Consider the following 52,857-nt stretch of genomic DNA (forward strand, 5'->3'; position numbering starts at 1 on the left):
GTGCGGGCGATCAGGGCGTCCTGCTGCGCAAACAGCACCTTGGTGAAGTCCTCGCGCAGGCGTTGCGCCTGCAAGACGGTCACCACCGCGATCATCACGATCGACGTGATGCTGGTGGCAAGAGCGACCTTCACATTGATCCCGAGAGGCTTCATCGACGTCCTTTGGGCGAGGGGGCTGCTGGCTAGTGTAATTTATTTTTGTAACCGCGAATCCAAATGCTGCATCGGCTTCTCTTAGCAGGTGAGGAATTTCCCTCCCATTGCGAAAAGGAGTGCAAAATGTTCTATGTTAAAAATGTACCAACTTGGGAGCGCGCCTTGCGCGTGATTGCCGGACTGGCCGTGGCGGTATGGAGCGTGCTGGCCCTGGGCGGCCCGTGGGGCACGGCTGTGGCACTGTCGGCGGCGGGCATCGTCCTGTCAGGGCTGTTTGGCTTCTGCCCTGCCTGCGCCATGGTGGGCCGCAAACTGGATAAGGCGAAACGATAAATGGCACTTCTTGAACAGCACCGGCCGGTGCTGCAGGCCGCTCACGGCGGTGATCCGCAGGCGCTGGCCAAGCTGCTTGCGGTATGCCAGCCCGATATCCGCCGCTATGCCCAGCGCAATTGCCTGATCAGCGATGTGGATGATGCGGTGCAGGAGGTGCTGCTGGTGATGTCGCGCCGCCTGTCGTCGCTGAAGGTGCTGGCGGCGTTCTCCGGCTGGCTGTTCAAGGTGGTGCAGCGCGAATGCCGCCGTCTGGGCCGGCGCGCCCTGAACTACGACCCCTACGACGAGGAGCGCGCGGAGCAGTGGCTCGCGTCGCAGGACGATGCGGGCTTGCGGACGGAGTTGGTGCAGGCGCTGGAATCGCTGCCGCACGATTACCTGCAGATCGTGCTGTTGCGTGACTTCGAGGAGCTGAGCATCGCGGAGATCGCGCAGCAACTTGGGCTGACGACGGCGGCCACCAAGAGCCGCCTGCATCGTGCGCGCACGCTGGCACGCGAATACCTGGTCGGCTAAGGTGCGCCGGCGTCGGCCCGGATCGCTATTTCGCGCGCGCTTGGCCATTGCCATGCACCTTCCAGGCGCCAGTCGCGCTGCTTGCCTTCGACCAGCACTTGCCAGCGCGAGCGCTCCAGCATCGGCAAGGCCACGCTGAAATTGCCTTGCGCATCTGGACGGGCCATCAGCACCATGTCGCGATTGGGCTGGGTGGCGTGTTGCAGGCGGACGGACAGCGTTTCGTCGGCAAGCGGCCTGGCGCTGCCGACATGGCCGTGCAGCAGGCCTTCGGCTGCGTCGTAGCGCAGTTCGATCGACAGGCCGAGCGCCGCAGCGGCATGGTCGCGGCGCAAGTCCTGGTTGATCGCCTTGCCTTGCTTGTAATAGTCGCCGACCACCAGCGCATCCTGGCTGGTGAAGGCGACATAGCTGGTGGCGATGCCGGCCACCGCCACAACGGCGGGGCCGAGCATCAACAGCCACGGCCAGCGGTGGGTATACCAGGGTGCTTCAGCAACTGCATTCATTTCTCACTCCTTAGCGCGGCACGATGAATACCGCTTTTTCCTTGACGGCCAGCGCAGGATCGTCCAGTGCCGTCAGTTCAATCGCAATCTTGTTGGAACCGGTCTCGCCCTTGCCGTGCTCGACACGCAGGCGGATCGGCACGGCGCGGGTTTCGGTCGGGCCCACTTCCACGGTGTCGGGCACGGCTACCTGCAGCGTATCGATGCCGCTGGCATGGATCCGGTAGGTATGGCCTTGCTCGGTGGTGTTCATGATCTGCAGGCGGTACACGTTCTCGATCATGCCGTTCTCCACTTCGCGGCCCATCGAGCCACGGTCGCGGATCACGTCCATCTTCAGCGGCGTGCGCAGCGCCAGGGTGGTGAACACGGCGACAATGAACAGCAGCAGCCCGCCGGTGTACAGCAGCACGCGCGGACGCATCACGCGCTTGCGGATTTCTTTCGCACTCAGGCCCAGTGCCATCGCGCGGTCGGTACTGTAGCGTATCAAGCCGCGCGGCTGTTCGATCTTGTCCATCACGATGTCGCAGGCGTCGATGCAGGCGGCGCAGCCGATGCACTCGTACTGCAGCCCTTTGCGGATGTCGATGCCGGTCGGGCAAACCTGCACGCACAGCGAGCAGTCGATGCACGAGCCTTCCGATTTCGGGCCGCGTGGTTCGCCGCGTTTTTCGTCGTAGGTGATGATCAGCGTATCGCGGTCGAACATCGCGCTCTGGAAGCGGGCATATGGGCACATGTACTTGCACACCTGCTCGCGCAGCCATCCCGCATTGCCGTAGGTGGCCAGGCTGTAGAAGCCGACCCAGAACCATTCCCATGGGCCGAAGTTGAAGGTCAGCGCTTCAAATGCCAGGGTGCCGATAGGCGAGAAGTAGCCAACGAAGGTGAAGCCGGTCCACAAGGCCAGCAGCAGCCAGGCGAGATGCTTGCCGCCCTTGCGCCATGCCTTGTTGAACGACATCGACTCTTTCGCAAGGCGCATTTGCGCGCTGCGCGAGCCTTCGAATTTACGCTCGATCCACAGGAACATCTCCGTGTAGACCGTTTGCGGGCAGGAGAAGCCGCACCAGACGCGCCCCGCCACCGCCGTGACCAGGAACAGCCCCCAGGCACAGGCGATCAGCATGGCTGCCAAGTAGATGAAGTCCTGCGGCCACAAGACCAGGCCGAAGATGTAGAACTTGCGCGTCATCAGGTCGAACAGGATGGCTTGGCGGCCATTCCATTGCAACCAGGGCGTGCCGTAGAAGACCAGCTGCGTCAGGATCAGGCAGATCCAGCGCAGGTTGGTGTAATGGCCTTTCACCTCGCGCGGGAAGATATCCTCGCGCTTGGCGTACATCTTGATGACCTGTGGTGCGGGGGCATTCATAAGACAACCTTACTGCTATTTCATCGCTGTGACTGGAGGGTTGGACAGGCCCCATACGTAGGCGGCCAGCACGTGCACTTTGCTTTCTCCGAGGAAGTCCTCGAATGCAGGCATGGTGTTGTTGCGGCCCTTGCGGATGGTTTCCATGATCGTTTCAGCGCTGCCGCCGTACAGCCAGGTCTTGTCGCTCAGGTTAGGCGCGCCCAGCATCGGGTTGCCCTTGCCGCCCGCGCCGTGACAGGCCATGCAGGCGCTGAATTTCGACTTGCCCATGACCGACTTGATCGGGTCGTGCGTGCTGTCCGACAGGCTCAGGACATACTGCGTCACGTTCTCGATGTCCTTTTCCGAGCCCACTGCCGCGCCCATCGGAGGCATCACGCCGTGGCGGCCTTTCATGATGGTCAGCTTGATGGTGTCGGGATCGCCACCGTGCAGCCAGTCCTTGTCGGCCAGGTTAGGGAAGCCTTTGTTGCCGCGCGCATCAGAGCCGTGGCACTGCGCGCAGTAGGTCAGGAACAGGCGTTCGCCAATGGCGTGCGCCTGCGGGTCTGCCGCTACGGCTTTCAAGTCCTGGCCCTTGTACTTGTCGAACAGCGGGCCGTAGTCCTTCTCGGCCTTGGCCAGTTCTTCCTTGTGCTCCTTGGCGGAAGTCCAGCCCAGCGAGCCCTGGTAGCTGCCCAGGCCCGGGTACAGCCACAGGTAGCCGATGGCGAAAGCGATGGTCAGGTAGAACAGCCACATCCACCAGCGCGGCATCGGCGTATTCAGCTCGGTCAGGTCTTCGTCCCAGATATGGCCGGTGGTGCCGACCTTGCCGTCTACCGATTTCAGGGCCGAACCTTTGACGGACGACTGGGACCACAGCAGCACGCCGCAGCCGACGATGCCGATGACAGTCAGGACTACAACGTACAGGTTCCAGAATTCGCTGGTGAAATCAGCCATGGTCCTTCTCCTCGTCTGCGAAAGGCAGCTTGGCTGCTTCTTCCCAGTTGCCGCGCTGGGCCCACCATACGATGCCGAGGAAGGTGAGGAACGATACCACCGTCATCACATTGCTCGCATTGCCAAAAAAGTTTTCCATTTCAGTTCCTCGTCTTGATCAGGGTGCCCAGGCCTTGCAGGTAAGCCACCAGTGCATCCTCTTCCGTCTTGTTGGCCAGTTCGGCCGGCGCGGCGGCGATTTCTTCTTCCGTGTACGGGTCGCCCATGCGCTTCAGCGCGCGCATCTTCGGCACCACGTCTTCCGGCTTCAGCTTGTTCTGCGCCAGCCACGGATAGTTAGGCATATTCGATTCCGGCACCACGTCGCGCGGGTTGTTCAGGTGGGTGCGGTGCCATTCGTCGCTGTAGCGGCCGCCAACGCGCGCCAGGTCGGGACCGGTGCGCTTGGAGCCCCACTGGAACGGGCGGTCATATACAAACTCGCCCGCCACCGAGTAGTGGCCGTAGCGCTCGGTCTCGGCGCGGAACGGACGCACCATCTGCGAGTGGCAGGTGTAGCAGCCTTCGCGCACATAGATGTCGCGGCCGGTCAGGCGCAATGCGGAGTAAGGCTTCAGTCCCGCCACCGGCTCCGTGGTCGACTTCTGGAAGAACAACGGAATGATCTCCACCGCGCCGCCTACCGACACCACCAAAGTGACCAGCGCGATCAGCAGCCAGGGGTTCTTTTCAATCCATTCATGGGAAAATTTCATCATTTGCTCCGATATGCTCCGTTACGCCGCGAGGCCCAGTTCAGGGATGCGTGCGCGGGTGGTTTCGCGGCCCTTCAGGGTCATCCAGGTGTTGTAGGCCATGACGCACATGCCGGCCAGGTACAGCAGGCCGCCCAGGAATCGCACCACGTAATACGGGTAGGTCGCTTTCACGCTTTCCACGAAGGTGTAGGTCAGGGTGCCGTCGGCATTCACTGCGCGCCACATCAGGCCTTGCATCACACCGGCAATCCACATCGCGGCGATATACAGGACGATGCCGATGGTGGCGACCCAGAAGTGCAGGTCGATCAGCCTGGTGCTGTACATCTTCGTCTGGCCGGCCATGCGTGGGATCAGGTAATAGATCGAGCCCATGGTGATGAAGCCCACCCAGCCCAGTGCGCCGCCGTGAACGTGGGCGATGCCCCAGTCGGTGTAGTGCGACAGCGCGTTGACGGTCTTGATCGACATCATCGGGCCTTCGAAGGTGGCCATGCCGTAGAAGGACAGGGACACGATCATCAGCTTCAGGATCGGGTCGGTGCGCAGCTTGTGCCATGCGCCCGAGAGGGTCATCATGCCGTTGATCATGCCGCCCCAGCTTGGCGCCAGCAGGATCAGGGAGAACACCATGCCCAGCGATTGCGCCCAGTCAGGCAGCGCGGTGTAGTGCAGGTGGTGCGGACCGGCCCACATGTAAGTGAAGATCAGCGCCCAGAAGTGCACGATCGACAGCTTGTAGGAGTACACGGGACGCTCGGCCTGTTTCGGGATGAAGTAGTAGACCATGCCCAGGTAGCCGGCGGTCAGGATGAAGCCCACCGCATTGTGGCCGTACCACCACTGGATCATCGCGTCCTGTACGCCGGTGTACATGGAGTAGGACTTGAACAGCGAAGCCGGCATGCTCATGCCGTTCACAACGTGCAGGATGGTCACCGCCAGGATGTAGCCGCCGAAGAACCAGTTGGCGACGTAGATGTGCTTGACCTTGCGCTTGATGAGGGTGCCGAAGAACACGATGGCGTAGGCGATCCACACCAGGGCGATCAGGATCGAGATCGGCCATTCCAGTTCCGCGTATTCCTTGCCACGGGTGTAGCCCATTGGCAGGGTGACCACGGCGGCCAGGATCACGGCTTGCCAGCCCCAGAAGGTGAAGGCAGCCAGCTTGTCGGAGAACAGGCGCACCTGGCAGGTGCGCTGGACCACGTAGTACGAGGTGGCGAACAGGCCGCTGATGCCGAAGGCGAAGATCACTGCATTGGTGTGCAGGGGACGCAGGCGGCCGTAGGTCAGCCAGGGGATGTCCAGGTTGAGGGCGGGCCAGGCCAGTTGGGCGGCGATGATGACGCCGACCAGCATGCCCACCACGCCCCACAATATGGTGGCGATCGCGAATTGCTTCACGACCTTGTAGTTGTAGTCCAGTGATTGATCCACTTTGAATTCTCCAGGCAGATACTTTGATGAGATATGTCAAAGGTTACCTAGGAGCACTTCAAAAAAACATGACGTGGATCAAATCCGGTCGTTGTCCTGCAAAACTCGGATGGCAGGACCTTCAAGATCGTCGAATTGGCCGTCATCCGAGGCCTTGAAAAACAGCCACAGCGCGCCGAAAACCAGACCGACGCTGAGGGGGATAAGAAGGTATAGCGATTCCATTTTATTAACTCCTGCGCAGCCGAAGCGCATTGAGGACGACGATGGCGGAGCTGGCGGCCATGCCGACGCCGGACAGCCATGGATTGAGCACGCCGAACGCCGCTGCCGGAATGGCAACAATGTTGTACAGCGTGGCCCAGGCCAGGTTCTGGCGGATCACGCTCATGGTTCTGGCTGCGCTGCGGGCGGTATCGGCCAGCAGCGGCAGGCGGGCGTCGAGCAGCACGCAGTCGGCGTGCACTTGCGCCAGGATTGCACCGCTGCCCATTGCAAAGGAAACATCGGCGGCGCTCAACACCGCGGCGTCGTTGATGCCGTCGCCGACCATTGCCACTACGCCGCCGTGCGCTTGCAGGGCTTGCACGTAGGCCAGCTTTTCGTCCGGCAGGCAGTCGCCGATGGCTTCCTTGATGCCCAGCTGCCCCGCCACGCTTTCGGCCAGCGCCTGCTGGTCGCCGCTAAGCAGCACGACTTTCTTGCCGAGCCGCTGGAAGTATCCGATCGTCTGCAGCGCATCCGGCCGCAGTGCGTCCGAGATCAGGAAGCGTCCCAGCCAGCGTCCATGCATGCCCAGCCACACGGTCGTCATCGGTGCGTCATGCGCGGCGGCCTGGCCGCAAGGTGGCACGGGGCTGCCCGCGATGCCGGCAACGTAAGCCGCGGTTCCGAGTCGGTAGCGAACGCCGTTCACCATGCCTTCCATGCCCTGCCCGGCCAGTTCCTGCAGTCCGGTGGCGCTGGCCGCGCCGGCCCCATGAGCGTCGGCGGAAGCGCTGATGGCCCGCGCAATCGGGTGCGCGCTGCCGGCTTCCAGTGCGGCCGCCACGCGCAGGACGCCAATGATCCGCGTGCCGTCGATCGCATCGACGCTCTGCACGGTTGGACGGCCTTCGGTTAGTGTGCCAGTCTTGTCGAACACGATATGCGTGGCGCGATGAAAAGTCTCGAGCACATGCGGCTGCACCACCAGCACCCCCTTGCCAAGCAGGCGGTCAGTCGCCGCAGCGAGCGCCGACGGCGTCGCCAGCGACAAGGCGCATGGGCAGGACACGACCAGCACGGCAATCGCCACCGGCCATGCGCGCGCTGCGTCGTGCCAGCTCCAGAACCCGAAGCTGGCGGCCGCGAACAGCAGCAGTGCAGCCACGAACCAGGAGGCAGTCCGGTCGGCCCATTGCGCGATCCGGGGCTTGGCGCTGCCGGCGCGTTCAATCAGCTTGAGCAAGCCGGCCAGCGTGCTTTCCCGGGCTGGCTTCTCGACGCGCAGCACCACGGGGCTGCCGGCGTTGACCGCTCCGCCGGGAACCGCATCGCCAACCACCTTCCGCTGCGGGGCGCTCTCGCCGGTCAGCAGCGACAGGTCGACAGCCGTGCTGCCTTCCACCACCACGCAATCGGCCGCCACGGCCTCGCCGCCTTTGACGATGATATGGTCGCCGGCGATCAGCGTGCTGGCCGGCACGGTGGCGGCATCGCGCAGGTCCGGCCAGGCGGCCAGCCGCTGCGCCATCTCCGGCACGCCATGGTGCAGGCGCGACAAGGCGCTGGACGCTTTGCGGCGCGCCACCATTTCCAGGTAGCGGCTGGCCAGCAGCAGGAAGATGAACATGGTGACCGAGTCGTAATACACCTCGCCGTAGCCGCGGAAGGTCGACACCGCGCTGCCGATGAAGGCGGCCATGATGCCCAGCGCCACCGGCACGTCCATGCCCGGCACGCGGGCCTTCAGGCTGGACCAGGCGCCCTTCAGGAAAGGCTGGGCGGAGTAGGCGATTGCGGGCAGCGTCAGCAGCAGGCTGGCCCAGCGCATCAGGCTCGCCATGCCGGCGTCCAGCGTGCCGTCGTCGCCAGCCATGTATTCGGGAGCCACGTACATCATCACCTGCATCATCGACAGGCCCGCCACGAAGAGCTGGCGGCCCAGCGTGCGGCTGGCCTTCTGCAGTTGCGCGTCGTGGCGGGTGGTGTCGTAAGGCCAGGCGTTGTAGCCGATGCTGCGCACCGCTTCCAGCAGCGCAGCGGCGGTGGTCTTGTCCTTATGCCAGCGGATGAACAGCTTTTCGGTTGCGACATTGAGGTTGGCCTGCTGCACGCCGTCTACCTGGCGCAGGCGATGTTCGATCAGCCACACACAGGCGGCGCAGCGGATGCCTTCCACCAGCAAGGTGGTTTCGCGCGCATCGCCATCGCTCATGATGTTCGGGTCGTCTTCCGGCAGTGCCAGCGCGGCCGGCACCAGCGCGGCCGCCGCGCCTGCGTCGCCAGGCGCGGCGAAGCCGGTGCGCTCGCGGTAATAGCTGGTCTGGCCGATATCGACAATGGTTTGCGCAACTGCCGCGCAGCCAGGACAGCACATGGCGCGCTCGACGCCTTCTATGCGTACATGCCAGTCGGCGCTTGCCGCCACCGGCTGGCCGCAATGGAAGCAGGCCGCAATTTCATTCATCATCATGGCTGCACCGTCAGGCAAAGGACATCGAACCATGCGTGCTGGCCGCCGCCGGCGGCGCGGGCCAGGCCCAGCACGCCGAAGCCCAGCACCAGCAGGCCACAGGCCACGCGCACCGAACGTTTCTGCAAGTACTGGCGCAGCCTGGAGCCCGCCATGCCCATCGCCAGCAGCATCGGCAACGTGCCCAGGCCGAAGGCGCCCATCACCAGCGCGCCATCGAGCGCCGAGCCGGCCAGCATGGCAGTCAGCAGCATGCTGTACACCATGCCGCAGGGCACCCAGCCCCACAGGCCGCCCAGTGCCAGCGCCTTCAGCGGCGTATCCATCGGAACCAGCGGCTTGAGCAGCGGCTGCACGCGGCGCCACAGGATGCCGCCGGCTGCTTCGACGCGTGCCAGGCCGCGCCAGGCGTCCATCAGGTACAGGCCCATCGCAACCAGCATCAGGTTGGCCATCCAGTAAGCGAGCAGTTGTGCCGAGGCCATCCGCGCCAGGCTGGCGACGCTGCCGGCAATGCCGCCGGCTAGCGCGCCGGCCAGCATGTAGCTGCCAATGCGGCCGGTGTTATAGGCCAACACGTGGCCAACCTCGCCTGCGCTGGCGCCGGCCCAGGCCATGGTGGCGGTGCCGCCCGTGCCCATGCGCGCGATCGGGATCACGCGCGTGCGCGCCGGCATGGCGGATGGACCGCCAACGCTGAACGCGCTGACGATGCCACCGCACATGCCGGCACAATGCACACTGCCGGCCAGGCCGGCAATCAGGATGGGCAGCAGGTTCATGGCCCTCTCAGATCGTGCGCGAGAAGCGCAGCGGATGCACCTGCCCCGGCGCAGTACCCGCGGCACGGTCGGCAGCCAGGTGGCGGTCGAACACCATGCAGATATTGCGGATCAGCAGGCGGCCCTTCGGCGAGATGGAGATCCAGTCGTCCTCGATCGACAGCAATCCATCGCGCTCGAATTCGCGCAGCTTTTGCAGTTCCTTGGCGAAGTATTGCTTGAAGCGGATCGGGTAACCCAGTTCCAGCGCCGAAATCGACAGTTCGAAGTTGCACATCAGGTTCTGGATCACCATGCGGCGCAGCAGGTCGTCGTTGTCCATCGCGTAGCCGCGTGCGATTGGCAGGCGGCCTTCATCCAGGCGCGCATAGTATTCGTCCAGGGTTTTCTCGTTCTGGCTGTAAGTGCCGTTCACCGAGCTGATGGCCGAAACGCCCAGCGCCACCAGGTCGGTCTCGGCGTGGGTCGAGTAGCCCTGGAAGTTGCGGTGCAGGCGACCCTGGCGCTGAGCCACGGCCAGGTCGTCGTCCGGCTTGGCGAAATGGTCCATGCCGATGTAGACATAGCCGGCCTGGGTCAGGCGCTCGATGCACAATGCCAGCATGTCGAGCTTCACGGCAGGCGTTGGCAATTCGTCTTCTGCGATGCGGCGCTGCGGCTTGAACAGGTGCGGCATGTGCGCGTAGTTGTACAGCGCGATGCGGTCGGGATTGGCCTCGATCACCTTGTCCATCGTCGCCTGCATGGTGGTCATGCTCTGTTTCGGCAGGCCGTAAATCAGGTCCACGCTGATGGAGCGGAAGCCGGCGTCGCGCGCAGCCTGGATCACCGCCAGGGTTTCCTCGGCCGGCTGGATGCGGTTGACCGCCTTCTGCACCACCGGGTCGAAGTCCTGCACGCCCATGCTGACGCGGTTGAAGCCCTGCTTGCGCAGCGTGTGGATGCGCTCCGCATCGACGGTGCGCGGATCGATCTCAATCGAGTACTCGCCCTCTTCGTCCGGCGCGAATTCGAAGTGCTTGCGCATGTGCGCCAGCAGCTCGCCCATTTGCTCGTCGCTCAGGTAGGTTGGGGTGCCGCCGCCGAAGTGGAGCTGCTCCACGCGGTTCATGCCGGCGAACAGCTTGCCCTGCATATCGATTTCCTGTTTCAGGTAGCCCAGGTAGGTCACCGCCTTGCTGCGGTCCTTGGTCACCACCTTGTTGCAGGCGCAGTAGTAGCAAACCACGTTGCAGAATGGGATATGCACATACAGCGACAGCGGTGCGCGTGCGCCGCGCATGCGCAAGTTGGCTTGCGCCTCGAGGAAGCTGGAGTAGCTGAAGTCCGGCTTGAAGCGGTCGGCCGTCGGATACGAGGTGTAGCGCGGGCCGGAAGTGCTCATGCGGCTGATCAGCTCTGCATCAAACTGTACGGTTGGTTCTGCAATGGTATTCATAATTTTCTCGTTCGGGATTAGGCGGCCAGGCGTTTAGGTGCCTGGCGCGTTTGCTGCGCGCCGCGTGCCGAATTAACAGCCGCCAGGCGCGCGTGGCGGGTGCGTTCAAATTTGAACAGGCTGAAAGCGTCGCGCAGGTGGCCGGCTTCATCGGCCAGGCTGACCGCGGCGGCGGCAGCTTCTTCCACCAGGCCGGCGTTCTGCTGCGTCACCTGGTCCATGTGGTTGACGGCCTGGTTGACCTGGTCCACGCCGACGCTCTGCTCGCGCGATGCGGTGGAAATCTCGTGCATGATGGTGGTGACCTGCTTGACCGAGTTCACCACTTGGTCCATGGTGGCGCCGGCGCGTTGTGCGCGTTCCATGCCGGTGCTGACCTTTTCCACCGAGATCTCGATCAGTTGCTTGATGTCCTTGGCGGCAGCGGAGGAACGTTGTGCCAGGTTGCGCACTTCGCTTGCCACCACGGCGAAGCCGCGGCCCTGTTCACCGGCACGCGCTGCTTCGACTGCCGCGTTCAGCGCCAGGATATTGGTCTGGAAAGCGATCCCTTCGATCAGGCCGATGATGTCGACTACGCGCCTGGAAGAGGAGTTGATCTCGTCCATGGTCGCAATCACTTCGGAGACGATCTCGCCGCCCTGTTCTGCCACGTCGGAAGCGCTGACCGCCAGCGTGTTCGCTTCCATCGAGTTCTCGGCATTCGCCTTCACGGTCGAAGAGAATTCTTCGATGCTTGACGCGGTCTTTTCCAGGCTGGCGGCCTGCGACTCGGTACGGCCGGCCAGGTCCGCATTGCCGGCGGCGATCTGCTGGGTCGCCACGGCCATTGCGTCGATATTGAAGCGCACGTCGCGGATGGTGGCGATCAGGTTGTTATTCATCTGCTGCAGGGCGCGCAGCAACTGGCCCATTTCGTCGGTGCTGTCGGTATCGAAAGCGCCGGTCAGGTCGCCGGCGGCGATCAGGCGGGCGCCGTCCAGTGCACGGTGCAGCGGCTGCAGCATGCTGGTACGCAGCGTGTACCAGAGGAAGACGTTGATCAGGAAACCGAAAGCGGTGGCGCCGAAGATGCCCCAGCGCGTCAGTTCGCTGGTGCCGTCGGCAAACAGTGCGGCGACGCAGACGGCGATCTGCAGCACATTGACCACGCTGGTGGCCAGCCAGATGCGCATCGCCAGCGATACATGGCTCAGGCGCGCCATCACGTTCGACAGGCCCAGGCGCACGATCTGGCCATTCTTGATGCGGATAGTGCGGTCGCCGGCGTTGATCTTGCGGTAAGCCTCGGTTGCGGCGGCAATCTGGCCGCGCTCAGCCTTGGTGCGCACCGACATATAGCCGGTGCTGCGGCCGTTTTCCTTGATCGGGGTGATATTCGCCTTGACCCAGTAGAAATCGCCGTTCTTGCAGCGGTTTTTCACCAGGCCGGTCCAGGGGATGCCGGCGCGGATGGTTTGCCACAGGTCGGCAAACGCTTCCGGTGGCATGTCCGGGTGGCGGATGATGTTTTGTGGCTGGCCAATCAGTTCCGCGGCGGAAAAGCCGCTGATGTGCTCGAAGTAAGGATTGACGTAGACGATATGGCCTTCCAGGTCAGTCTTGGAGACGATCGCCTGGTCTTCGTCCAGCTCTACTTCCTGATTGCTTACCGGTACATTCTTACGCATCGCGCGCCCCCTGTTGACTTTCTTGCTATAACGCAAGATCACAGGGATAAGTCTAGGGACTTAGGCGCGCTTTTTTAATGATGTAGATCAAATCTGGCGGGGTTGGCCTGTCAGGCTGCGTCGGCCGGGATTGCCGAACTGTCACGAACGTTCTTCTGTACCGCCACGGCAGCGAACAGGCTCAGCGCGAAAGCCATGCCATAAAAGCCTTTTTCGCTGAGTGCCAGGTTGGCATTCCACAGGCCGACGCCCAGCAGCAGAATGGCGGATGCGGTGGAAATCCAGCACAGGCCAAAGTACATATTCGACACGCGGACACCTTCCACCTTGTCGCGCACTGATTTTTGCAGCGATACGGCCGCAAACAGGCCGTATAGCAGCAGCGTCAGGTAATAACCCTTCTCGTTCAGTGCCATCTGGGCATTCCACAGGCCTGCGACGAAGGCCGCTGCGCCCAGCAGCAAGGCGGTCCAGGAGGCGCCGACAAAGGCGCCGGAAGGTCGGTTATGGGTCGACATAGGGTCTCCTTGTTAAAAATTACAGTGTGCGGCCAGCCCGGCGCTTAGCGCTTGACCGAGCTCAACAATTTGCCGCCGATGGTGACGATGGCCAGCACGATGGCGCCGGCAATCACACCGCCGATGGCGTCCAGCACCGACGGCGTGACGGCAGCCAGCAGGGGGCCAACGCCGCCCACTGCGCCGGCCGCTTCGGCAGCGTGGTGGATCACGTCATGCGCACCAGGGATGCCGTGGGTCAGGATGCCGCCGCCGACCATGAACATCGCCACGGTACCTGCCACCGACAGGAATTTCATGAGCTTGGGCGCGGCGGACAACAGCAGACGGCCCAGGGCCTGCACGCCGGCACCGGCGCGCTTGGTCAGGTAGAGACCGGCATCGTCCATCTTGACGATGGCGCCTACCAGGCCGTACACGCCAATGGTCATCACGACGGCGATACCAACCAGCACGGTCACCTGCTGCAGGAAGGTTGCGGCCGCTACGGTGCCCAGGGCGATCACGATAATCTCGGCCGACAGGATGAAGTCGGTGCGCACGGCACCCTTCACTTTTTCCTTTTCCATTGCCGCCAGGTCAACACTCTGGTTGGCATCCAGCAATTCCTTGTGGTGCTGCTCGTCTTCCGCCTGCGAGTGCAGGAATTTGTGGGCAATCTTCTCGAAACCTTCAAAGCACAGGTAGGCACCGCCCAGCATCAGCAACGGCGTGATCGCCCATGGCGCGAAATAGCTGATTGCCAGCGCAGCAGGCACCAGGATCGCCTTGTTGATCATAGAACCCTTCGCTACTGCCCAAACCACAGGCAGTTCACGGTCGGCTTGCACGCCGGCAACCTGCTGCGCGTTCAGCGCCAGGTCGTCGCCCAGCACACCCGCGGTCTTCTTGGCCGCCACTTTGCTCATGGCAGCCACGTCATCCAGGATGGTGGCAATATCGTCGATCAGTGCAAGCAGGCTGGAACCGGCCATTCGTATAACTCCAAAGAAAAATTACAGGATCGACAATCTAACATGCCGCCGCTGTGAGCGGGCACCTTCAACGCTACAATGAACTTTTTATTCGTCGGTAATCGGTCATGACTTTCACCACCTGGATCACCTTTGTCATCGCTGCCTGCATCATTGCCGTGTCGCCCGGTTCGGGCGCCGTGTTGTCGATGTCGCATGGCCTGTCGTATGGCGTGAAGCGCACCTCCGCCACCATCCTCGGCCTTCAGCTGGGCTTGCTGCTGGTGCTGGCGATTGCCGGCGCGGGCGTTGGCTCCCTGCTGCTCGCCTCTGAATTCGCCTTCAGCGTGGTGAAGACGGTCGGCGCCCTGTATCTGATCTGGCTGGGCATCAGCCAGTGGCGCGCCAAAGTCGCCGCCGGCCAGGGCGTCCAGGTGGCGCAAGCGGCGCTGCCGTCGTTCCGCAAGCGCTTCATGACCGGTTTCCTGACCAATGCCACCAACCCCAAGGGCATCATTTTCATGGTGGCCGTGCTGCCGCAGTTCATCAACCAGCATGCGCCGGTGCTGCCGCAGCTGGCCATCCTGGCCGCGACGATGTTCGTGATCGACCTGGTGGTGATGCATGGCTACGCCTTCCTGGCGTCGTCAATGCAGCGTTTCTTCCGTGAAGCCGCCGCCATCAAGATGCAAAATCGCGTATTCGGCAGTCTTCTGATGTTTATCGGTGGCGCCCTGTTCTTCGTCAAGCGGGGAGCGGCCCAGGCATGAGCACCCAGTTCCGGCATTACAAAGGCGGTCTTTACGAGCTGGTGTGTGAAGCCACGCTGGAATCCGACCACAGCACGATGATCGTGTACAAGGCCGCCAACGGTTCCATCTGGTGCCGCCCACGCGAGGTTTTCTTCGAAATCATCGAGGTGGAAGGCAAAAAGGTGCAGCGCTTCACCCCGATTTGAAATTATTTGTAACTTGCGTCCTCGCCAAGGGGGCTCAGGCGTTATATAAAAACGAAAACGCCTTAGAACGTTCCCTTGGAGAGAATGAAAATGAGCCGCAAGATTGCGCAGTTCCTGATGCTGGCAGCCCTGGTCGCAGTGACCTCGGTCGCCATGGCCGACCCGCCCGCCCGGGTGGGCCGGGTCACCGTCACCGAAGGCCGGGTGACCATGCTCGTCAATGGCGAGGAAGAATCCGGCAACCTGATGAACTGGCCGGTGACCAGCGAAAACCACCTGACGACGGCCTCCGGGGCGCGTGCCGAATTCCGTGTCGGCTCGGCCGCCATTCGCCTGGACGGCGACACCGACCTCGAGGTGCAGGAGCTGGATGACGATCGCCTGGTGCTGCGCCTGAATTATGGTACCGCCGCCGTGCGCATGCGCGATCCCGGCATGCTCAACGAATTTGAATTCCTCACGCCGCAAGCGCGCGTCACGCTGACCGAGCCTGGCTCCTTCCGCGTCGATGCCGAACGCGCGCCCGACACCACCATGGTCAATGTCTTCGCCGGCAACGTCCGCGTGGAAGGCGCCGGCACCATGCTGACCGCCCGCTCCGGCAAACGCGTGGAAGTGCGCGGCGACGATATGTTTACCGCGCTGGCCAGGCGTGATGATTTCGATAACTGGGTTTCCGGCCGTGACCGCCGCGACGAAGGCGCGGTCGCCTCGCGTTATGTGACGGCCGACATGACCGGCTACGAAGACCTGGACAACTACGGCAACTGGGTCGAAGACCGCGAGTACGGCAACGTCTGGTTCCCACGCGCGGTGTCGGCCGGCTGGGCGCCCTACCGCGACGGCCGCTGGGTCTGGATTTCGCCATGGGGCTGGACCTGGGTCGACAACTCGCCTTGGGGCTATGCGCCATTCCACTATGGCCGCTGGGTTGTGGTGGGCGGCCGCTGGTGCTGGACGCCAGGCCGTGTGGTTGGCCGCCCGGTGTGGTCGCCGGCGCTGGTGGGCTGGGTCGGCGGCAACAACTGGAGCGTAAGCTTTGGTTCGGGCCATTCGGGTCCGGCGGTGGGATGGTACCCGCTGAGCCCGCGCGACCGCTATGTGCCGGCCTACCGCGTGTCGTCGGATTTCGAACGGCGCCTGGTCTGGAACCACCGCACCAACGAGCGCTGGCATGAACGCTACCGGGACCGCGACCACGACGGCCGCCGCGATGGCGTGACTGCCCTGCCGAGCGACCAGTGGGGCCGTGGCCGCCATATTCCGGTGAACAATGGAGCGCGCGTCACACCGCAGGATGTGCGCAACGTGCCGATCATGACCGCGCCGCCGGTGCTGTCCTCCAGCCTGCAACGTCCGCAGCGTCAGCCGGATTTGCAGCAAAACCGTGACGATCGCTTCAACCGGGATCGCGACGACCGCTTCAATCGCGATCGCGGCCAGGACCGCCGCGTCGAGCGCCAGGAACAGTCACGCCAGCCGTTGTTGCAGACCCAGCCGCAGCAGCAGCCTCAGCAGATTACCTCGCAGCCGCAGCAGCCGCGCCAGAACTGGACCCGTACCGACAATGACGATCGCGACAACTGGCGCGGCCGCAATACGCGTGACGAGCCACGCCGTTCAGGCATCATCACCGCGCCGCAGCAGCAGCCCCAGTTCCAGGCCGCGCCGCCGCAAGTGCAGCAGCAGCAACCACAGCCGCAGCCACAGCCACAGCCACAGCGCATCGAACAGCCGCGCCACGAGCCGCGCTTCGGGATCATGAATCGTGAGGCACGTGAAGACCGCGGCCACCGCGAAGCGCCGCAGGTGCAGATGTCGCCGGCGCGCCCAGCGCAAATGTCGCCACCACCACAGCCAGCGCAACCGCAACCTCAGCCGCAAATGCAGCCTCAGCCGTCCCAGCCGCAGCAACAACCACAGCGCCGGGATGCGCGCGAGCGTGCCCAGGAGCGCCAGGAACGCATGGACAACGAGGGAAATCGCCGCTAAGCGGACTGCCCATCAAAGCCAGCCACTAAAAATGGCTGGCTTTTTTTATTTTCCGATCCTGGCCCGCTGGCGAATGCGCTCGCGCCACTCGCCCAGAGCCGACAGCGCACCATGGAACTCGCGCTCGATCAGGTCGGCTTCCGCCTCCGTCACCTTGCCATCGAGCAGGGCTTCCGACACCGCCTCCGCCACCGCGCCCACCTGGGCCATTACCTTGCACACCGTCTGCGACAGGTCGTCGTTGCTCACGTCATCTGGGATCGGCACGATGAAGGCCGCCATGCCATGCCGCGTCAGCAGCGCATGCAGCGGCAGCATGGCTTCATGCACACCCGCTTTGTGGCACAGGTCGACGATGGTGGAAACCTCCTCGAACGAGGGGTAATGCGAGGCGATGGTCGGCGACAGCTTATTGCGCAGCACGTTGGCGGAGATGCCCATTTGCTGGGCAAGTGCCTCAATACCGCCGGGGAAAGTGCGCGCCACCTTGTAGAGCGCGTCGTGCTGGTTCATGTCCAGGTATTTCTTCGTCATGGTGAAGCTGGCCTTTTTTTACCGATGCAGTCGGATTGTTTGAAAGATATGCTGATTTTCATCGAAAGTTTAACTACCTGACAACGGTGAATTTCATGTTCAAGCGCACTCGCTTCGCGGCCATCATGGCAATCGTGGTGGCCATTGTAGTCGCCAACACGGCCGAAGCCCGCCCAGGCGGCTCATACCGCAGCGGCTTTTCGTCCGGCCGCAGCACGGTGTCGCGCAGCGTCAGCACCCCGAAACAGCCAAGTTTCGGCACCTTCGGCCAGCGCCAGTCGCAGCCGCCGGCTGCGGCGCGCGCGCCACAACGCGATTCGGCGATGTCGCGCGACCTCGACCGCCGCGCCGCGCAGGACCAGGCAATGCGGACATATGACACGCGCCGTGCCGCCGCCACTGCTGGCGGGCAGTCCGCCCCCGGCAGCTTTGGCAGCTCAACGGCCTCCCGCGCCGGGACTACGCCCCCGCTGCCACCGCTCGATCCGGTAGTTCCCGGCGGCCGAAGCGGCGGGAATGGTGGCGGTGCCTACGCCCAGCATGGCGCCCCAAGCAGCGGCTCGACCAGCGCACCTGCGCCGGTAATCGTCCGCGACAGCAGCAACGGCTGGCTGTGGGGCATCGGCGGCTTCATGCTGGGCCGCGCCGCCAGCGGCCATGCAGCACCGGCCCCGGCCGCCCAGCCGGCGCCGGCGCCATCCATGCCAGCTGAAGTCAGCGGCAATACCGGCGCCATGGCGGACGCGGCCGGCGCAAGCGACATCGCCGGTGCGGTCGTGGAAACTGCCCGCCAGGCGCAGGTGCCAGCCCCGGTAGCCAAGCCGGCCGCTCACGAATCGAGCACCCTTGCCAAGCTCGCGGTAGCCCTGCTGATCGGCGGCCTGGTCTGGCTGGCCTGGAAAGCCTTCCGCCTGATGGCAGGGGCACAGGAAGTGAAAAAGAACTCTAACTACTCGTTTGAAAGGAACTAAGCCAATGGGCTGGAAAGACGCCATCGATTACCTGCGCAGCGGCGCCAAGCGCCGCGGAGTCGAAAGCGACGCGCCGCAACCGGAAGACCGCAGCCTGCCGCTGGCAGCCAGGATCGGCAGCGTGGTGGACTTGCAAGCGTCGCCCCTGCTGCGCGCCAGCGCCAATGGCTCCCTGGTCGCGCTGCCGCAAGCGGAGGACAGCCGGATCCTCGCTATTTCCCAGTTCAAGCTGACGATGGCCGGCCGCCTCTACCGCTACTACCTGGCCAAGGGCGACGAAGACGAGCGCGAAAAGTTCCTCCAGTTGTATGTGGACGAACACGGCGAGGTGAAGGAGATCCTGTACTGCACGCAACTGGTGCGCTTCATCCCCACCACGGCGGAAGACCAGGATGCCTTCACCGGCGCCGGCGGCTGCGGCCTGGGCGACCTGCAATTCAGCCTGTGGCGCAGCCAGCTCGAAGAAGGCGGCGCCGACAGCGAAGTGCTGGCAACCGCCTTCGGCGAGCAGGAAGCGCTGGACTTCGAGCGCGATGTCGGCGACCCGAATGCCGGTTTCGTCCCGCCCTTCACGGGCACCGAAACGCGCATCGATGAAGCCAGCGGCATGCAGGGCTTGAAGCAGGAGCTGTACTTCATGCCGTACGCCCGGCAACTGGGCGATGGCAGCAAGGAATATCTGCTGGTCACGACGGAGATCCTCCAGAGCGTGAACGGCGATGCAGAAAAACGCGGGATTCACGTCGATTTCGTAGTGGGAATCCCGGTGGAGCAGGAACGGCTGGTCATCCAATAACGACCGCCGCTTGGTGAATTGAACTTAACTGAAAGGATGCAAAAAATGAGCAACTCGAATGGCTGGTCCCTGACTGCACGACTGATTTCCAAGCACTTTGGCGCCCTGGGCGACCGTGTCTCGGAAGCCATCGCCAGTTTTGACCCGGAAACGGCGACCGAGGCCGACCGCGACCGCCTGGCCGACACCCTGCGCAGCGCCGCCCAAAAGCTGGCCCAGGCCCGCTCCGCCTTCAACAAGGAGCGCGACGACGTGGTCCGCCTGCGCAAGCTGATCGAAACCGATGAAAAAGCCACCGGCACCCTGGCAGAACGCCTGGCCGCCGGCCAGATTTCGGAAGCCACGATCAACCTGTTCTGCGACGAACTGGAAGCCAACAAGGGCCGCTTGCCGCAGGAAATCCAGGAAGAAGCCGATGCCCAGTCCTACATGGAAGAACTGCAGAAGATCGTCGACGCCCTGTCGCAGCAACTGGCTGACTTCGACGCCGCCGCCAAGAAAGCGATGCAAGCCCTGGCCCAGGCCAAGGCCCAGCGCGAATTGCAGGAAGTGCGTGCCGATCGCCAGAGCCAGTTGGCGAACTTGTCCGGTATGCGCGGCAACACCAGTGCGCTGAACGCGCTGACCAAGCGTGCCCAGACGATCGCCAACCAAGCCGAAGGCATGAAGATCGTCTCCGACATCGGCCAACGCCCTTACGACCAGGCCGCCGAGATCGACGCGATCCGTAAATCGGTCACCAACCCGGCGAATGGCAGCGAATCGGCCCTGGAGCGCCTGCAACGCCTGTCGAACACGGCGCCAGCCGCTGCGGCATAAGCCGCCGACTTGAAAAATGGCTCCCAGGAGCCATCTATGTAACGATGTAAAATGGAACCCGGCGCACTCGCACCGCGCCGGGTCTTTTTTTTTGTTACAAGATTGGAAAAATCATGATGAATCCCATCCCGCCTGAAGAGTCCCTCATCGAGTATCCGAGCGACTTCCCGATCAAGGTGATGGGCGCTACCCACGACGCCTTCGCCCCCACGATCATTGAAGTGGTGGTCGCGCACGACCCGACGTTCCATGAAGGCAAAATGGAATCGCGTCCATCGGCAAAGGGTAATTACACCAGCCTGACCTGCACCGTGCGCGCTACCAGCCGCGAGCAGCTGGATAACATTTACCGCGCGCTGTCCGGCCACCCGATGGTCAAGATGGTGTTGTAAGAAGCTGGCTGCGGGCGATTTCCGCCTTCAGCCACTCACGGAACGCCCGCACCTGCGGTTTCTGCAGGGCGCCGGGCGGACTGACCAGGTAGTAATCATCCGGGCAAGGCGAGGCGATATCGAATAGCCGCACCAGCTGGCCCGACGCAATTTCCTGCATCGCCACCACGTGGCGCACCAATGCCACCCCGTCGCCGTCGACGGCGGAGCGTATCAGCATCGACAAGTCCTCGAACATCACGCCGCCGGAAGGCTCCGGCAAGTCCAGTCCGGCTGCCCGGAACCAGGGTGCCCAAGGTTCGTTCGAGCGCAGCAACGTGGCCTTCGCCAAGTCCTGTGGATAAGCAGGCAGTTGCCCACCGCGATAGTGAGGACTCGCTACCGGGTAGTAAATCTCGCCGATCAGGCGCTCGACATCCAGCCCGGGATACTTGCCGCGCCCGAAGCGGATGCCGACATCGATCCCCTCCCGCACCAGGTCCTGCAACTGGCCGCTGGCTTGCAGGATTACTTCGATGGTCGGATGCTGTTCGATGAATTGCCCCAGCCGGGGCGCCAGCCAACGCGCCGCAAACGAAGGAATCGCAGTCACGCTCAGACGCTGCACACCGTCCGGCGGGCGCAGCTCGGCCGCGCCATCGGCCAGCTCGGACAGGCAGCGCGCCACGGTCGCCGCGTAGCGCCGCGCCTCCGGTGTGGCCATCACCTGTTTCCCATTGCGGACGAACAATTGCACGCCCAGTTCCTCCTCCAGCCCGCGCACCTGGTGGCTGATGGCGCCATGCGTCAGGCACAGCTCCGCCGCCGCCCGCGAGAAATTCTCGTGACGGACCGCCGCCTCAAAGGCGCGCAGGGCAGACAAATTCGGCAAACGCATATCGTTGTGAGGAAAACTAACCAGGCAATAGAAAATATATCGTTTTGGCAAGCATGAAGCAAGGCATACCATGTGAATAAACCTAACCAAGCCGGAGCCCCGCCATGAGCCTCAAACTGTATGTGGACAGCCAGTTCACCAGCCCCTACGCCATTTCCGCCTTCGTCGCCCTGCGCGAAAAAGGCCTCGATTTCGAACTCGAGACCGTGGACCTGGAAGCCGGCAAGAACAAGGAGCTGTCCTATACCGGCAAGGCCTTGACCGGCCGCGTGCCCTGCCTGGTGCACAACGACTTCATGCTGACCGAGTCCAGCGCCATCACCGAATACCTGGACGAGATGTTCCCGGCCCCCGAACACCGTGCCCTGTACCCGGTGCTGCCCCAGAAACGCGCCGTCGCCCGCCAGATCCAGGCCTGGGTGCGCAGCGACCTGGGCGCGCTGAGGGAAGAGCGCAGCACCTACACGGTGTTCTACCGCCGCGCCGAACAGCCGCTGTCCCCCGCCGCCCAGGCGGCGGCGGATAAGCTGGTGCGCCTGGCCGAGCGAGTCATCGACGGCCCCTACCTGTTTGGCCGCTGGTGCATCGCCGACACCGACCTCGCCGTCATGCTGAGCCGGCTGGTGATGAATGGTGATCCGGTGCCGCAAAAGCTCAAGGATTACGTCGCGCACCAATGGCAGCGGGAGTCTTTGCAAGATTGGCTAAAGAACATCAACCTGATGCCAGCTTAAGGAAATCGGCATAAAACTGCTTAGCCATTAAGCAGTGAAAGGGCTGGGCCGGTATAATGGCGGGGCTTTTCCCGACCTGTAGCCTTATGCCTATCCAGCCGGCGGTGATCCGCCATCTCGGCCAAGCCGAATACGAGCCAACTTTCGCAGCGATGCGCGCCTTCACCGACGCGCGCCAGGAAGATACGCCCGACGAACTGTGGATCGTCGAGCACCCGCCCGTCTATACGCTGGGCCTGGGCGCCGACCGTGGCCACCTGCTGGCCGGCGCTACGTCGATTCCCACGGTGCAGACCGACCGTGGCGGCGAGGTGACCTTCCACGGTCCCGGCCAAGTGGTGATCTACCTGATGATGGACCTGCGCCGCAACAAGAAAGGCGGCAAGCTGTATGCCCGCCAGTTCGTCAACAAGATCGAAGAAGCGATCATCCATGTGCTGGCCGCGTATAATCTCGCCGGTGAGCGCATCGAAGGTGCGCCCGGCATCTACATCGCCAACGGCCCTAAAAAAGGCGCCAAGATCGCAGCCCTCGGCTTGAAGGTGCGCGGCAATGGCTGCACCTACCACGGCGTATCGCTGAACGTGGGCATGGACCTGGCCCCCTTCACCTGGATCAATCCCTGCGGTTACGCAGGCCTGGAAACCATCGACATGCGCTCGATGGGCGTGGATGTCCCGCTGGCCGATGTCCAGCAGGCCCTGGCCAATGAGCTGGTTAACCAGCTCCAGGTGGCCGAACCTGAATTAACTTGAAAGCAAGCAGCTATGACTTACAACCCAAGCGACAAGCAAAAAGGCGCCGACAAGACCTCCCGCATCCCGATCAAGATCATCCCGATCGAACAGGCTGAACGCCTGAAGAAGCCGGACTGGATCCGCGTCAAAGCCGCATCGGCTTCGACCCGTTTCTACGAGATCAAGGACATCCTGCGCGAGAACAAGCTGGTGACCGTATGCGAAGAAGCGAGCTGCCCGAATATCGGCGAATGCTTCGGCAAGGGTACTGCTACCTTCATGATCATGGGTGACAAGTGCACCCGCCGCTGCCCGTTCTGCGACGTGGGCCATGGCCGTCCCGACCCGCTGGACGTGAACGAACCGCAAAACCTGGCCAACACCATCGCCAAGCTGCGCCTGTCCTACGTGGTGATCACCTCGGTGGACCGCGACGACTTGCGCGACGGCGGCGCCGCGCACTTCGTCGAGTGCATCACCAAGACCAAGGAACTGTCGCCGAAGACCCAGGTTGAAGTGCTGGTGCCAGACTTCCGCGGCCGCCTGGAAAAGGCATTGGACATCTTCGCCGACGGCCTGCCGGACGTGATGAACCACAATCTGGAAACCGTGCCTCGCCTGTACAAGGAAGCCCGCCCAGGCGCCGACTACCAGCACTCGCTGACCTTGCTGAAAGACTTCAAGGCACGCTACCCACACGTCAAGACCAAGTCCGGCCTGATGGTTGGCCTGGGCGAGACCGACGAAGAGATCCTGGAAGTGATGCGCGACATGCGCGCGCACGACATCGACATGCTGACCATCGGCCAGTACCTGGCGCCGTCCAACAGCCACCTGCCGGTGCGCCGTTACGTGCACCCGGACGTGTTCAAGATGTTCGAGGAAAAAGCCTACGAAATGGGCTTCGCCCACGCCGCAGTTGGCGCCATGGTGCGTTCGTCCTATCACGCTGACGAGCAGGCGCATAACGTACTGGAACAGGCCTGAGCCAAATCAGCCATTCTGAAGTAGTATATTGCCGACCTAACAAGAATAGGAGGCAGGAATGGCTGAGCATAAATGGCACGAGGAATTCGAAGCACTGCGCAAGATCGTTCTCTCCACGCACCTGACCGAGGAGACGAAATGGGGTTGCGCGTGCTTTACCTACAATGATCAGAACATCGTCCTGATCCACGGCTTCAAGGAATACTGCGCGCTTTTGTTGTTCAAGGGTTCCCTGATGCAGGACCCGGAAAACATCCTGGTGCAGCAGACCGCCAACGTGCAGGCCGGGCGCCAGCTCCGCTTCACCAGCCTGGCCGACATCAAGCGGCAGGCAAAAATCATCAAGTCCTACGTTGAAGAAGCCATCGAGCTTGAAAAGTCCGGCGCCAAGGTCGAATTCAAGGACACCAGCGACTTCCCGATGGCCGACGAATTCCTGCAAAAGCTCGACGAGCATCCTGCGCTCGCCGAAGCCTTCTACGCCCTGACCCCGGGCCGCCAACGCGGCTACCTGCTGCACTTCTCCTCCGCCAAGCAAGCCAGGACGCGCGAATCTCGTGTCGAGAAATGCATGCCGCAGATCCTGGCCGGAAAAGGCCTGGACGACTGAAGCTTGCGCAGGGATAGGCCGTCGCCCGGACGCCAGGATTTCAAAGCCGGCACGCACGCTGGCCAGGGCAGTCGGACTGCCTTGCGCTTCAATGCGTGGTGCGCTTGCCGTAGCAGAGGGTGTAGAGCTGGGTGCGCAGGTCGCTGAATTCTTCGTCGAGCTGAAGATCGCTGATTGAGCCGGCGCCGCCGAAATAGTGCAGGATCTCGCCCTTCGCAGCCGAACAATCGAAGGCGCTCAAGGTGCGTGCGCGGTGCAGCAGGCGGGCCCAATCATCCTGGTGGCCCTGTGCCAGCTTTACTTCCATGCGCTGCACGATGTCAGACAGTTGCTCTCGTTCGTTCATGGGAAATTCTCCGTAAAATTAATCGGTTGAATCCACCTTTTGAGCTTCTGGTCATGCCTGCAGACCGGGCCCTTGTGGGGCAGGTCGCGCATGCGTAAGCATACCCGGTTTCCCGCTGATATGATTCTTTATCTGTAAACGGAGACTACCCCGATGAAATTCGACCTCGAAAAACTCAATCAACTTACTCACAACAACCTGACCGGCCACCTGGGCGTTCGCGTCACCGGCGCTTCCGAAGGCGAATTGCAGGCGGAAATCGACATCGTCCAGCACCACCTGGCGCCGAATGGTTACCTGCACGCCGGCACGGTCGTCACCCTGGCCGATACGGCCTGCGGCTTTGGCTGCATCGCCAACCTGCCGGAAGGCGCCCAGAATTTCACCACGATTGAGTTGAAGTCGAACCATCTCGGCACTGCGCGCGAAGGCACGATCACCGTCGCCGCCCGCATGGTGCACGGCGGCCGTACGACGCAAGTGTGGGACGCGACGGTGACCAACAAAGCGACCGGCAAGGCTATCGCCCTGTTCCGCTGCACGCAAATGATCCTCTACCCCAAAGGCTAATATGCGAAAACTCCTTGGTGCTGGCTTGCTGATGGCCGCCTCGGCGGCATATGCGCAGGACGATAGCCTCTATCGCGGGCTTGGCGGCGATGCGGGGATCAAACGCATCGTCGGCACGATGTTCGAGATCGTGCTGGCCGATGATCGCATCAAGGAGACTTTCGACGGCTTCGACATCCCGCAAACCAAGGCGCGGCTGGCCGACCAGTTCTGCGAATTGTCCGGCGGCCCATGCAAGTTTACGGGCCATGGCAAGAACCGCGACATGAAGACCGCGCATGAAGATCTGAAGCTCAACGACAAGCATTTCAACGCGTTGACGGAAGACCTGCAAATCGCGATGGAGCGCAACAATGTACCAGCCAGCGTGTCGAACCGGCTGGTCGCCAAGCTGGCGCCCATGCACCGCGATATCGTGACCGCCGGCGGCGGCGCGCCGGAAGCAAAGCCGGACCACGGCAAATTCATCGCCACCGGCGGCGCCAGCATGGTGGAAGGCAGCGCTGGCGGCGGCATCGTGCCGTGGGCAATGATTACCGGCTACGGCACGCGCGATAGCTGGGGCGCCAGCGCTTTCGTCACACACCTCGCCACACAAGACTACAAGCTGCTCAGCTATGGGGCAGCCGTCGGCATTGGCGACCGCGTTGAAGTCTCGCTGGCACGCCAGGATTTCAAAGGGGAGCTGGCCCCGCTCGACCAGCTGCGCATCAAACAGGATATTTTCGGCGTCAAGCTGCGCATGGCAGGCGACGCTGTCTACCAGCAGGATAGCTGGCTGCCGCAAATCGCCATCGGGCTGCAGTACAAGAAGAACAAAGGTGTTGGTGGCCTCGGCGCACTCGGTGTCAGCAGCGTCAGGCAGCTGGGCGCCAAGTCCGAGCGCGGCACGGATTTCTACATCAGCGCCACAAAGATCCTGTTTGAACAAAGCCTGCTGGTGAACGGCACCCTGCGCAGCACACGCGCCAACCAGATGGGGCTATTGGGATTCGGCGGCGACAAGGAAAGCAGCCGCAAGATCATGCCCGAGCTGTCCATCGGCTACCTGCTGACGCGCAAGCTGGTGCTTGGCGCGGAATACCGCCGCAAACCGCACAATCTCAGTGTGGATAACGAGAAAGCCTACAAGGACATCTTCCTGGCATGGCTGCCGAACCGCCAGTTCTCGCTGACTGCGGCGTATGCGGACCTGGGAACGATCACGGTCTTCAACCCGAAGACCCAGCGCGGCGCTTACGTGTCCGCGCAGGTGGCCTTCTAGGCGATCAGCCCTTCAGGGCTTTTTCGAGCAGTGCGTGGAGGGCCGGGAATTCTGGCTTGCCCACGTAGCGCTTGATGATGTTGCCGTCCTTGTCGATGACGAAGGTGGTCGGCGTCATGGAGACGTCGCCATAGGCCTTGGCCGCATCGCCGGTCACGTCCAGCGCCACCTTGAATGGCAGCTGGCGCGTCTCGGTGAAGTTGACCACGTAGTTGGGCGCGTCGTACTTCATCGCCACGGCGATGAATTCCAGGCCCTGGCTCTTGTACTTGTTGTACGTTTCGACCATTTCCGGCATCTCGGCCACGCAGGTGGTGCACGAGGTGGCCCAGAAATTGACCATCACGACCTTGCCCTTCAGGCTTTCGGGCGTGATCTTTTCCCCTTTGATGCCGAGGAAGGTGACCGCAGGGGCGGATTGGTGCTTGTTCAGCGACTGGTACGACGTGAAGCCGATGCCGGCGATGACGGCAAGCGCAATCGCCGGTTTAACCCACGCCCTGGAGCCCGTACTCATGACGATTCTTTAGCCTTGCGAAGCCTGCTGGGACGGCTGGTACTGCTTGACGTCCTCATCGGTGATGTATTCGAGTACCTTGACGACCTTGGTCACGCCGGCGACGCCGCGCGCGATATCCGCAGCTTGCGCGCCTTCACGCTGGGTCACACGGCCCATCAGGAACACGGCACCCTTCTCGGTCACGACCTTGAAGGAGTTGGCCGAGATATCCTTGGCATCGGCCAGGCTCAGTTTCACTTTGGAGGTGATCAGCGCATCGTTCGAACGCGAGGTGTAGCTGGAGGAGAAGCCCACTTCCAGCTCATTGTTCACGTTCAGCACGCCGTCGATGGCGCGCACTTCACGTTCCACCTTGGCCTTGGTCTCGTCGTCCGGCACTTCGCCGGTCAGCAGCACGCGGCGGTTAAAGCTGTTCACGTTGACGTGCGAGCTCTTGCCGGCGATGTTAGGCATCTTTACTTCGGCCTTCACAACGATCGACTTGTCCTCGGTTTGCGCGCCCAGGGTGCGGCGATCCGATGCAGCCAGGGTACCTGCAACCGCGCCGCCGACCAGGATCGGGGCGCAGGCGGACAGGGTGGTGCTCGCCAGGACCGCGGCCATCACGGCCAGCGAAAGTGGGCGGGCTTTATTCATTTACATCTCCTCCGAACAGGGCGACGTCGATGCCGTCGCAAATGCAATGGATGGTCACCAGGTGGACTTCCTGGATACGGGCGGTACGCTCTGCCGGCACGCAAATATGCACGTCAGCGTCGGTCAGCATCTTGCCGATCGCGCCGCCGCCTTTGCCGGTGAGTGCCACTACGCGCATCTCGCGCTCCAGCGCCGCCTCGATTGCGGCCATCACGTTGGCCGAATTGCCCGAAGTGGAAATCGCCAGCAGGATGTCGCCGGCCTGGCCGAATGCCTGCACCTGCTTGGAGAAAATCTCGCGGTAGCTGTAGTCGTTGGCCACAGCGGTCAGGATGGAGGTGTCGGTTGCCAGCGAAATGGCCGGCAGCGGGAAGCGTTCACGCTCGAAACGGCCGACCAGCTCCGCGGCGAAGTGCTGGGCGTCAGCCGCCGAGCCACCGTTGCCGCAAGCCAGGATCTTGTTGCCGTTCGAGAGGGCAGAGAACATCAGTTCCACCGCTTGCGCGATAGGCTGCGCCAGGACGGTTGCGGACTGGATCTTGATTTCAGCACTTTCGTGGAAGTGCGAGAGGATGCGTTGATTGTTCATAGTGTGCGTAATTATAGTGCAGTGGCTTGGCGGGCCTCACAAGCGCTGTTAAAAATGCTTACATTTGATCAATGATAGCGCTGCGCAGCCAACTTATGTGCTCGCCGTCGATGGCCACCACATCGATACGGCATGGTGGCATTTTGACAAAACGCAGCAGGTAAAACTTGGCGGCCCGCAGCACGCGGCGCTGCTTGGCGGGGGAAATACTGGCGGCAGCGCCGCCAAAGCGGGGATTGTTGCGTTCCCGGACCTCGACGAACACCAGATGATCGCCATCGCGCATCACCAGGTCCAGCTCCCCCGTCTTGCACAGGAAATTGCGCTCGACCAGGGTTAGCCCCTGCTGCTGCAGGTAGGCCAGGGCCCGGTCTTCGCCGCCCCGGCCGATCTCCTGGAGTTCGGTGCGAGGCATGCCATGTCCTTATTGGGTGACCGGCACCGGTACGCCGTTGCGGTACTCGGCCGGCACTTCGACCCGCTCGAACCAGGATGGCCCGTTGCCGAAATCGATGGTCAACTGGCCGGTTACCCCATCGAGCTGGAAGCGGCGCTGCGGCTGGATGGCGATTTCACGGGCGATGCGGAAGGCGTCGACGCCCAGCGCATAGACCCGCTCCATATCGGCGCTGATACGCGCTTCATCGCGCGGAATCGGCTGCGGGTAGGCCATCACCGCCGGATGGTCGCGCTGCACCAGCCATGGCAGGTCGAGCAGGCGCACGCCGTCCAGCTCCGGGCCGGCGCGGTACATGCTGCGGCCGGGGTTCAGGGACGAGGTGCCATACAGCGGGATATCGCCCAGCGGCGGGGCCGACAGCGCGATCTTGAGCTGGCGGACCTGGTCCGGGTCCAGCGCCGCGAACAACACGCCGGCGGGATCGCTTTGCAGGCGGCCGCGCAGGGCCACCAGCTCCGAATCCTGCAGGTAGCCGTTGAGCGGCGTCAGGTCAACGCTGCGCGGACGCAGGCCGAGTCGCTGCAATTGCGCCATCATGGCGCCGGCAATGCGCCTCTGCCAGGACGAATTGCCGGAAATGACCAGCGCCTTGGCCGACGGGTTTTCGCGCGCACCCCAATCGGCCACCTGGCGCGCCTCATCCTCGATCGACAGGCCGATCACCAGCAACTGCGGCGGAATCTGCGGGTCGCCGCGCAGCTCGGGGTGGTTCAGCGCGATGGTCGGCTTTTCCACCAGCGGGCTGGCAGCAATGGCGGTGACAGCGGAGCGGGCCAGCGGGCCGACCACCATATCGTTCTTTTCCTGCGCGGTGACATAGGCGGCCAGCACTTCCTGCGGCGAATCGCCGGTTTCCACCACATTGATGGCAAAGCCATGGCTGTCGCGCTCCAGCGCCGCCATGAAGCCGGCGCGCAAGGCATCGGCAGCACGGCCCAACGCTTCAGAACGCAGCGGCAGCAGCAGCGCAATGCGGAAAGCCTGCTTGCCGTCAGCATTCTCCGCCGGCTGCGGAACCACCTGCATGATGCCTGGCGGCCGCGCCACCTCTTCCGGCGACGGCACCGCAAAGGTTTCGACCACGGCTTCCGGCTCTGGCGGCGGGGCCGGAGGTTTCGGCCGCGGCGCCTTGGCAACGGCTGGCGGAGCACTTGTCACCGAAGTGATTGGCGCGCACAATCCCCCGGGCGCATCGCACGGAGTGCTACAAGCACTGACCGACATGGCCGCGGCAACGCCAAGTATCAGTCTTTTGATATTTTTAAACAGCATCCATCCCCCAATGACAGCACAAGTATCCAGTCCTCTCGCCAGTTTACCAATCCTGGGCGAGACCGCCCACCAAAATTATCCTACGGCAACTTTGTACGTGGTGGCGACGCCAATAGGCAATGTAACTGACATTAGCCTGCGTGCTTTGCATGTGTTGTCGCTGGTTGACGCGGTGGCCTGTGAAGATACGCGCAACACCGCCCAGCTGATGAACCGCTTTGGCCTGCACAAGCCCTTGATCGCGGCCCATATGCACAACGAGCGCGCAGCGGCCGAAGGCCTGATCGCCCGGTTGCAGGCCGGCGAACGGATTGCCCTGGTGTCGGATGCCGGCACGCCCGCGGTCTCCGACCCCGGTGCACGGATTGTGGACGCCGTGCGGGCGGCCGGCTTGCGCGTGATGCCCCTGCCGGGCGCCTCGGCCGCCGTGGCGGCGCTGTCGGCCAGCGGCCTGGTGAACGACCAGTTCCACTTTGTTGGTTTTTTGCCATCGAAGGTGAAACAGCGCGAGACGGTATTGCAAGACTTGGTGCCCGCGCCAGCCACATTGGTGTTCTACGAAGCCCCGCACCGTATTGTCGAGTGCGCCCAGGCGCTGGCCGATGTCTTCGGCGCCCAGCGCCAGGTTGTATTTGCCCGCGAGGTGACCAAGCTGTTCGAGCAGATCCACCGCTGCCCGCTGGGTGAAGCCGTGGCCTGGCTGAAGTCCGACGCCAACCACGAAAAAGGCGAATTCGTGGTCCTGGTCGAAGGTGCCCCACCAGCCGACGCAGGCCAGGATGCCGAAACCGACCGCATCCTGCAAATCCTGCTGGCCGAGTTGCCAGTAAAACAATCCGCCGCCCTCGCCGCCCAGATCACCGGCAAGAAAAAGAACGCCCTCTACGACCGCGCCCTCGAGCTCAAGCAGTAAATGTCCACCTTGGGGTCAGGAACAGAAGTGGACATTTACCATTTGCAGCCGCTGTCTTTCTTGTCCATCATCAGGTAGAGCGGGGCCAGCAGGCCGCCGGGGATGCCGTCTTTGCAGTTGGGGCGTGCGGCGTTCTGGATTTGCCGGGCCAGTTTTTCGTCGCGGGTTTCGCGCAATTTGGGCTGGGAGTTGTCCAGCTCACCGGCAATGTCGCGGGCGGCGATTTTCGCGGCGTCGCGATCGAAGCGCGGTGCCGGCCCCGGCTCTGCGGGCGGCAAGACCAGCGTGGATTCACGGGCCGCTTGAACGGCCAGTTCCGACTCCCTTTTAGAAGCATTCTTGCGCGGCTCTGCGTATCGCGGCTGGCGGCGCGGCTCGGCAATCGCACTGCGCTCTGGCTTGCGCTCGGCTTGCGGTTCAGGCTCAGGCTGCGGCGCGACTATTCTCACTTCCACCGTCGTCAACCAGGTACGCGAATCGGCCGCATTGCGCGGCTCGGGCAGCCGCACCAACCACACCGCGGCCACGTGCAGTAGTAAAGAAATAACGATACCGGCTGCAATACGCCATCGCGGCGTTCGATAAGGCATCCAAATTCTCCGACTTTTAAATTGGGGGTTGACGACCCCCTGCCCAGCTTGTATTATCTTGCTTCTTCGGAGTGTAGCGCAGCCCGGTAGCGCATCTGCTTTGGGAGCAGAGGGTCCAAGGTTCGAATCCTTGTACTCCGACCAAGTTTCAGAAAAAAGACCTGCATTCGTGCAGGTCTTTTTTTTTCTGCATTAGGATCAGAGCCATGTTCACCTGCCCTTGCTGCGGATATGCCACCTTCGCCGGCGCCCCCGGCTCACTTGCCACGTGCCCTGTCTGCGACTGGCACGACGACCTGCCGCAACTCTACTCCCCCTTCCTCGCGAGCGGCGCAAACCTGCACAGCCTGGCTCAAGCCCAAGTGCGCCATGTGCAGTTCGGTGGCGCGCAAGTTGGCGCTGGACAAGTACGCGACCCGCATTGGTTCCCGCTGTGGCAACAGAAGGCAGACCTTCCTGACAGCGAGCCGCTGCCCGGCGCTACCACTTACGATTTGTATTATTGGCTGCGTACACCGCGTTCCTCAGTCCCCGAGCAACCGGTCGGTTTGCGCCGCGTCCGCAACCGCATCATCGAATACCTGGAGCTGGCCAGCTCCTTCGACGCGCAGCGGCAATTGCAGGCCTCCGCGCCGGCCATGTCAGCCGCCGACGAAGTCCTGAATCAATGGGAAGATTGGGTAACGCCGGACTGGAAACAGCATTTCACTGAACCAGTCTTCTCGGCGGAAGAGCGCAACGGCATCGCACAGTTTGCGCGGGTCTGGAGCGAAATCTCGGACGGCGCGCCGCATCCCCTGCCGCACCTGGATACGCTGTTCGCAACGCCCAACTGGCAATCACTGCAGCGCGCAGCGGCCACCCTGCTGGCAGTTTTTCTGCAGCGCGGCCGCTCCGACGAGAACTGACTAGCCGGCGCGCTTGGCGGCAATCGCATTGCCCGCGCGGCTGGCGCCCTTGCGGCCCAGGAAATTCGAAATGAACTGGCCCGCGTCGACTACCTGGTCCAGGTCCACGCCGGTTTCGATGCCGAGGCCATTCATCATGTAGATCACGTCTTCGGTAGCGACGTTGCCGGTAGCGCCTTTGGCATAAGGGCAGCCGCCCAGGCCCGATACGGAAGAATGGAAGATCTCGATCCCCAGCTCCATCGAGGCATAGATGTTGGCCAGCGCCTGGCCGTAGGTATCGTGGAAGTGGCCGGCCAGCGAATTGGCGCGGAATTCCTTGATCGCGCGTTCCATCACCGCCTGCGTCTTGCGCGGGGTCGACACGCCGATGGTGTCGGCAATATCGATCTCGTCGCAACCCAGGTCGCGCATGCGGCCCACGACGTAAGCCACGGAATCCAGCGGCACGTCGCCCTGGTAAGGACAGCCGAACGCGGTGCTGACCGACGCGCGCAGACGCAGGCCAGCATCTTTGGCAGCTTTGGCAACCGGCACAAAGCGTTCGATCGATTCCGCGATCGAGCAATTAATGTTCTTCTGCGAGAAAGCCTCCGATGCGGCGCCAAAGATCACCACTTCATTGGCACCCGCAGCCAGCGCGGCCTCAAAGCCCTGCATATTCGGCGTCAGCGCGGAATAGATCACACCCGGCTTGCGGGTAATGCCGGCCATGACTTCCTTGGAAGTGGCCATCTGCGGCACCCATTTCGGCGATACGAAAGACGCCGCTTCGATATTCGGGAAGCCGGCGTCCGCCAGGCGGTTCACCAACTCGATCTTCACATCGGCCGGGACATCACCCTTTTCATTCTGCAGGCCGTCGCGCGGGCCCACTTCAACAATCTTGACCTTCTTTGGCAAACTCATTTTCAGTATCCCTTTGTGCGATTGATTACGTCGGCGATGTCTTCGCCGCGCGCATGCTGGCGCATCTTGCCGACCATCTGCTCAACGCTTTCGCGGCGCAGCGTCAGGGCGGAAATATGCGGCGTGATCGTGATTCGCGGCTCTTGCCAGAACGGATGCTGCGCCGGCAGTGGTTCATTGCGGAACACATCCAGCGTGGCTCCGGCAATCTGGCCGGATTTGATCAGTGGCAGCAGGTCGGGCTCGGAAATATGCGCGCCCCGCCCAACGTTGATGATGTAAGCGCCTTGCGGCATCTTCATCATGTTCGTGCGGTTGAGGATGTGGACGGTTTCTTCGGTCAACGGCAGCATGCACACCACCACACGCGACGATCCGAGGAATCCGCCCAGCCCATCCTCGCCGTGGAAGGACTCAACCCCTGCCAATGACTTCGGCGAACGGCTCCAGGCACGCAGCGGAAAGCCGAAAGGCTTGAGCGCTTCGATCACATGCGAGCCAAGCGCGCCCACGCCCATCACGCCGACTGAAAAATCGGCCTTGTCGCGCGCTTCCAGTTGCAGCCAGGCCCCGGCACGTGCCTGCGACTCGTATTCATCGAGGCGGCGGAAATAACGCAGCACGGCATGCGTGACGTATTCCGCCATCTGGATGCCCATGCCCGCATCATTCAAGCGCACGATCGGGATATGCGGGGGAATCGCGTGCGAATACTTCATGATCGCATCGGCTCCCGCGCCGGTCAGGAAAATCGCCTTGACACGCGCCAGCTCGGCCAGCATAGCCTGCGGCGGCGTCCACAGAACGGCATAGTCGCAGGGCGGCAGGTCGGCGCCTTCGCGCCATACCACCAGCTCCGCTTCCGGCATGAAGTCGGCGAAATCCTTGATCCAGGGCGCGGTATTGCCATCCGCGCGATACAGCAGGATGCGCATTCCGCTTCTCCTTAAGCGGCGGTCTTGAAGGCCAGCAGCGGCGCGCCGTCTGCCACCTGGTCGCCCACCACGTACAGGATTTCTTCGACCACGCCGTCATGCGGCGCGGAGATGGTGTGCTCCATCTTCATCGCTTCCATGATCACCAGCGCGTCGCCCTTCTTCACTTCCTGGCCTTTTTCGGCCAGCACCGCAACAACCTTGCCCGGCATCGGCGCGGTCAGGCGGCCGCCTTCGGCTTCGGACTCGCCGGCGTGCGCCATCGGGTCGTTATAGTCCAGCACATAATGGCCACCGCCGGTGAACACGTGGAATGCATCGCCGTCGCGGCGCACAGTACCATGCACCGAGGTTTCGCCCAGCTTGATGCTCAGGTCCACGCCGTCTTGCCTGAACAGCGACAGGTCGACTTCCAGGCCCTTGATCTCGAACTGCCAGCCGTGCGGCAGGTAGGTCAGCATCGGGGTGTACTGCTTGCCATGCTCGTCGCTGAAGGCCAGCTTGCGCGCATAGTTGAAGTTCATGCGCCAGCCCAGGGCCTGGCCCCAGGGATCGCCCTTGTTGGCGCCGGATTGCGCGGCCGACTTGTCCTTCTCTTCCTCGATCAGCGAGACAGCGGCCAATGCCACGGCTGCCAGCGGGATCGAGCGCGCCGGCGGGAACAGCGCGTCATGATGTCGTTCAATCAGTCCGGTATCCAGGTCCGCGTTGGCGAAGGCGTCGCCTTCCACCAGGCGTTTCAGGAAGGCGATATTGGTCGCCAGACCCACGATCTGGTATTGCGACAGCGCTTGCGCCATGCGGGCCAGCGCCTGCTTGCGGTCTGCGCCCCATACGATCAGCTTTGCGATCATCGGGTCGTAGAACGGGGAAATCGCGTCGTTCGCGCGCACGCCGGAATCGATACGTACGGCCGACGGATGGCCAGGCACGCCGCCCAGCTCGAAATTCACCGATGCCGGCGTTTCCAGGTGGCGCAGGGTGCCGATCGACGGCAGGAAGCCCTTTTCCGGATTCTCGGCGTAGATACGCGCTTCGATCGAGTGGCCGTGAATGGCCAGCTCTTCCTGCTTCTTCGGCAGGGTTTCGCCGGCGGCGACGCGGATCTGCCATTCCACCAGGTCGGTGCCGGTGATCATCTCGGTCACCGGGTGTTCCACCTGCAGGCGGGTGTTCATCTCCATGAAGTAGAAGCTGCCGTCCTGGTTGGCGATGAACTCCACCGTACCGGCGCCGACGTAGCCTACGGCGCGTGCCGCGGCAACGGCGGCTTCGCCCATTGCGGCGCGGCGCTCGGCGCTCATGCCCGGAGCCGGCGCTTCTTCCAGCACTTTCTGGTGACGGCGCTGCACGGAGCAGTCACGTTCGAACAGGTAGATGCAGTTGCCGTGCGTGTCGGCGAATACCTGGATTTCGATGTGGCGCGGGCGCTGCAGGTATTTCTCCGCCAGCACCTTGTCGTCGCCGAAAGAGCTGATCGCCTCGCGTTTGCAGGATGCCAGGGCATCATTGAACGCTTCGGAGGATTCGACCACGCGCATGCCCTTGCCGCCGCCGCCGGCGGAAGCCTTCAGCAGCACAGGGTAGCCGATGCGGTCGGCTTGTTCTTGCAGGAAGCCTGCGTCCTGATTGTCACCGTGGTAGCCCGGCACCAGTGGCACATTGGCCTTCTCCATCAGCTGTTTGGCAGCCGATTTCGAACCCATGGCGCGCATCGCGGAAGCAGGCGGTCCAATGAAGGCCAGACCTACTTCGGCGCAGGCGTCCGCGAATTCGGCGTTCTCGGACAGGAAGCCGTAGCCCGGGTGGATCGCTTCCGCGCTGGTGGCCAGTGCCACGGCGATCAGCTTGTCGCCGCACAGGTAGGATTCCTTGGCGGCGGCCGGGCCGATGTTCACCGCTTCGTCGCACACGGCGACGTGCTTGGCATTCGCGTCCGCATCCGAATACACGGCCACGGTCTTGATGCCTAGGCGGCGAGCGGTTGCAGCGACGCGGCAAGCGATCTCGCCACGGTTGGCAATCAGGATTTTTTTGAACATGTCTCTCTCTACTCTTTTTTGAATTTTCTTCTTAGCAGCCGCAGGCTTCTTTTTGTACGGAGTCCAGCACGGCGCCGCGGGTCTGCAGGCCCAGTTTGGCCAGCAGCGCGCGGTCGTCGTTGGCTTCCGGGTTGTCGGTGGTCAGCAGCTTGTCGCCATAGAAGATTGAGTTGGCGCCAGCCATGAAGCACATTGCCTGCACGGCTTCGCCCAGTTCGCGGCGGCCGGCGGAGAGACGCACGCGCGCTTTCGGCATGGTGATGCGGGCGATGGCGATGGTGCGCACGAATTCCAGAGGGTCCAGCTTGTCCAGGCCGTGCAGCGGGGTGCCTTCCACTTGCACCAGGTGGTTGACCGGTACCGATTCAGGGTAAGGATTCAGGTTGGCCAGCTGGGCGATCAGGCCGGCGCGCTGTTCGCGCGTTTCGCCCATGCCCACGATACCGCCGCAGCAGACCTTCAGGCCGGCGCTGCGCACATGGCCCAGGGTGTCCAGGCGGTCCTGGTACTGGCGGGTGGAGATCACGTTGTCGTAGAAGTCCGGCGAGGTGTCCAGGTTGTGATTGTAGTAATCCAGGCCCGCATCCTTCAGGCGCTGCGCCTGTTCGGCTTCCAGCATGCCCAGCGTGGCGCAGGTTTCCAGGCCCATGGCCTTCACTTCACGCACCATGGTTTCGACTTTGTCCATGTCGCGCTCTTTCGGGCTGCGCCAGGCAGCACCCATGCAGAAGCGGGTCGCGCCGTTGTCTTTCGCCTGTTTTGCGGCGTCCAGCACGGTGTCCAGGTCCAGGATCTTCTTCGCTTCCACCCCGGTGTCATAGCGCGCGGCTTGCGGGCAGTAGCCGCAATCCTCTTCGCAGCCACCGGTCTTGATCGAGAGCAGGGTCGCCAGCTCGACGTCGCCGTCCGGCCAGTTGGCGCGGTGGGCTTCCTGGGCGCGGAACATCAAATCGTTGAATGGCAGCTCGTACAGGGCCATCACGTCTTCCAGGGGCCAGGTGGCGGCTTCCGGCAGCTTGATTGCGGCAGTTGGACGGTGCAGTTGGACGGCTTTAGGTTCTTGCAGGGACATGTTCTTCCTCTCTTACGTGGTGCGGCGGCCCGGCCAGTTCGGCAGGGACGTGAAGTTCAGGTATTCGGCAGCGGCGGCGGCAGTCGGTTTTGCCAGTCGCGGGATGCGGCCGAGCAGCGGCGCGGGAATGCGCGCTGACAGTGCGGCGATATTCTCGTCCGCGAAGTTCATTTCAAATTCCAGCGTGTTGGCAACCCAACCCACCAGCTTCAGGCCGCGGGCCTGGATCGCTTCCACGGTCAGCAGCGCGTGGTTGATGCAGCCCAGGCGCAGGCCCACCACCAGAACCACCGGCAGCGCAAGCTGCTCGGCCAGGTCGGCGGTGTCGAAATCATCGGTTAGCGGCACGCGGAAACCGCCTACGCCTTCCACCACGATGGCATCGGTAGCGGCAGCGATTTCGATGTAGGCTGCCAGGATAGGCACCGGGTCGATCGCGATGCCTTCCAGCGCTGCGGCGATATGCGGCGCCGCCGGCTCTTTCAGCATGTACGGAGTGGTCAGCGACTGCGGCAAGTGCACGTTGCCCGCGTCGACCAGCTGGTCCGCATCGTCGTTGTGCAACTGGCCGTTCCGCATCACCGCACCGGCGGCGACCGGTTTCATGCCGCAGGAGCGGGCGCCATTCCGCACCAGCGAGTACAGCATGGCGGAAGACGTGAGCGTCTTGCCGATTTCGGTGTCGGTGCCCGCAACAAAGCAGGCGAAGCGCGGCGGCAGGCCATCGGCAGCAGCGGCAGCTTGGGGCTCAGGAGCGATGACAGGGTCTTCGAGCGCCATATCAGGTCCTTTCAAGTTCGTTAATAGCGTCGACCAGGCGGCGCACGTCGTCGGCCGTGTGGCCTGCGGACAGCGTGACGCGCAGGCGCGCGCTACCGGCCGGCACGGTCGGTGGGCGGATGCCGCCTACCCAGATGCCCTGTTCGTACAGCGCGGTGGACAGCCGCATGGTTTCATCGTTCTCGCCAATGATGATTGGCTGGATCGCCGTCTTTGAGGGCAGCAGTTGCCAGCGCGTCAGGCGCAGGCTGTCCTGCAATTGTGCCACCAGCGATTGCAGGTGCGCGCGGCGCTCGCGGCCTTCTTCGCCGCAGATGATGTCCAGGCTGGCCTGCAACGCGTGCGCCAGCGCCGGCGGAGCGGCAGTGGTAAAGATATACGGACGGGCGCGCTGGATCAGCGTTTCCACCACGGTGCGGTGCGCCGCCACAAAGGCGCCGCCCACGCCGGCAGCCTTGCCCAGCGTGCCGACATAAACCAGGTATGGCGAGCGCATGGCGAAGTGCTCCAGCGCGCCGCGCCCGTTCTCGCCCAGCGTGCCGAAGCCGTGGGCGTCGTCCACCACCAGCCAGGCATTGTGCTGTTCGCACAGGGCCAGCAATGCAGGCAGGTCGGCCAGGTCGCCATCCATGCTGAACACGGCGTCGGTCACCACGATCTTGTTGCTTGCGCTGCTGGCAGCCAGCAATTCGGCGAGTGCAGCGACATTGGCGTGCTGGTAGACGGACAGTTTGGTGCGCGCCAGGCGGGCACCATCGATCAGGGAGGCGTGATTGAGCGCTTCGCTGAATATCTCGGTGTCCTTGTCGCCCATGGACAGGCCGGTGAGAACGGCAAGGTTGGCCATATAGCCAGTGCAGAAGTACAGTGCCTGCGCATCGACCAGGTGCGGCGACAGGAATTCGGCCAGGCGCTGCTCCAGCAGCGTATGCGCGCGGCTATGGCCGCTGATCAGGTGCGAGGCGCCGCTGCCGGTACCGTACAGTTCCACGCCCTGCTGCATTGCTTCCGCCAGGCGCGGATGCGCGGCCAGGCCAAGATAATCGTTGCTGCAGAAGGCCAGCAATTCGCGGCCATCCACCATCACACGCGGCGCGCAGGCCGTTTCCACCGAGCGGCGCTTGCGGATCAGGTTCTTGTCATCCAGCGCTTGCAGTTGCCGGTCGAGTTTTGCGAGTAGTTCCATGCTCAGCCCACCCGGGTTTTCTCAAAGACCGACAGCGTGCGCGCGGCGAGGCCGTCGATTTCCTCGTCGCTGAGGATATACGGCGGCATCAGGTACACGGTATTGCCGATCGGGCGCAGCAGCAGTTCCTGCCTGGTGCCCTCGGTGAAGAAGCGCCGCGAAAAGCCCGGCGTGGCGCCGACGGCATCGAAGGCCCAGATCATGCCGCGGTTGCGGAAGTTCTCGGTGTGCTCGTGCTCGGCCAGCGGCGCCAGTGCCTCGGTCAGTTTGCGCGAGCGCGCCTTGTTCGCTTCCAGCACGTGGTCTTCGGCGAAGATGTCCAGCGTGGCCAGAGCAGCGCGGCAGGCCAGCGGATTGCCGGTGTACGAGTGCGAGTGCAGGAAGCCGCGCGTGACGTCGGCATCGTAGAAGGCCTGGTAGATCTCGTCGCGCGACAGCACGATGGACAGCGGCAGGTAACCGCCGCTGATACCCTTCGACAGGCACAGGAAGTCCGGCCAGATGCCGGCCTGTTCGCAGGCGAAGAAAGTGCCGGTGCGGCCGCAGCCGACGGCGATTTCGTCCAGGATCAGGTGCACACCGTGCTGGTCGCACAGCTCGCGCACCAGTTTCAGGTACAGCGGATCATGCATCGCCATGCCGGTGGCGCATTGCACCAGCGGCTCGATGATGATGGCGGCGATCTTGCCGGCGCGCTCAGTGAACATGCGTTCGACGTCGGCAGCGGCGCGGCGTGCCACGTCGGCGGCCGTCTCGCCCTCGACCGCCTGGCGCGCATCCGGCGACATCACGGTCTGCGTGGCGCGCAGCAGCGGGCCGTAGGCATCCTTGAACAGCGCCACATCGGTCACCGCCAATGCACCGATGGTTTCGCCGTGGTAGCTGCCCTTCAGGCAGACGAATTCCTGCTTGTCGCCCTGGCCCAAATTGCGCCAGGAATGGAAGCTCATTTTCAACGCGATCTCGACCGCCGACGCGCCATCCGAGGCGTAGAAGGCGTGGCCCAGCTGATGCTGGGTCAGCGCCGCCAGGCGTTCGCTGAGCTGGATCACCGGCTCGTGGGTGAAGCCGGCCAGCATCGCATGCTCCAGCATGTCCAACTGCTCGCGCAGCGCCGCGTTGATGCGCGGGTTGGCATGGCCGAACAGGTTCACCCACCAGGAGCTGATCGCATCCAGGTAGCGGTTGCCTTGGTGGTCATACAGCCACACGCCGCGGCCATGGCTGACGGGAATCAGCGGTACCGTTTCGTGGTGCTGCATCTGGGTGCACGGGTGCCAGACAGACTTCAGGCTACGTGCGACCCAATCGCTTTGTTGGTTTGCTTCCAAAAACTGCTCCGTTCAATTCAGCCAGCCCGGCTTGCGCTTCTCCAGGAAGGAGGTCACGCCTTCGCGACCCTGCTCGGAAGCGCGGATGTGCGCGATGCGGGCGGCGGTATCGGCCAGCAGCGCATCGTTCACCGGCTTGCCGGCGATGTCGCGTACCAGCACTTTGGCTTCCTTCACTGCGTTCGGGCTGTTGGTCACCAGCGCCTTCAGCACTTCCGCCATCTTGGCGTCCAGTGCGTCGGCGGCGACCAGTTCGTGCACCATGCCGATGCGGTGTGCTTCGGCGGCGCTGAAACGTTCGGCGGTAAGGAAATAGCGGCGCGAAGCCTGCTCACCCATCGCCTTGATCACATACGGCGAAATGGTCGCGGGGATCAAACCCAGTTTCACTTCGCTCAGGCAGAAATTCGCTTCCGGCACGGCGACGATGATGTCGCAGGCGGAGACGAGACCCATGCCGCCCGCATAGCAATCGCCATGCACGCGCGCCACGGTCGGTTTCGGGCACAGGTAGATAGTGCGCAGCATTTGCGCCAGCTGCATGGCGTCGGCCTCATTTTCCTCGTGGGTGTAATGGGCCATCTTCTTCATCCAGTTCAGGTCACCGCCGGCGCAGAAGGCCGGGCCGTTCCCGGCCAGCACAATGGCACGCACGTTTTCGTTGCGGCCCAGCTCCGAGAAGGCGCGCGCCAGGTCGTTGATCGAATGCTCGTTGAAGGCATTGCGAACGTCCGGACGGTTCAGGGTGACTGTTGCGATGTTGCCGTTGATGACGACAGTCAAAGTTTCAAAATTGGCCAAATGAGTCATCGTCATCTCCTTACATGCGGAACACGCCGAACTTGGTGTCCGGGATCGGCGCGTTGAGCGCGGCGGACAGGCCCAGGCCCAGCACCATGCGGGTGTCGGCTGGATCGATCACGCCATCGTCCCACAGGCGCGCGGAGGCGTAGTAAGGGTGACCCTGCACTTCGTACTGTTCCTTGATCGGCTGCTTGAAGGCCGCTTCTTCCTCGGCGCTCCAGCTGCCGCCCTTGCCTTCGATGCCGTCGCGTTTCACGGTGGCCAGAACGCCGGCCGCCTGTTCGCCGCCCATCACGGAGATGCGTGCGTTAGGCCACATCCACAACATGCGCGGCGAGTAGGCGCGGCCGCACATGCCGTAGTTGCCGGCGCCGAAAGAGCCGCCGATGATCACGGTGAATTTCGGCACGGAGGCGGTAGCAACAGCGGTCACCATCTTGGCGCCGTTGCGGGCGATGCCTTCGTTCTCATACTTGCGGCCGACCATGAAGCCGGTGATGTTCTGCAGGAAGACCAGCGGGATCTTGCGCTGGCAGCACAGCTCGATGAAGTGCGTGCCCTTCAGCGCCGACTCGGAGAACAGGATGCCGTTGTTGGCGATGATGCCGACCTTCATGCCGTAGATGTGGGCGAAACCGCACACCAGGGTGGTGCCGTAGCGCGCCTTGAATTCATCGAATTCGGAACCGTCGACGATGCGCGCGATCACTTCGCGGATATCGAAAGGCTTGCGGGTATCGACCGGAATCACGCCGTACAGTTCTTCCGGCGCGTACTTCGGCTCCACCGCTTCGCGCAGCACGCCTTGCTGCGGCTTCTGGCGGTTCAGGTTGGAGACGATGGTGCGGGCCATCGACAGCGCATGCATATCATCCTGCGCCAGGTGGTCGGCCACGCCGGACAGGCGGGTGTGCACATCGCCGCCGCCCAGGTCTTCAGCGGAAACCACTTCGCCGGTCGCCGCCTTCACCAGCGGGGGACCGCCCAGGAAGATGGTGCCCTGTTCCTTCACGATGATCGATTCATCCGACATGGCAGGCACGTAAGCGCCGCCGGCGGTGCAGGAACCCATCACCACCGCGATCTGCGGAATGCCCTTGGCCGACATATTGGCCTGGTTGAAGAAGATGCGGCCGAAATGGTCGCGGTCCGGGAACACGTCGTCCTGGTTCGGCAGGTTGGCGCCGCCCGAGTCCACCAGGTAAATGCAGGGCAGGTTGTTCTGTTCCGCGATCTCCTGCGCGCGCAGGTGCTTCTTCACCGTCATCGGGTAGTAGGTGCCGCCCTTCACGGTGGCGTCGTTACACACGATCACGCATTCCTGGCCGTTGACGCGGCCGATGCCGGTAATCACGCCCGCTGCGGGAGCGGCGTTGTCGTACATATCGAAAGCCGCCAGTTGCGAGAACTCGAGGAAGGGCGTGCCGGGATCGAGCAGCATCTGGACTCGGTCGCGTGGCAGCAGCTTGCCGCGCGCCACATGCTTGGCGCTGGCCGCCTCGCCGCCGCCTTGGGCCGCTTTCGCAACCTTGGCGCGCAGGTCGTCGACCAGGGCTTGCATGGCGTTGGCGTTGGCTTTGAAGTCCTCGCTACGCGGATTGAGTTTGCTTTCGATATGCGGCATTGTCTCGTCCTCTTCTCTTATTCTGGAAATTCGCCGTCGACGTAAAACCAGCGCAAGCCACCTTCGCCCGGTTCGCGCAGGAAGCGGCTCAGCTCATGCAGGCGCTGGCCACGGCCATTCACGCGCAGGCGGGCGACGAACTCGACAAAATCCTCGTTCGGCTGGGCTTCTGCTTTACGTTGACGTAAACGTAAAGCAGATTTTACCTCAAGTCCCAGCCATTGGAGCTTTTCGTCCTGCTGAATAATTGGTTCGGTCGGACGGGTGCTTTCATGCCAAGTCGACAACAAATACGGCTCGTTCTGCAGCGTATAGGCGGAATAACGGGAGCGCATCAGCTGCTCCGCCGACTCAGGCAGGGCTTTCCCTTCGATAAAGGGGCGGCAGCAAGTCTCAAAAGAAGGACCGCCGCATGGGCAGCCGACAGGGGTCTTGGATTTGGACATCCCGCCATTATCCGCCATATCGCCAGCGGGCGTGACTTCCGAAGGCCAAGCGCGGTAATACCGCCATATAGGCCGTGTCGCTATAATTGCCAAAATGAAAATCTCAGCATCCTTATTCACGCTGTCGCTCGCGTTCGCAATGACGCCAGCCTTTGCCTGCCAGCCGCCACGCGACATGCCCAGCGACCCGGTAGCGGCGCGAGCTTACTGGGAGCGTGCCCAGACCCAGTGGGAAAAAAGCGTGGTCGCTCGCGCTCCGACACTGGTCGTTGCAAGGACATCTGAAATACCTGGGAGCCCGCCGGCCGAACCAAGCACTGGTGTGACGGTGCGGGTCGCACCCATCAAGCTGCTGCGGGGCTCTTTCGAAAAGAATGAGGTTGGCGGCATGTCCAATCATTTTTGCGACGATTTCAAAGTATGGGTTTCGCACGACAGGCCTTACCTTCTCGCGATGAATCAGGGCGCGATCCTGCTGGCCGTGCCTTTGGAAAAAGGTGACGAGCAAGCAGGCGTGCGAGACTTCTTCAAGCGCATTGGTGAATCCAATCCCTGGGAATAAGCGGATCCAGCAGCGGCAAGTCGCGATACTCGCGCGTCGCCAATCTTTACGCCTGGCCCGGTTGACGCAGCAGGGCTCTGGATAATCAGGTACTTAGACGCAGGTACAGTTGATGCATCGTCTAGCTTGATGTTTTCGCCAACCCGACGCGGAGCGCAAAATGAAAGCTAATGCCTTGTTCAAGACTTGTCTGCTGGCCTGCTCTGTCCTGGCGGGGAACCAGGCGCTTGCAGATCCAGTTACATCGGGACAGTCGCCTTACACCGTCAACAGTATCGATTTCAGCTACATGAACTACAGCCAGCCGCCGGCTTCCTATTTCAATCGCAGGCCTCCGCCTTTCAGGGGTTTGCCGCCGCCCTTGCCAGCCGCAGAGCCGGTCGCCAGCGCGCCGGGTCCGGGGACTGCAGCAGGGCAAGCCGGTCCACCCCCGCTCATCGAGGCGCCGATCCAGTCGCCAGTTGTGGCGGCAGTGCCCGAGCCGGGGTCGTTCGCTTTACTAGGGCTGGGCCTCGCCCTCCTCATCGGCTGCACAGTAAAGAAAGTCGACAGCGCAAGTGATAACATATCGGCATGAATGAAGTAAGCAAAAGCAAGTTCCTGAGCCTGGTCTTGCGTCACAAACCGGAAGAAATCGGGCTCGTACTGGACCAGAATGGATGGGCGGCGATTGACGAGTTGATCGCCCTAGCCAATGCCTGCGGGACGAATTTGAGCCGTGCCCAGATTGAATCCATCGTTGAGAACAGCGATAAGAAGCGCTTCGCGATCAGCGCGGATGGCACGAAAATCCGGGCCAACCAGGGTCACTCCGTTGATATCGCGCTCGGATTGTCACCCCAAATCCCGCCGGAGCGCCTGTATCACGGCACCGCCACGCGTTTTTTGGAGTCGATCCGCGAAAGCGGCCTGCATTCGGCCTCCCGCCAGCATGTGCACCTGTCATCCGACCTCGTAACCGCCGAAAAAGTCGGCAGCCGGCATGGAAAACCGGTGATCCTGACTGTGGAATCCGGCCAGATGGCACGCGACGGCCACCTGTTCTACCTGTCGGAAAATGGTGTCTGGCTGACTGAAGCCGTGCCGGAAAAATACCTGGCCTAGCGCTTATACGCGAGGCAATCGAGCTCAAACGGCGGCTCTTTGCCGCGCATCAGCGTGGCAAGCAAACTGGCGCTGCCGCAGGCGAAGGTGAAGCCGAGCGGGCCGTGGCCGACGTTCAGCCACAGGTTGGGGTAAGGGGTGGCACCGATGATCGGGGCACTGTTCGGTGTGGCAGGACGCAGGCCGGCCCAGGCTTCCGCTTTGTCGTAGTCGGCGGCGTGCGGCATTGATTCGCGCGCCAGGCGGGACAGGCTGGCGATGCGGCGGCGGTCGATCCGTGTGCTTTCGCCGACCATGTCGACCATCGCCGCAATACGCAATTCGTCACCGATGCGGGCATACAGCGTCTTGCGCTCAAAGTCTGTCACGCTGATATTGGGCGCCACATGTTCGCTGCGAATCGGCGCGGTCAGGCTGTAGCCTTTCAGCGGATACATGGGCAGGTCGAGATTGGCGGTGGCAGCCAGGTCGCGGCTCTGGATGCCGGCCGCCAGCACGTAGTGATCGGCCGACAGCCAGCCGGCGTCGGTCTCGATCGCCGTCACCTTGCCATGCTCGACGAAGATGGTGCGCGCCGCTGTGTGCATGCAGCGCTCGAAGCGCGGGTGGGCATAAATACGTTTTTCCAATGCCAGGCAGAAGGCATAGCAATCCGCCACCGCCTCGCCGGGATTGAAAATGCCGCCCGCCAGCCTGGGAGCCATCTGCGCCAGGGCTGGTTCGATGCGGGCCGTATCCCGGCCCCATAACACGGCACGGTTTTCGTCGTTATCGGGCTTGTCCAGCGCCGCCTTGAAGGCTTCTTCGCTGCGGTAGACCACCAGCTTGCCGGCGTTGCGCCAGTTGAATTCGGACAGCGGAAGTTTCAATTCCAACAACGTCAGCGACAGCCGGCTCAATTCGCCAAGCTGTAGCAGCTTGGCGGTCGTGCGCGCATTGGCCTCCGCCTTGCAGTTGGCCAGGAATTGCGCCATCCAGCGCCACTGGCGGTAATCGGCCTCGGGGCGGAAACGGAATGGGCCGTCGCGCTCGAACAGCCATTGCATGGCTTTTTTGGGCACGCCCTCGTCGGCCAGCGGGGAGACATAGCGATAGCTTAGCTGGCCGCCATTGCGATAGCTGGCGGCGCTGGCAACGGTGGGAAAGCGCTCGAGCAGGGTCACGCGGAAGCCTGCTTCCAGCAGCCACCACGCTGACGCCAGGCCGACTACGCCGCCGCCGATCACCACTACATGCCGTGCTCTCGCCATTCAGTCTCCGGATTTCACAGGTCACAAAACTCTTGTTTCCCTGTGGCAAATTAATCGTATTGTAGTTCAGTCGCCGCGGCCGAGGATGGCGCGTTGGTAAATTGCATCAAGGATCCTTTCCTCGGCGCGTGTATGCGCCAAATGCAGGCCCGGGTCGGCCTCCGGATCGCTGCCAAAGCCACCGATCAGGGACACGATGCCTTGTTTCTTCTTCAAATCTACGGCGAAGGTGGAGACCAGGCCATATGCTTCGCCCAGGTGGCCGACCGCATGGAAGTGGCCATTCTTCGGCATGCCGCCCATATTGCCCCGCACGTCGGCAAAGCGCTGCGCGCCCAGGCCCCAGCTATGGTAGAGCCCTTTCAGCGCGTCGCCATTGCTGCCGTTGAAGCGCCACTGCTCGCCGAACATCAAGGCCAGCGATGCTGGCTTGATCACCTGCTTGCCCTCATGGCGCCCCTTGTTGATCAGCATGAGCATGATCTTGCCCATATCGCTGGCCGACATGCGCAGGCCACCGGTCGGGCTGAATGGCGTGGCATTGGTGCCGATCACGTATTTGTCGAGGCCAGGCGGCTCTTGGGGGGCAACCACGCCGAAGTCGTCGGCCTGCGCAATCCACGGACCCTTGTTGTCCCAGATTTCGGTATCGCGCGTGCGGCGACGGTATAGCGTGGCGGTATCGGCCACTTCCTGCCGGCTGAACCCAGCCGGGTTATAGCCGCCGCGCAGCCCCATCGGCGCCAGCAGCAGTCGCTGCATCAGGCGGTCGAAACGCTCGCCCGTCACGTATTCCATGATGGTCCCGATAACAGCCCAGTTCAAGTTGGAATAGGTGAAATACTGGCCGGGCGCGCCATCGCGCGCCCACATCTTCCCTTCCGGCACCAGCACCTCGCGCAAAGCCGTGCCGGCGTCCCAGAAGTAGCCGCCGTCGTCACGCAGCGTCGACGTGTGGCTCAGCAAATGCCGCAGCGTGATCGCGCGGGCCGGGTAGTGCGGATTGCGCAGGGCAAAGCCAAGGTATTCGCCAATGTCGGTGTCGAGCTTGAGCTTGCCTTCTTCCACCAGCTTCATCACGCCGAAGGTGGTCATCATTTTGGAGATGGACGCAATGCGGAACATGGTCTGCGGCGTAACGGGGGCAGTGCCGCCGCTGCCCGTCGTATCAAGCCGGCGCAGGCCGAACTGTTGTTGATAAGCCACCTTGCCATCGCGGATCGCCAGCACCGACAGGCCCGATAACGGATGCCGCGCATCGGTGACGATGGCCGCCAACTGCGTATCCAGCTTGCTGGCCCAGGCGTGGCCGATGCTGCCCAACAGTACCGCGGCGATCAGGGCGCGCCTCCCTTTTTGCATGCATTCTCCTTTTCCAGACAGCATACGGCGCTGCGCATTCGACCAGCTAATGAAAACTGATTATCTGCCCATAACCCCGGTGTATTGGGCCCTAAAGCTAAATGAAAAGAGCAGCGTGATTTCACTTTCGCTATTACACTAGCAGCTATAGGAGAAATGTAATGAGCCTCACCAGCGTTGAATTCAAACCAGACCAACAAGACAATTCGCCGCTGTACATGCAGATTGCCCGCAAGTTGAGCGACGATGTTCGAAACGGACGTTACCAGGTCGACCAGGCGCTGCCTTCCGAACGAACTCTCTCCGAATTGCTGAACGTTTCGCGCGTGACCGCCCGCAAAGCCATCGACCAATTGGTGGACCAGGGCCTGGTGGTGCGTCGCCGCGGCTCGGGCAACTACATCGCACCGCGCATTGAGCAACCGCTGTCGAACCTGACCAGCTTCTCGGAGCAACTCTCGCAGCGTGGCTACAAGCCAGGCTCGCGCTGGCTCAAGCGCGCGCTGGTCGCAGCCAGCGCCGACGAACAGTTGAGCCTGGGCCTGTCGCCGAATACCCGCGTGGCCCGCCTTGAGCGCCTGCGCCTGGCCGATGACGTGGTGATGGCGTACGAAGTTTCGGTGCTGCCGCAAACCATCGTCCCGAATCCGGAGCTGATCGGCGATTCGCTTTACCAATACCTGGACTCGGTCGGCAAAGGGCCGGCGCGCGCGCTGCAGCATATCCGCGCCATGAATGCTTCGGCCGAGCTGGCGCGCCAGCTGGAAGTGCCGGAAGGCCAGGCCGTTCTGTTTATTACCCGTATCGCCTATCTGGAGTCGGGCCAGGCGATCGAGCTCACGCATTCCTACTGCCGCAGCGATCATTACGACTTCGTAGCGGAGATGCGCCGGGCCGCGTAGGCCGGCGGCATAACCAGGGGGCATAAGCTCCGCAAGTCCAGTCATGGGCGCGCCCGGCAATTTGGCATTACACTCGTTTTATGCTGAAGACCGAAACGCCCAGCTCCCAACATCGCGAACTGGACCAATATCCCATAGAGCAGCTGGTCGCCGCCTTTGCCGATGACCAGCTGAATGCGGTGCAAGCCGTGCGTGCCGCCGTCCCCGTTATTGCCAAGGCGGTCGAAGCAGCCGTGCCCCGCATCGAAGCGGGCGGCCGGTTGCTCTACGTCGGCGCCGGTACTTCCGGCCGGCTCGGCGTGCTCGACAGTGTTGAACTCTACCCCACTTTCTCCTGGCCGCATGAACGCGCCGTCGCCATCCTGGCAGGCGGCATGGAAGCCATGTTCAAGGCGGTGGAAGGCGCGGAGGACGACCGGGAGCAGGGCGCGCGCAACCTGCTGGCCCTGAATCCGGGCCGGAATGATGTGGTGCTGGCGCTGGCCGCATCGGGCACCACGCCCTACGTGCTGGGCGCGCTGGAAGCCGGGCGCAATGCCGGCGCTCTGACCATCGGCATCGCCAACAATCCCGGTTCGCCGGTGACGCAGGTTGCCGAAATCGGCATCACGCTCGACACCGGCCACGAAATCATTTCCGGCAGCACGCGCCTGAAAGCAGGCACTTCCCAAAAGATCGTGCTGAACACGATTTCCAGCGCGATCATGGTGCGCTTGAACAAGGTTTATGGAAACTTGATGGTAGACTTGAAGCCGACCAATGCGAAGCTGTTTGCGCGCACGGTGCGGCTCACCATGCACGCCACCGGTGCCGACGAAGCGGCAGCCCGCACAGCGCTGGAACAGTGCGGCTTCCACGTCAAAGTGGCGGTGGTCGCCCTGTTAAAGAAAACCACGGTGCAGCAGGCGGGAGACTTGCTGGACCAGGCCAGGGGCAGCGTGCGCGGCGCACTCACCATTTGATCCGCCCCTGCGTTCGTCCCGGCCGATAAGAAAGGACGTAATGGATCGAGCGCAGCAACGCAGCCCTTGGGGCTGGGTCCCGACACTGTATTTCAACCAAGGCATTCCCTACTTTGTGGTCATGGCGCTGTCCACCGCCATGTACAAGGACCTTGGCATCTCCAACACCGAGATGGCGTTCTACACCGGCTGGCTGTACCTGCCCTGGGTGATCAAGCCGCTGTGGTCTCCACTGATCGAGATGTTCGGCACCAAGCGCTCATGGGTGGCCATCCTGCAGGTGGTGCTCGGCGTGTCGCTGGCGGCTGTCGCATTCACGCTGCCGCTGTCGAACTTCTTCCAGCTCAGCCTGGGCGTCATGTGGCTGATGGCATTCAGCTCCGCCACCCACGATATCGCGGCGGACGGCTTCTACATGCTCGGCCTGCGCCAGAAGCAGCAGGCGGAGTTCGTCGGCGTGCGCAGTACTTTCTATCGCGCCGCCAACGTGGCCTGCAATGGCGGCCTGTTGTTCCTGGCCGGCGAGATCATCAAGTATCACGGCAACCCTCATATGGCTTGGGCCATCACCTTCGGCGTGACCGGTGCGATATTCCTGGCACTGGCGATCTACCATTTCTTCGCCTTGCCGCGGCCGGTGGAAGATAAGCCGGCCACGCATTCGTCGGCACCGATGCAGGAATTTTTCGCGACTTTCGCCGCCTTCTTCCGCAAGGACGGCATTGTGGTGATCCTGCTGTTCCTGCTGCTGTTCCGCCTCGGCGAATCGCAGTTGCTGAAGATGGTGGTGCCGTTCCTGAAAGACCCGCTGGAAAAAGGCGGCCTTGGACTGAGCACCGCGGACGTGGGCATTGCCTACGGCACCATCGGCATTATCGGCTTGATCTTCGGCGGCCTGGCAGGCGGCTGGCTGATCGGCCGCTTTGGCCTGAAGCGCTGCCTGTGGCCTTTCGCCATTGCGATCCATATCCCGGACCTGATTTTCGTCTACCTGTCGCAGGCGCAACCCCAGAATTTCGCCTGGATCTCGGCCTGCCTGGCGGTGGAGCAGTTCGGTTATGGCCTCGGTTTCACCTCCTTCATGATGTACATGATCATGGTCAGCCAGGGCGAGCATAAGACCGCGCATTATTCGATCTGCACCGGCTTCATGGCGCTGGGGATGATGATTCCGCAGATGGCCAGCGGCGCGATCCAGGAGTACTTCGGCTACCAGCACTTCTTCATTTATGTCTGCACGGCAACGATACCGGCCTTCATCATGACGGCACTGATCAAGATAGATCCGGACTTTGGCCGGGAATAGGTAGAATACGGCTCCTGCTGATGTGAGGATTAGGTTTTGGCTTTTAATGCGAAAAGGCGGCTGACCATAGCCGCCGCCGCGGCCGGCGTGGCCGCATTAATGGGGGCGTGTTCGACGACGCCGACCGTGCCAGCCGCCGGCCAAGCTGCGGCGCCACCTTCCGGTGGCGGCAGCGGCAATGCGCCGGCGCCGGTCACTGGCCCGGCCCCGGCACCGGTGCCGCAACGCATCACCGGAGAGCAGCCGCCTGCCGCGCCGCGCGAATTCCGCGCCGCCTGGGTGTCGACGGTCGCCAACATCGACTGGCCAAGCCGCAGCAACCTGCCGCCGGCGCGCCAGCAGGCCGAAGCCCTCGCCATCCTGGATCGCGCCAAGTCGCTGCACCTGAACGCCATCGTGCTGCAGGTGCGCCCCAGCGCCGACGCGATCTATCCATCCAAGCTCGAACCCTGGTCCGAATTCCTGACCGGCCAGCAAGGCAAGGCTCCCGAGCCGGCCTGGGACCCGCTGGCGTTCTGGATCACGCAGGCCCACGCCCGCGGCCTGGAGCTGCATGCATGGTTCAATCCCTACCGCGCCCGGCACTCCGCCGCCCGCACGCCGAACGCACGTGAGCATGTGGCCAACAGCAAGCCGCAACTGGTGCGCCAATACGGCAAGTTCCAGTGGATGGATCCGGGCGAGGATGCCGCCGCCCAGCACACGCTGGACGTGATCCTGGACGTGGTGCGCCGCTACGACATCGACGGCGTCCACATCGACGACTATTTCTACCCCTACCCGATCGAAGCCCCCGGCGCCAATGGCGGCGAGGCGGCGCTGGACGCGCCATCGAACGGCAACAAGCCCGAACTGGACTTCCCCGACGGCGCACCCTACCAGCGCTACCTGCAGGGCGGCGGCAGCCTGGACCGCGCCAACTGGCGCCGCCAGAACGTCAACCAGCTGATCGAAGCGATCTACACCGGCATCCACAAGGAAAAATCGTGGGTGCGCTTTGGCGTCAGTCCCTTCGGCATTGGCCGTCCGGACCGCCGTCCGCCCGGCATCCAGGGCTTCAGCCAGTATGACAAGCTGTATGCCGACGCCGAACTGTGGCTGCAAAACGGCTGGCTCGATTACCTGGCGCCGCAGCTCTACTGGCCGATTGCGCAGCAAGCGCAAGCGTTCCCCGTGCTGCTCGACTACTGGCTGGGGCAGAACAAGCGTGGCCGTCACGTCTGGCCGGGCCTGTACACCAGCCGTATCGACGACAGCAGCAAGTCCTTCACGGCCGACGAAATCGTGCAGCAGGTCGAGGTGATGCGCAGCCGGCCCAATGCCAACGGCCACATTCACTTCAGCATCGCCGCCCTGATGCAAAACCGCAAAGGCGTAAGCGACCACCTGAAAGCCACCAGCTACCAGGGACCGGCCCTGGTGCCGGCATCGCCTTGGCTGGGCAGCGAGGCGCCGCCCGCGCCGACCGTGGCGGTCAAGCGCCACGCCAGCGGCCTGGCGGTCACCCTCGGCAATGCCGGCCGCGCCACCCATCTGGCGATCTGGGCGCGCTACGGCGAGGAATGGCGTTTCAATGTGGTGCCGGCCGGCCGCAGCGAAGTGGTGCTGACCGACGATAACGGCGTACCGGCGCGCGGCGTAGTGGTGTCGGCGGTCGACCGCTTAGGTAACGAAAGTCCAAGAGTTTCCGCTGTCTTATAACTTTTTGGAATGAGTGCCGA

Annotated in this window: 59 protein-coding genes and 1 tRNA gene (1 of these 60 cut by a window edge); 25 read left to right on the forward strand and 35 right to left on the reverse strand. The window is 62.9% G+C overall.

Annotated elements, in window-relative coordinates:
- Positions 1–155, reverse strand: the beginning of a protein-coding gene (locus ACQ4MM_RS00270; RefSeq protein WP_431475477.1) for a response regulator. The gene continues 2,962 nt to the left of window position 1, outside the view; 155 of the gene's 3,117 nt are visible here — the first part of the coding sequence; the start codon lies at positions 153–155; its stop codon lies off the left edge, out of view.
- A gap of 126 nt (positions 156–281) precedes the next feature.
- Between ACQ4MM_RS00270 and ACQ4MM_RS00275 the strand changes: the two genes are divergently transcribed.
- Positions 282–491, forward strand: coding sequence for a YgaP family membrane protein (locus ACQ4MM_RS00275; protein ID WP_431475478.1), 210 nt, complete (start codon positions 282–284; stop codon positions 489–491).
- Positions 492–1,010 (forward strand): RNA polymerase sigma factor, encoded by a 519-nt coding sequence (locus tag ACQ4MM_RS00280; protein WP_431475479.1) that lies wholly within the window; start codon positions 492–494, stop codon positions 1,008–1,010.
- Here the strand turns inward: ACQ4MM_RS00280 and ACQ4MM_RS00285 are convergent.
- From ACQ4MM_RS00285 to ACQ4MM_RS00345, 13 genes are all read right to left on the reverse strand, one after another.
- On the reverse strand, positions 1,007–1,519 hold the full coding sequence (locus ACQ4MM_RS00285; protein WP_431475480.1) for a FixH family protein: 513 nt from the start codon (positions 1,517–1,519) through the stop codon (positions 1,007–1,009). The two genes, ACQ4MM_RS00280 and ACQ4MM_RS00285, sit on opposite strands and share 4 nt — an antisense overlap.
- Positions 1,520–1,529: 10 nt before the next feature.
- The gene (gene ccoG, locus ACQ4MM_RS00290) at positions 1,530–2,897 is read right to left on the reverse strand and encodes a cytochrome c oxidase accessory protein CcoG (protein ID WP_431475481.1); all 1,368 of its coding nucleotides are present in this window, start codon (positions 2,895–2,897) and stop codon (positions 1,530–1,532) included.
- A gap of 15 nt (positions 2,898–2,912) precedes the next feature.
- Complete coding sequence (gene ccoP, locus ACQ4MM_RS00295) at positions 2,913–3,845, reverse strand: cytochrome-c oxidase, cbb3-type subunit III (protein WP_431475482.1); 933 nt, start codon at positions 3,843–3,845, stop codon at positions 2,913–2,915.
- The gene (locus ACQ4MM_RS00300) at positions 3,838–3,984 is read right to left on the reverse strand and encodes a cbb3-type cytochrome oxidase subunit 3 (protein WP_090435737.1); all 147 of its coding nucleotides are present in this window, start codon (positions 3,982–3,984) and stop codon (positions 3,838–3,840) included. Before ACQ4MM_RS00300 ends, ccoP begins: the two co-directional genes overlap by 8 nt.
- Before the next feature lies 1 nt (position 3,985).
- A complete protein-coding gene (gene ccoO, locus ACQ4MM_RS00305) occupies positions 3,986–4,600 on the reverse strand; it encodes a cytochrome-c oxidase, cbb3-type subunit II (protein WP_431475675.1) in 615 nt (204 codons plus the stop codon).
- A gap of 21 nt (positions 4,601–4,621) precedes the next feature.
- Entirely contained in the window at positions 4,622–6,046 is a 1,425-nt protein-coding gene (ccoN, locus tag ACQ4MM_RS00310) for a cytochrome-c oxidase, cbb3-type subunit I (RefSeq protein ID WP_431475483.1), read from the reverse strand.
- Positions 6,047–6,124: 78 nt separating this feature from the next.
- Entirely contained in the window at positions 6,125–6,271 is a 147-nt protein-coding gene (ccoS, locus tag ACQ4MM_RS00315; protein WP_431475484.1) for a cbb3-type cytochrome oxidase assembly protein CcoS, read from the reverse strand.
- 4 nt (positions 6,272–6,275) lie between these two features.
- Positions 6,276–8,723, reverse strand: a complete 2,448-nt coding sequence (locus tag ACQ4MM_RS00320; RefSeq protein ID WP_431475485.1) for a heavy metal translocating P-type ATPase — start codon at positions 8,721–8,723, stop codon at positions 6,276–6,278.
- Positions 8,720–9,505 carry a sulfite exporter TauE/SafE family protein gene (locus ACQ4MM_RS00325; protein ID WP_431475486.1) on the reverse strand — a complete coding sequence of 262 codons (786 nt, stop codon included), beginning with the start codon at positions 9,503–9,505 and terminating at the stop codon, positions 8,720–8,722. Before ACQ4MM_RS00325 ends, ACQ4MM_RS00320 begins: the two co-directional genes overlap by 4 nt.
- Positions 9,506–9,512: 7 nt before the next feature.
- Positions 9,513–10,943, reverse strand: a complete 1,431-nt coding sequence (gene hemN / locus ACQ4MM_RS00330; RefSeq protein ID WP_431475487.1) for an oxygen-independent coproporphyrinogen III oxidase — start codon at positions 10,941–10,943, stop codon at positions 9,513–9,515.
- 17 nt (positions 10,944–10,960) lie between these two features.
- Complete coding sequence (locus ACQ4MM_RS00335) at positions 10,961–12,613, reverse strand: methyl-accepting chemotaxis protein (protein WP_431475488.1); 1,653 nt, start codon at positions 12,611–12,613, stop codon at positions 10,961–10,963.
- 110 nt (positions 12,614–12,723) lie between these two features.
- On the reverse strand, positions 12,724–13,131 hold the full coding sequence (yiaA, locus tag ACQ4MM_RS00340; protein ID WP_431475489.1) for an inner membrane protein YiaA: 408 nt from the start codon (positions 13,129–13,131) through the stop codon (positions 12,724–12,726).
- A 44-nt stretch (positions 13,132–13,175) separates the two neighbouring features.
- Positions 13,176–14,105: a DUF808 domain-containing protein gene (locus ACQ4MM_RS00345; protein ID WP_431475490.1), complete on the reverse strand. Its 930-nt coding sequence runs from the start codon at positions 14,103–14,105 to the stop codon at positions 13,176–13,178.
- Positions 14,106–14,212: 107 nt separating this feature from the next.
- Between ACQ4MM_RS00345 and ACQ4MM_RS00350 the strand changes: the two genes are divergently transcribed.
- From ACQ4MM_RS00350 to ACQ4MM_RS00360, 3 genes are all read left to right on the forward strand, one after another.
- A complete protein-coding gene (locus tag ACQ4MM_RS00350; protein ID WP_431475491.1) occupies positions 14,213–14,854 on the forward strand; it encodes a LysE family transporter in 642 nt (213 codons plus the stop codon).
- Positions 14,851–15,042, forward strand: coding sequence for a DUF1653 domain-containing protein (locus ACQ4MM_RS00355; RefSeq protein ID WP_431475492.1), 192 nt, complete (start codon positions 14,851–14,853; stop codon positions 15,040–15,042). The genes ACQ4MM_RS00350 and ACQ4MM_RS00355 overlap by 4 nt, the downstream gene beginning before the upstream one ends.
- A 90-nt stretch (positions 15,043–15,132) precedes the next feature.
- Entirely contained in the window at positions 15,133–17,034 is a 1,902-nt protein-coding gene (locus ACQ4MM_RS00360) for a DUF6600 domain-containing protein (protein WP_431475493.1), read from the forward strand.
- Positions 17,035–17,079: 45 nt separating this feature from the next.
- Here ACQ4MM_RS00360 and ACQ4MM_RS00365 read toward each other — a convergent pair whose 3' ends face one another.
- On the reverse strand, positions 17,080–17,568 hold the full coding sequence (locus ACQ4MM_RS00365; protein WP_431475494.1) for a phage regulatory CII family protein: 489 nt from the start codon (positions 17,566–17,568) through the stop codon (positions 17,080–17,082).
- 95 nt (positions 17,569–17,663) lie between these two features.
- On the opposite strand from ACQ4MM_RS00365, the gene ACQ4MM_RS00370 reads away from it, so the two are divergent.
- The 4 genes from ACQ4MM_RS00370 to ACQ4MM_RS00385 all read left to right on the forward strand — a co-directional run bounded on the left by ACQ4MM_RS00370 (position 17,664) and on the right by ACQ4MM_RS00385 (position 20,546).
- Entirely contained in the window at positions 17,664–18,539 is an 876-nt protein-coding gene (locus tag ACQ4MM_RS00370) for a hypothetical protein (RefSeq protein ID WP_431475495.1), read from the forward strand.
- Between the two features lie 4 nt (positions 18,540–18,543).
- On the forward strand, positions 18,544–19,335 hold the full coding sequence (locus ACQ4MM_RS00375; protein WP_431475496.1) for a DUF2491 family protein: 792 nt from the start codon (positions 18,544–18,546) through the stop codon (positions 19,333–19,335).
- Between the two features lie 45 nt (positions 19,336–19,380).
- Positions 19,381–20,154: a hypothetical protein gene (locus ACQ4MM_RS00380; RefSeq protein ID WP_431475497.1), complete on the forward strand. Its 774-nt coding sequence runs from the start codon at positions 19,381–19,383 to the stop codon at positions 20,152–20,154.
- Positions 20,155–20,270: 116 nt separating this feature from the next.
- On the forward strand, positions 20,271–20,546 hold the full coding sequence (locus ACQ4MM_RS00385) for an HP0495 family protein (RefSeq protein ID WP_028103457.1): 276 nt from the start codon (positions 20,271–20,273) through the stop codon (positions 20,544–20,546).
- On the opposite strand, the gene ACQ4MM_RS00390 is transcribed toward ACQ4MM_RS00385, so the two are convergent.
- Complete coding sequence (locus ACQ4MM_RS00390) at positions 20,530–21,423, reverse strand: transcriptional regulator GcvA (RefSeq protein ID WP_431475498.1); 894 nt, start codon at positions 21,421–21,423, stop codon at positions 20,530–20,532. The two genes, ACQ4MM_RS00385 and ACQ4MM_RS00390, sit on opposite strands and share 17 nt — an antisense overlap.
- 104 nt (positions 21,424–21,527) lie before the next feature.
- On the opposite strand from ACQ4MM_RS00390, the gene yfcF reads away from it, so the two are divergent.
- From yfcF to ACQ4MM_RS00410, 4 genes are all read left to right on the forward strand, one after another.
- Positions 21,528–22,157: a glutathione transferase gene (gene yfcF / locus ACQ4MM_RS00395; protein WP_431475499.1), complete on the forward strand. Its 630-nt coding sequence runs from the start codon at positions 21,528–21,530 to the stop codon at positions 22,155–22,157.
- Between the two features lie 86 nt (positions 22,158–22,243).
- Positions 22,244–22,912, forward strand: a complete 669-nt coding sequence (gene lipB, locus ACQ4MM_RS00400; protein ID WP_431475500.1) for a lipoyl(octanoyl) transferase LipB — start codon at positions 22,244–22,246, stop codon at positions 22,910–22,912.
- Positions 22,913–22,924: 12 nt separating this feature from the next.
- Positions 22,925–23,881, forward strand: coding sequence for a lipoyl synthase (lipA, locus tag ACQ4MM_RS00405; protein WP_431475501.1), 957 nt, complete (start codon positions 22,925–22,927; stop codon positions 23,879–23,881).
- 58 nt (positions 23,882–23,939) lie between these two features.
- Positions 23,940–24,491: a YdeI/OmpD-associated family protein gene (locus tag ACQ4MM_RS00410; protein ID WP_431475502.1), complete on the forward strand. Its 552-nt coding sequence runs from the start codon at positions 23,940–23,942 to the stop codon at positions 24,489–24,491.
- A gap of 88 nt (positions 24,492–24,579) precedes the next feature.
- Here ACQ4MM_RS00410 and ACQ4MM_RS00415 read toward each other — a convergent pair whose 3' ends face one another.
- On the reverse strand, positions 24,580–24,837 hold the full coding sequence (locus ACQ4MM_RS00415; RefSeq protein ID WP_431475503.1) for a DUF6966 domain-containing protein: 258 nt from the start codon (positions 24,835–24,837) through the stop codon (positions 24,580–24,582).
- A gap of 153 nt (positions 24,838–24,990) precedes the next feature.
- Between ACQ4MM_RS00415 and ACQ4MM_RS00420 the strand changes: the two genes are divergently transcribed.
- Together ACQ4MM_RS00420 and ACQ4MM_RS00425 are read left to right on the forward strand one after the other, a co-directional pair.
- A complete protein-coding gene (locus ACQ4MM_RS00420) occupies positions 24,991–25,407 on the forward strand; it encodes a PaaI family thioesterase (protein WP_431475504.1) in 417 nt (138 codons plus the stop codon).
- 1 nt (position 25,408) lies between these two features.
- Positions 25,409–26,671 (forward strand): DUF3034 family protein, encoded by a 1,263-nt coding sequence (locus tag ACQ4MM_RS00425; protein ID WP_431475505.1) that lies wholly within the window; start codon positions 25,409–25,411, stop codon positions 26,669–26,671.
- 4 nt (positions 26,672–26,675) lie between these two features.
- On the opposite strand, the gene ACQ4MM_RS00430 is transcribed toward ACQ4MM_RS00425, so the two are convergent.
- The 5 genes from ACQ4MM_RS00430 to ACQ4MM_RS00450 are packed head-to-tail and all read right to left on the reverse strand — an operon-like array spanning position 26,676 to position 29,959.
- Positions 26,676–27,188, reverse strand: a complete 513-nt coding sequence (locus tag ACQ4MM_RS00430; protein WP_431475506.1) for a TlpA disulfide reductase family protein — start codon at positions 27,186–27,188, stop codon at positions 26,676–26,678.
- A 9-nt stretch (positions 27,189–27,197) separates the two neighbouring features.
- A complete protein-coding gene (locus ACQ4MM_RS00435) occupies positions 27,198–27,827 on the reverse strand; it encodes a BON domain-containing protein (protein ID WP_431475507.1) in 630 nt (209 codons plus the stop codon).
- Entirely contained in the window at positions 27,820–28,416 is a 597-nt protein-coding gene (locus ACQ4MM_RS00440; RefSeq protein ID WP_431475508.1) for a phosphoheptose isomerase, read from the reverse strand. Before ACQ4MM_RS00440 ends, ACQ4MM_RS00435 begins: the two co-directional genes overlap by 8 nt.
- Positions 28,417–28,474: 58 nt before the next feature.
- Positions 28,475–28,831: a YraN family protein gene (locus ACQ4MM_RS00445; protein ID WP_431475509.1), complete on the reverse strand. Its 357-nt coding sequence runs from the start codon at positions 28,829–28,831 to the stop codon at positions 28,475–28,477.
- Positions 28,832–28,840: 9 nt separating this feature from the next.
- Entirely contained in the window at positions 28,841–29,959 is a 1,119-nt protein-coding gene (locus ACQ4MM_RS00450) for a penicillin-binding protein activator (protein ID WP_431475510.1), read from the reverse strand.
- 199 nt (positions 29,960–30,158) lie between these two features.
- Between ACQ4MM_RS00450 and rsmI the strand changes: the two genes are divergently transcribed.
- Positions 30,159–31,061, forward strand: coding sequence for a 16S rRNA (cytidine(1402)-2'-O)-methyltransferase (gene rsmI, locus ACQ4MM_RS00455; RefSeq protein WP_431475511.1), 903 nt, complete (start codon positions 30,159–30,161; stop codon positions 31,059–31,061).
- 35 nt (positions 31,062–31,096) lie between these two features.
- Here rsmI and ACQ4MM_RS00460 read toward each other — a convergent pair whose 3' ends face one another.
- On the reverse strand, positions 31,097–31,588 hold the full coding sequence (locus ACQ4MM_RS00460; RefSeq protein WP_431475512.1) for a hypothetical protein: 492 nt from the start codon (positions 31,586–31,588) through the stop codon (positions 31,097–31,099).
- A 130-nt stretch (positions 31,589–31,718) separates the two neighbouring features.
- Here ACQ4MM_RS00460 and ACQ4MM_RS00465 point away from each other — a divergent pair.
- Both ACQ4MM_RS00465 and ACQ4MM_RS00470 read left to right on the forward strand, forming a co-directional pair.
- Positions 31,719–31,795 (forward strand) — tRNA-Pro (locus tag ACQ4MM_RS00465).
- Between the two features lie 62 nt (positions 31,796–31,857).
- Positions 31,858–32,559, forward strand: coding sequence for a CPCC family cysteine-rich protein (locus ACQ4MM_RS00470; RefSeq protein ID WP_431475513.1), 702 nt, complete (start codon positions 31,858–31,860; stop codon positions 32,557–32,559).
- Here the strand turns inward: ACQ4MM_RS00470 and ACQ4MM_RS00475 are convergent, their stop codons facing one another.
- Genes ACQ4MM_RS00475 through ACQ4MM_RS00520 form a run of 10 tightly spaced genes read right to left on the reverse strand, consistent with a single transcriptional unit; the run spans position 32,560 to position 43,688 of the window.
- On the reverse strand, positions 32,560–33,468 hold the full coding sequence (locus ACQ4MM_RS00475; protein ID WP_431475514.1) for a hydroxymethylglutaryl-CoA lyase: 909 nt from the start codon (positions 33,466–33,468) through the stop codon (positions 32,560–32,562).
- Between the two features lie 2 nt (positions 33,469–33,470).
- A complete protein-coding gene (locus ACQ4MM_RS00480; RefSeq protein ID WP_431475515.1) occupies positions 33,471–34,403 on the reverse strand; it encodes a 2-hydroxyacid dehydrogenase in 933 nt (310 codons plus the stop codon).
- A gap of 11 nt (positions 34,404–34,414) precedes the next feature.
- Positions 34,415–36,445: an acetyl/propionyl/methylcrotonyl-CoA carboxylase subunit alpha gene (locus ACQ4MM_RS00485; RefSeq protein WP_431475516.1), complete on the reverse strand. Its 2,031-nt coding sequence runs from the start codon at positions 36,443–36,445 to the stop codon at positions 34,415–34,417.
- Positions 36,446–36,476: 31 nt separating this feature from the next.
- Positions 36,477–37,517 (reverse strand): biotin synthase BioB, encoded by a 1,041-nt coding sequence (bioB, locus tag ACQ4MM_RS00490; protein ID WP_431475517.1) that lies wholly within the window; start codon positions 37,515–37,517, stop codon positions 36,477–36,479.
- Between the two features lie 12 nt (positions 37,518–37,529).
- A complete protein-coding gene (bioD, locus tag ACQ4MM_RS00495; RefSeq protein WP_431475518.1) occupies positions 37,530–38,297 on the reverse strand; it encodes a dethiobiotin synthase in 768 nt (255 codons plus the stop codon).
- Position 38,298: 1 nt separating this feature from the next.
- Complete coding sequence (gene bioF / locus ACQ4MM_RS00500) at positions 38,299–39,483, reverse strand: 8-amino-7-oxononanoate synthase (RefSeq protein WP_431475519.1); 1,185 nt, start codon at positions 39,481–39,483, stop codon at positions 38,299–38,301.
- A gap of 2 nt (positions 39,484–39,485) precedes the next feature.
- Positions 39,486–40,814, reverse strand: a complete 1,329-nt coding sequence (gene bioA / locus ACQ4MM_RS00505; protein ID WP_431475520.1) for an adenosylmethionine--8-amino-7-oxononanoate transaminase — start codon at positions 40,812–40,814, stop codon at positions 39,486–39,488.
- A gap of 12 nt (positions 40,815–40,826) precedes the next feature.
- Positions 40,827–41,615 carry an enoyl-CoA hydratase/isomerase family protein gene (locus ACQ4MM_RS00510; protein WP_431475676.1) on the reverse strand — a complete coding sequence of 263 codons (789 nt, stop codon included), beginning with the start codon at positions 41,613–41,615 and terminating at the stop codon, positions 40,827–40,829.
- 19 nt (positions 41,616–41,634) lie between these two features.
- The gene (locus ACQ4MM_RS00515) at positions 41,635–43,242 is read right to left on the reverse strand and encodes a carboxyl transferase domain-containing protein (protein ID WP_431475521.1); all 1,608 of its coding nucleotides are present in this window, start codon (positions 43,240–43,242) and stop codon (positions 41,635–41,637) included.
- A 17-nt stretch (positions 43,243–43,259) separates the two neighbouring features.
- Positions 43,260–43,688, reverse strand: a complete 429-nt coding sequence (locus ACQ4MM_RS00520) for a YchJ family protein (RefSeq protein ID WP_431475522.1) — start codon at positions 43,686–43,688, stop codon at positions 43,260–43,262.
- A gap of 94 nt (positions 43,689–43,782) precedes the next feature.
- On the opposite strand from ACQ4MM_RS00520, the gene ACQ4MM_RS00525 reads away from it, so the two are divergent.
- The 3 genes from ACQ4MM_RS00525 to ACQ4MM_RS00535 all read left to right on the forward strand — a co-directional run bounded on the left by ACQ4MM_RS00525 (position 43,783) and on the right by ACQ4MM_RS00535 (position 45,354).
- Positions 43,783–44,250, forward strand: coding sequence for a hypothetical protein (locus tag ACQ4MM_RS00525; RefSeq protein WP_431475523.1), 468 nt, complete (start codon positions 43,783–43,785; stop codon positions 44,248–44,250).
- Positions 44,251–44,539: 289 nt separating this feature from the next.
- Complete coding sequence (locus tag ACQ4MM_RS00530; protein WP_431475677.1) at positions 44,540–44,827, forward strand: PEP-CTERM sorting domain-containing protein; 288 nt, start codon at positions 44,540–44,542, stop codon at positions 44,825–44,827.
- Complete coding sequence (locus tag ACQ4MM_RS00535; protein ID WP_431475524.1) at positions 44,824–45,354, forward strand: RNA 2'-phosphotransferase; 531 nt, start codon at positions 44,824–44,826, stop codon at positions 45,352–45,354. The genes ACQ4MM_RS00530 and ACQ4MM_RS00535 overlap by 4 nt, the downstream gene beginning before the upstream one ends.
- Here ACQ4MM_RS00535 and ACQ4MM_RS00540 read toward each other — a convergent pair.
- Positions 45,351–46,604 carry a D-amino acid dehydrogenase gene (locus tag ACQ4MM_RS00540; protein WP_431475525.1) on the reverse strand — a complete coding sequence of 418 codons (1,254 nt, stop codon included), beginning with the start codon at positions 46,602–46,604 and terminating at the stop codon, positions 45,351–45,353. The genes ACQ4MM_RS00535 and ACQ4MM_RS00540 overlap by 4 nt on opposite strands.
- Positions 46,605–46,670: 66 nt before the next feature.
- Positions 46,671–47,966, reverse strand: coding sequence for a serine hydrolase domain-containing protein (locus ACQ4MM_RS00545; RefSeq protein ID WP_431475526.1), 1,296 nt, complete (start codon positions 47,964–47,966; stop codon positions 46,671–46,673).
- Between the two features lie 161 nt (positions 47,967–48,127).
- Between ACQ4MM_RS00545 and ACQ4MM_RS00550 the strand changes: the two genes are divergently transcribed.
- From ACQ4MM_RS00550 to ACQ4MM_RS00565, 4 genes are all read left to right on the forward strand, one after another.
- The gene (locus ACQ4MM_RS00550) at positions 48,128–48,868 is read left to right on the forward strand and encodes a GntR family transcriptional regulator (protein ID WP_055939138.1); all 741 of its coding nucleotides are present in this window, start codon (positions 48,128–48,130) and stop codon (positions 48,866–48,868) included.
- Between the two features lie 80 nt (positions 48,869–48,948).
- Positions 48,949–49,830 (forward strand): N-acetylmuramic acid 6-phosphate etherase, encoded by an 882-nt coding sequence (murQ, locus tag ACQ4MM_RS00555; RefSeq protein WP_431475527.1) that lies wholly within the window; start codon positions 48,949–48,951, stop codon positions 49,828–49,830.
- Between the two features lie 40 nt (positions 49,831–49,870).
- Positions 49,871–51,136, forward strand: coding sequence for an MFS transporter (locus ACQ4MM_RS00560; RefSeq protein ID WP_431475528.1), 1,266 nt, complete (start codon positions 49,871–49,873; stop codon positions 51,134–51,136).
- A gap of 36 nt (positions 51,137–51,172) precedes the next feature.
- Positions 51,173–52,837: a glycoside hydrolase family 10 protein gene (locus tag ACQ4MM_RS00565; RefSeq protein WP_431475529.1), complete on the forward strand. Its 1,665-nt coding sequence runs from the start codon at positions 51,173–51,175 to the stop codon at positions 52,835–52,837.
- The last annotated feature ends 20 nt before the right edge of the window (positions 52,838–52,857 follow it).

This window comes from Massilia eburnea, from assembly GCF_050709955.1.
In the GTDB taxonomy this organism is placed as follows: Bacteria; Pseudomonadota; Gammaproteobacteria; order Burkholderiales; family Burkholderiaceae_D; genus Rugamonas; species Rugamonas eburnea_A.

Excerpts from the sequence above, each read along its gene's own strand:
- ACQ4MM_RS00275 (WP_431475478.1), top strand. The coding sequence starts at position 282 with ATGTTCTATGTTAAAAATGTACCAACTTGGGAGCGCGCCTTGCGCGTG.
- ACQ4MM_RS00280 (WP_431475479.1), top strand. The coding sequence starts at position 492 with ATGGCACTTCTTGAACAGCACCGGCCGGTGCTGCAGGCCGCTCACGGC.
- ACQ4MM_RS00285 (WP_431475480.1), bottom strand. The coding sequence starts at position 1,519 with ATGAATGCAGTTGCTGAAGCACCCTGGTATACCCACCGCTGGCCGTGG.
- ccoG (WP_431475481.1), bottom strand. The coding sequence starts at position 2,897 with ATGAATGCCCCCGCACCACAGGTCATCAAGATGTACGCCAAGCGCGAG.
- ccoP (WP_431475482.1), bottom strand. The coding sequence starts at position 3,845 with ATGGCTGATTTCACCAGCGAATTCTGGAACCTGTACGTTGTAGTCCTG.
- ACQ4MM_RS00300 (WP_090435737.1), bottom strand. The coding sequence starts at position 3,984 with ATGGAAAACTTTTTTGGCAATGCGAGCAATGTGATGACGGTGGTATCG.
- ccoO (WP_431475675.1), bottom strand. The coding sequence starts at position 4,600 with ATGAAATTTTCCCATGAATGGATTGAAAAGAACCCCTGGCTGCTGATC.
- ccoS (WP_431475484.1), bottom strand. The coding sequence starts at position 6,271 with ATGGAATCGCTATACCTTCTTATCCCCCTCAGCGTCGGTCTGGTTTTC.
- ACQ4MM_RS00320 (WP_431475485.1), bottom strand. The coding sequence starts at position 8,723 with ATGATGATGAATGAAATTGCGGCCTGCTTCCATTGCGGCCAGCCGGTG.
- ACQ4MM_RS00325 (WP_431475486.1), bottom strand. The coding sequence starts at position 9,505 with ATGAACCTGCTGCCCATCCTGATTGCCGGCCTGGCCGGCAGTGTGCAT.
- hemN (WP_431475487.1), bottom strand. The coding sequence starts at position 10,943 with ATGAATACCATTGCAGAACCAACCGTACAGTTTGATGCAGAGCTGATC.
- ACQ4MM_RS00335 (WP_431475488.1), bottom strand. The coding sequence starts at position 12,613 with ATGCGTAAGAATGTACCGGTAAGCAATCAGGAAGTAGAGCTGGACGAA.
- yiaA (WP_431475489.1), bottom strand. The coding sequence starts at position 13,131 with ATGTCGACCCATAACCGACCTTCCGGCGCCTTTGTCGGCGCCTCCTGG.
- ACQ4MM_RS00345 (WP_431475490.1), bottom strand. The coding sequence starts at position 14,105 with ATGGCCGGTTCCAGCCTGCTTGCACTGATCGACGATATTGCCACCATC.
- ACQ4MM_RS00350 (WP_431475491.1), top strand. The coding sequence starts at position 14,213 with ATGACTTTCACCACCTGGATCACCTTTGTCATCGCTGCCTGCATCATT.
- ACQ4MM_RS00355 (WP_431475492.1), top strand. The coding sequence starts at position 14,851 with ATGAGCACCCAGTTCCGGCATTACAAAGGCGGTCTTTACGAGCTGGTG.
- ACQ4MM_RS00360 (WP_431475493.1), top strand. The coding sequence starts at position 15,133 with ATGAGCCGCAAGATTGCGCAGTTCCTGATGCTGGCAGCCCTGGTCGCA.
- ACQ4MM_RS00365 (WP_431475494.1), bottom strand. The coding sequence starts at position 17,568 with ATGACGAAGAAATACCTGGACATGAACCAGCACGACGCGCTCTACAAG.
- ACQ4MM_RS00370 (WP_431475495.1), top strand. The coding sequence starts at position 17,664 with ATGTTCAAGCGCACTCGCTTCGCGGCCATCATGGCAATCGTGGTGGCC.
- ACQ4MM_RS00375 (WP_431475496.1), top strand. The coding sequence starts at position 18,544 with ATGGGCTGGAAAGACGCCATCGATTACCTGCGCAGCGGCGCCAAGCGC.
- ACQ4MM_RS00380 (WP_431475497.1), top strand. The coding sequence starts at position 19,381 with ATGAGCAACTCGAATGGCTGGTCCCTGACTGCACGACTGATTTCCAAG.
- ACQ4MM_RS00385 (WP_028103457.1), top strand. The coding sequence starts at position 20,271 with ATGAATCCCATCCCGCCTGAAGAGTCCCTCATCGAGTATCCGAGCGAC.
- ACQ4MM_RS00390 (WP_431475498.1), bottom strand. The coding sequence starts at position 21,423 with ATGCGTTTGCCGAATTTGTCTGCCCTGCGCGCCTTTGAGGCGGCGGTC.
- yfcF (WP_431475499.1), top strand. The coding sequence starts at position 21,528 with ATGAGCCTCAAACTGTATGTGGACAGCCAGTTCACCAGCCCCTACGCC.
- lipB (WP_431475500.1), top strand. The coding sequence starts at position 22,244 with ATGCCTATCCAGCCGGCGGTGATCCGCCATCTCGGCCAAGCCGAATAC.
- lipA (WP_431475501.1), top strand. The coding sequence starts at position 22,925 with ATGACTTACAACCCAAGCGACAAGCAAAAAGGCGCCGACAAGACCTCC.
- ACQ4MM_RS00410 (WP_431475502.1), top strand. The coding sequence starts at position 23,940 with ATGGCTGAGCATAAATGGCACGAGGAATTCGAAGCACTGCGCAAGATC.
- ACQ4MM_RS00415 (WP_431475503.1), bottom strand. The coding sequence starts at position 24,837 with ATGAACGAACGAGAGCAACTGTCTGACATCGTGCAGCGCATGGAAGTA.
- ACQ4MM_RS00420 (WP_431475504.1), top strand. The coding sequence starts at position 24,991 with ATGAAATTCGACCTCGAAAAACTCAATCAACTTACTCACAACAACCTG.
- ACQ4MM_RS00425 (WP_431475505.1), top strand. The coding sequence starts at position 25,409 with ATGCGAAAACTCCTTGGTGCTGGCTTGCTGATGGCCGCCTCGGCGGCA.
- ACQ4MM_RS00430 (WP_431475506.1), bottom strand. The coding sequence starts at position 27,188 with ATGAGTACGGGCTCCAGGGCGTGGGTTAAACCGGCGATTGCGCTTGCC.
- ACQ4MM_RS00435 (WP_431475507.1), bottom strand. The coding sequence starts at position 27,827 with ATGAATAAAGCCCGCCCACTTTCGCTGGCCGTGATGGCCGCGGTCCTG.
- ACQ4MM_RS00440 (WP_431475508.1), bottom strand. The coding sequence starts at position 28,416 with ATGAACAATCAACGCATCCTCTCGCACTTCCACGAAAGTGCTGAAATC.
- ACQ4MM_RS00445 (WP_431475509.1), bottom strand. The coding sequence starts at position 28,831 with ATGCCTCGCACCGAACTCCAGGAGATCGGCCGGGGCGGCGAAGACCGG.
- rsmI (WP_431475511.1), top strand. The coding sequence starts at position 30,159 with ATGACAGCACAAGTATCCAGTCCTCTCGCCAGTTTACCAATCCTGGGC.
- ACQ4MM_RS00470 (WP_431475513.1), top strand. The coding sequence starts at position 31,858 with ATGTTCACCTGCCCTTGCTGCGGATATGCCACCTTCGCCGGCGCCCCC.
- ACQ4MM_RS00475 (WP_431475514.1), bottom strand. The coding sequence starts at position 33,468 with ATGAGTTTGCCAAAGAAGGTCAAGATTGTTGAAGTGGGCCCGCGCGAC.
- ACQ4MM_RS00480 (WP_431475515.1), bottom strand. The coding sequence starts at position 34,403 with ATGCGCATCCTGCTGTATCGCGCGGATGGCAATACCGCGCCCTGGATC.
- ACQ4MM_RS00485 (WP_431475516.1), bottom strand. The coding sequence starts at position 36,445 with ATGTTCAAAAAAATCCTGATTGCCAACCGTGGCGAGATCGCTTGCCGC.
- bioB (WP_431475517.1), bottom strand. The coding sequence starts at position 37,517 with ATGTCCCTGCAAGAACCTAAAGCCGTCCAACTGCACCGTCCAACTGCC.
- bioD (WP_431475518.1), bottom strand. The coding sequence starts at position 38,297 with ATGGCGCTCGAAGACCCTGTCATCGCTCCTGAGCCCCAAGCTGCCGCT.
- bioF (WP_431475519.1), bottom strand. The coding sequence starts at position 39,483 with ATGGAACTACTCGCAAAACTCGACCGGCAACTGCAAGCGCTGGATGAC.
- ACQ4MM_RS00515 (WP_431475521.1), bottom strand. The coding sequence starts at position 43,242 with ATGCCGCATATCGAAAGCAAACTCAATCCGCGTAGCGAGGACTTCAAA.
- ACQ4MM_RS00520 (WP_431475522.1), bottom strand. The coding sequence starts at position 43,688 with ATGTCCAAATCCAAGACCCCTGTCGGCTGCCCATGCGGCGGTCCTTCT.
- ACQ4MM_RS00525 (WP_431475523.1), top strand. The coding sequence starts at position 43,783 with ATGAAAATCTCAGCATCCTTATTCACGCTGTCGCTCGCGTTCGCAATG.
- ACQ4MM_RS00530 (WP_431475677.1), top strand. The coding sequence starts at position 44,540 with ATGAACTACAGCCAGCCGCCGGCTTCCTATTTCAATCGCAGGCCTCCG.
- ACQ4MM_RS00535 (WP_431475524.1), top strand. The coding sequence starts at position 44,824 with ATGAATGAAGTAAGCAAAAGCAAGTTCCTGAGCCTGGTCTTGCGTCAC.
- ACQ4MM_RS00540 (WP_431475525.1), bottom strand. The coding sequence starts at position 46,604 with ATGGCGAGAGCACGGCATGTAGTGGTGATCGGCGGCGGCGTAGTCGGC.
- ACQ4MM_RS00545 (WP_431475526.1), bottom strand. The coding sequence starts at position 47,966 with ATGCAAAAAGGGAGGCGCGCCCTGATCGCCGCGGTACTGTTGGGCAGC.
- ACQ4MM_RS00550 (WP_055939138.1), top strand. The coding sequence starts at position 48,128 with ATGAGCCTCACCAGCGTTGAATTCAAACCAGACCAACAAGACAATTCG.
- murQ (WP_431475527.1), top strand. The coding sequence starts at position 48,949 with ATGCTGAAGACCGAAACGCCCAGCTCCCAACATCGCGAACTGGACCAA.
- ACQ4MM_RS00560 (WP_431475528.1), top strand. The coding sequence starts at position 49,871 with ATGGATCGAGCGCAGCAACGCAGCCCTTGGGGCTGGGTCCCGACACTG.